Annotated in this window: 51 protein-coding genes and 1 other annotated feature (1 of these 52 running past the window's edge); of the genes, 42 read left to right on the plus strand and 9 right to left on the minus strand. The window is 62.1% G+C overall.

From position 1 onward, the window contains the following. Positions 1–916 precede the first annotated feature (916 nt). Positions 917–2047 carry a tRNA 2-thiouridine(34) synthase MnmA gene (mnmA, locus tag KVT38_RS16420; protein WP_217594818.1) on the minus strand — a complete coding sequence of 377 codons (1131 nt, stop codon included), beginning with the start codon at positions 2045–2047 and terminating at the stop codon, positions 917–919. A gap of 302 nt (positions 2048–2349) precedes the next feature. Between mnmA and cymR the strand changes: the two genes are divergently transcribed. From cymR to KVT38_RS16495, 15 genes are all read left to right on the plus strand, one after another. Then, positions 2350–2769 (plus strand): cysteine metabolism transcriptional regulator CymR, encoded by a 420-nt coding sequence (cymR, locus tag KVT38_RS16425; protein ID WP_217594819.1) that lies wholly within the window; start codon positions 2350–2352, stop codon positions 2767–2769. An 18-nt stretch (positions 2770–2787) separates the two neighbouring features. Beyond that, complete coding sequence (locus KVT38_RS16430) at positions 2788–3951, plus strand: cysteine desulfurase family protein (protein ID WP_217594820.1); 1164 nt, start codon at positions 2788–2790, stop codon at positions 3949–3951. A 30-nt stretch (positions 3952–3981) separates the two neighbouring features. After that, positions 3982–4518: a PRC-barrel domain-containing protein gene (locus tag KVT38_RS16435; protein ID WP_217594821.1), complete on the plus strand. Its 537-nt coding sequence runs from the start codon at positions 3982–3984 to the stop codon at positions 4516–4518. A gap of 6 nt (positions 4519–4524) precedes the next feature. After that, positions 4525–4731: a hypothetical protein gene (locus KVT38_RS16440; RefSeq protein WP_090114827.1), complete on the plus strand. Its 207-nt coding sequence runs from the start codon at positions 4525–4527 to the stop codon at positions 4729–4731. Between the two features lie 184 nt (positions 4732–4915). Then, positions 4916–5986 (plus strand): AI-2E family transporter, encoded by a 1071-nt coding sequence (locus tag KVT38_RS16445; RefSeq protein WP_217594822.1) that lies wholly within the window; start codon positions 4916–4918, stop codon positions 5984–5986. 423 nt (positions 5987–6409) lie between these two features. Then, positions 6410–9055: an alanine--tRNA ligase gene (alaS, locus tag KVT38_RS16450; protein ID WP_217594823.1), complete on the plus strand. Its 2646-nt coding sequence runs from the start codon at positions 6410–6412 to the stop codon at positions 9053–9055. A 154-nt stretch (positions 9056–9209) separates the two neighbouring features. Continuing rightward, positions 9210–9485, plus strand: a complete 276-nt coding sequence (locus KVT38_RS16455; protein ID WP_177244236.1) for an IreB family regulatory phosphoprotein — start codon at positions 9210–9212, stop codon at positions 9483–9485. Next, positions 9485–9919 carry a Holliday junction resolvase RuvX gene (ruvX, locus tag KVT38_RS16460; RefSeq protein ID WP_217594824.1) on the plus strand — a complete coding sequence of 145 codons (435 nt, stop codon included), beginning with the start codon at positions 9485–9487 and terminating at the stop codon, positions 9917–9919. The genes KVT38_RS16455 and ruvX overlap by 1 nt, the downstream gene beginning before the upstream one ends. Beyond that, the gene (locus tag KVT38_RS16465; protein ID WP_217594825.1) at positions 9912–10217 is read left to right on the plus strand and encodes a DUF1292 domain-containing protein; all 306 of its coding nucleotides are present in this window, start codon (positions 9912–9914) and stop codon (positions 10215–10217) included. Before ruvX ends, KVT38_RS16465 begins: the two co-directional genes overlap by 8 nt. Beyond that, positions 10214–10531 carry a DUF1292 domain-containing protein gene (locus KVT38_RS16470; RefSeq protein ID WP_217594826.1) on the plus strand — a complete coding sequence of 106 codons (318 nt, stop codon included), beginning with the start codon at positions 10214–10216 and terminating at the stop codon, positions 10529–10531. Before KVT38_RS16465 ends, KVT38_RS16470 begins: the two co-directional genes overlap by 4 nt. 88 nt (positions 10532–10619) lie before the next feature. Next, positions 10620–11954 carry an endolytic transglycosylase MltG gene (mltG, locus tag KVT38_RS16475; protein ID WP_217594827.1) on the plus strand — a complete coding sequence of 445 codons (1335 nt, stop codon included), beginning with the start codon at positions 10620–10622 and terminating at the stop codon, positions 11952–11954. A 130-nt stretch (positions 11955–12084) separates the two neighbouring features. Then, positions 12085–13011 (plus strand): peptidase U32 family protein, encoded by a 927-nt coding sequence (locus KVT38_RS16480; protein ID WP_217594828.1) that lies wholly within the window; start codon positions 12085–12087, stop codon positions 13009–13011. Continuing rightward, positions 13011–14297, plus strand: a complete 1287-nt coding sequence (locus KVT38_RS16485; protein ID WP_254639283.1) for a peptidase U32 family protein — start codon at positions 13011–13013, stop codon at positions 14295–14297. The genes KVT38_RS16480 and KVT38_RS16485 overlap by 1 nt, the downstream gene beginning before the upstream one ends. A 261-nt stretch (positions 14298–14558) precedes the next feature. Beyond that, positions 14559–16691 carry a methyl-accepting chemotaxis protein gene (locus KVT38_RS16490; protein ID WP_254639284.1) on the plus strand — a complete coding sequence of 711 codons (2133 nt, stop codon included), beginning with the start codon at positions 14559–14561 and terminating at the stop codon, positions 16689–16691. 173 nt (positions 16692–16864) lie between these two features. After that, on the plus strand, positions 16865–18685 hold the full coding sequence (locus tag KVT38_RS16495) for a peptidoglycan D,D-transpeptidase FtsI family protein (RefSeq protein WP_217594829.1): 1821 nt from the start codon (positions 16865–16867) through the stop codon (positions 18683–18685). Here the strand turns inward: KVT38_RS16495 and ytvI are convergent. Further along, positions 18648–19817, minus strand: coding sequence for a sporulation integral membrane protein YtvI (ytvI, locus tag KVT38_RS16500; RefSeq protein WP_217594830.1), 1170 nt, complete (start codon positions 19815–19817; stop codon positions 18648–18650). The genes KVT38_RS16495 and ytvI overlap by 38 nt on opposite strands. A gap of 240 nt (positions 19818–20057) precedes the next feature. Between ytvI and KVT38_RS16505 the strand changes: the two genes are divergently transcribed. Beyond that, the gene (locus KVT38_RS16505; protein WP_217594831.1) at positions 20058–21554 is read left to right on the plus strand and encodes a polysaccharide deacetylase family protein; all 1497 of its coding nucleotides are present in this window, start codon (positions 20058–20060) and stop codon (positions 21552–21554) included. 88 nt (positions 21555–21642) lie between these two features. On the opposite strand, the gene KVT38_RS16510 is transcribed toward KVT38_RS16505, so the two are convergent. From KVT38_RS16510 to KVT38_RS16525, 4 genes are all read right to left on the minus strand, one after another. Continuing rightward, on the minus strand, positions 21643–22344 hold the full coding sequence (locus KVT38_RS16510) for a G1 family glutamic endopeptidase (protein WP_217594832.1): 702 nt from the start codon (positions 22342–22344) through the stop codon (positions 21643–21645). Positions 22345–22670: 326 nt separating this feature from the next. Then, the gene (gene ilvD, locus KVT38_RS16515; RefSeq protein WP_217594896.1) at positions 22671–24341 is read right to left on the minus strand and encodes a dihydroxy-acid dehydratase; all 1671 of its coding nucleotides are present in this window, start codon (positions 24339–24341) and stop codon (positions 22671–22673) included. Between the two features lie 209 nt (positions 24342–24550). Then, entirely contained in the window at positions 24551–25216 is a 666-nt protein-coding gene (locus KVT38_RS16520; RefSeq protein ID WP_217594833.1) for a 3'-5' exonuclease, read from the minus strand. 182 nt (positions 25217–25398) lie between these two features. Then, a complete protein-coding gene (locus KVT38_RS16525; RefSeq protein ID WP_217594834.1) occupies positions 25399–25893 on the minus strand; it encodes a DUF2269 family protein in 495 nt (164 codons plus the stop codon). 222 nt (positions 25894–26115) lie between these two features. On the opposite strand from KVT38_RS16525, the gene KVT38_RS16530 reads away from it, so the two are divergent. The 3 genes from KVT38_RS16530 (at position 26116) to KVT38_RS16540 (ending at position 30810) form a co-directional block, all read left to right on the plus strand. After that, entirely contained in the window at positions 26116–27321 is a 1206-nt protein-coding gene (locus KVT38_RS16530) for an exonuclease SbcCD subunit D (protein ID WP_217594835.1), read from the plus strand. Then, positions 27278–30370 (plus strand): AAA family ATPase, encoded by a 3093-nt coding sequence (locus KVT38_RS16535; protein ID WP_217594836.1) that lies wholly within the window; start codon positions 27278–27280, stop codon positions 30368–30370. Before KVT38_RS16530 ends, KVT38_RS16535 begins: the two co-directional genes overlap by 44 nt. An 80-nt stretch (positions 30371–30450) precedes the next feature. After that, positions 30451–30810, plus strand: a complete 360-nt coding sequence (locus tag KVT38_RS16540) for a hypothetical protein (protein ID WP_368859111.1) — start codon at positions 30451–30453, stop codon at positions 30808–30810. A gap of 571 nt (positions 30811–31381) precedes the next feature. On the opposite strand, the gene sigK is transcribed toward KVT38_RS16540, so the two are convergent. Continuing rightward, positions 31382–32086: an RNA polymerase sporulation sigma factor SigK gene (gene sigK / locus KVT38_RS16545; protein ID WP_217594838.1), complete on the minus strand. Its 705-nt coding sequence runs from the start codon at positions 32084–32086 to the stop codon at positions 31382–31384. A gap of 215 nt (positions 32087–32301) precedes the next feature. On the opposite strand from sigK, the gene spoVAC reads away from it, so the two are divergent. The 16 genes from spoVAC to KVT38_RS16625 all read left to right on the plus strand — a co-directional run bounded on the left by spoVAC (position 32302) and on the right by KVT38_RS16625 (position 45867). Next, positions 32302–32796 (plus strand): stage V sporulation protein AC, encoded by a 495-nt coding sequence (spoVAC, locus tag KVT38_RS16550; RefSeq protein ID WP_217594839.1) that lies wholly within the window; start codon positions 32302–32304, stop codon positions 32794–32796. Continuing rightward, positions 32796–33800: a stage V sporulation protein AD gene (gene spoVAD, locus KVT38_RS16555; protein WP_217594840.1), complete on the plus strand. Its 1005-nt coding sequence runs from the start codon at positions 32796–32798 to the stop codon at positions 33798–33800. Before spoVAC ends, spoVAD begins: the two co-directional genes overlap by 1 nt. 28 nt (positions 33801–33828) lie before the next feature. Continuing rightward, positions 33829–34179 (plus strand): stage V sporulation protein AE, encoded by a 351-nt coding sequence (spoVAE, locus tag KVT38_RS16560; RefSeq protein ID WP_217594841.1) that lies wholly within the window; start codon positions 33829–33831, stop codon positions 34177–34179. A 292-nt stretch (positions 34180–34471) separates the two neighbouring features. Next, the gene (locus KVT38_RS16565; protein WP_217594842.1) at positions 34472–35425 is read left to right on the plus strand and encodes an AAA family ATPase; all 954 of its coding nucleotides are present in this window, start codon (positions 34472–34474) and stop codon (positions 35423–35425) included. A gap of 2 nt (positions 35426–35427) precedes the next feature. After that, positions 35428–36669: a DUF58 domain-containing protein gene (locus KVT38_RS16570; RefSeq protein ID WP_217594843.1), complete on the plus strand. Its 1242-nt coding sequence runs from the start codon at positions 35428–35430 to the stop codon at positions 36667–36669. A 5-nt stretch (positions 36670–36674) separates the two neighbouring features. Further along, on the plus strand, positions 36675–38912 hold the full coding sequence (locus KVT38_RS16575) for a DUF4129 domain-containing transglutaminase family protein (RefSeq protein ID WP_254639291.1): 2238 nt from the start codon (positions 36675–36677) through the stop codon (positions 38910–38912). Between the two features lie 103 nt (positions 38913–39015). Continuing rightward, the gene (locus tag KVT38_RS16580) at positions 39016–39540 is read left to right on the plus strand and encodes a YqeG family HAD IIIA-type phosphatase (RefSeq protein ID WP_217594845.1); all 525 of its coding nucleotides are present in this window, start codon (positions 39016–39018) and stop codon (positions 39538–39540) included. Between the two features lie 11 nt (positions 39541–39551). After that, a complete protein-coding gene (yqeH, locus tag KVT38_RS16585) occupies positions 39552–40670 on the plus strand; it encodes a ribosome biogenesis GTPase YqeH (RefSeq protein WP_217594897.1) in 1119 nt (372 codons plus the stop codon). 20 nt (positions 40671–40690) lie between these two features. Next, entirely contained in the window at positions 40691–41545 is an 855-nt protein-coding gene (locus KVT38_RS16590) for a shikimate dehydrogenase (protein WP_217594846.1), read from the plus strand. Between the two features lie 31 nt (positions 41546–41576). Next, positions 41577–41867, plus strand: a complete 291-nt coding sequence (gene yhbY, locus KVT38_RS16595) for a ribosome assembly RNA-binding protein YhbY (RefSeq protein WP_217594847.1) — start codon at positions 41577–41579, stop codon at positions 41865–41867. Between the two features lie 13 nt (positions 41868–41880). Continuing rightward, the gene (gene nadD, locus KVT38_RS16600; RefSeq protein ID WP_217594848.1) at positions 41881–42492 is read left to right on the plus strand and encodes a nicotinate-nucleotide adenylyltransferase; all 612 of its coding nucleotides are present in this window, start codon (positions 41881–41883) and stop codon (positions 42490–42492) included. After that, positions 42470–43042 carry a bis(5'-nucleosyl)-tetraphosphatase (symmetrical) YqeK gene (gene yqeK, locus KVT38_RS16605; protein ID WP_217594849.1) on the plus strand — a complete coding sequence of 191 codons (573 nt, stop codon included), beginning with the start codon at positions 42470–42472 and terminating at the stop codon, positions 43040–43042. Before nadD ends, yqeK begins: the two co-directional genes overlap by 23 nt. Positions 43043–43062: 20 nt before the next feature. Beyond that, positions 43063–43404, plus strand: coding sequence for a ribosome silencing factor (rsfS, locus tag KVT38_RS16610; RefSeq protein WP_217594850.1), 342 nt, complete (start codon positions 43063–43065; stop codon positions 43402–43404). After that, on the plus strand, positions 43401–44354 hold the full coding sequence (locus tag KVT38_RS16615) for a CvfB family protein (RefSeq protein ID WP_217594851.1): 954 nt from the start codon (positions 43401–43403) through the stop codon (positions 44352–44354). The genes rsfS and KVT38_RS16615 overlap by 4 nt, the downstream gene beginning before the upstream one ends. Positions 44355–44492: 138 nt before the next feature. Further along, positions 44493–45287, plus strand: a complete 795-nt coding sequence (locus KVT38_RS16620; protein ID WP_217594852.1) for a class I SAM-dependent DNA methyltransferase — start codon at positions 44493–44495, stop codon at positions 45285–45287. 127 nt (positions 45288–45414) lie between these two features. Next, positions 45415–45867: a hypothetical protein gene (locus KVT38_RS16625; RefSeq protein WP_217594853.1), complete on the plus strand. Its 453-nt coding sequence runs from the start codon at positions 45415–45417 to the stop codon at positions 45865–45867. Here the strand turns inward: KVT38_RS16625 and KVT38_RS16630 are convergent. Then, positions 45837–48053 carry an MMPL family transporter gene (locus KVT38_RS16630; RefSeq protein WP_217594854.1) on the minus strand — a complete coding sequence of 739 codons (2217 nt, stop codon included), beginning with the start codon at positions 48051–48053 and terminating at the stop codon, positions 45837–45839. The two genes, KVT38_RS16625 and KVT38_RS16630, sit on opposite strands and share 31 nt — an antisense overlap. A gap of 113 nt (positions 48054–48166) precedes the next feature. Here KVT38_RS16630 and KVT38_RS16635 point away from each other — a divergent pair, with 113 nt between their 5' ends. Together KVT38_RS16635 and leuS are read left to right on the plus strand one after the other, a co-directional pair. Then, complete coding sequence (locus KVT38_RS16635; protein ID WP_368859112.1) at positions 48167–48772, plus strand: TetR/AcrR family transcriptional regulator; 606 nt, start codon at positions 48167–48169, stop codon at positions 48770–48772. A 33-nt stretch (positions 48773–48805) separates the two neighbouring features. Beyond that, positions 48806–49050, plus strand: a binding site (T-box leader). A gap of 69 nt (positions 49051–49119) precedes the next feature. Further along, complete coding sequence (gene leuS, locus KVT38_RS16640; protein ID WP_217594899.1) at positions 49120–51558, plus strand: leucine--tRNA ligase; 2439 nt, start codon at positions 49120–49122, stop codon at positions 51556–51558. 101 nt (positions 51559–51659) lie between these two features. Here leuS and comER read toward each other — a convergent pair whose 3' ends face one another. Further along, positions 51660–52496 (minus strand): late competence protein ComER, encoded by an 837-nt coding sequence (gene comER, locus KVT38_RS16645; protein ID WP_217594855.1) that lies wholly within the window; start codon positions 52494–52496, stop codon positions 51660–51662. A gap of 147 nt (positions 52497–52643) precedes the next feature. On the opposite strand from comER, the gene KVT38_RS35385 reads away from it, so the two are divergent. From KVT38_RS35385 to KVT38_RS16670, 5 genes are all read left to right on the plus strand, one after another. After that, complete coding sequence (locus tag KVT38_RS35385) at positions 52644–53225, plus strand: ComEA family DNA-binding protein (protein WP_306795324.1); 582 nt, start codon at positions 52644–52646, stop codon at positions 53223–53225. Between the two features lie 43 nt (positions 53226–53268). Further along, a complete protein-coding gene (locus KVT38_RS16655; protein ID WP_217594857.1) occupies positions 53269–53787 on the plus strand; it encodes a deoxycytidylate deaminase in 519 nt (172 codons plus the stop codon). A gap of 92 nt (positions 53788–53879) precedes the next feature. Continuing rightward, positions 53880–56624: a ComEC/Rec2 family competence protein gene (locus KVT38_RS16660; protein WP_217594858.1), complete on the plus strand. Its 2745-nt coding sequence runs from the start codon at positions 53880–53882 to the stop codon at positions 56622–56624. Between the two features lie 216 nt (positions 56625–56840). Continuing rightward, positions 56841–57389 (plus strand): RNA polymerase sigma factor, encoded by a 549-nt coding sequence (locus tag KVT38_RS16665; RefSeq protein ID WP_217594859.1) that lies wholly within the window; start codon positions 56841–56843, stop codon positions 57387–57389. Further along, positions 57386–57671, plus strand: the 5' end (the start) of a protein-coding gene (locus tag KVT38_RS16670) for an anti-sigma factor family protein (RefSeq protein WP_217594860.1). 890 nt of this gene lie beyond the right edge of the window; 286 of the gene's 1176 nt are visible here — the first part of the coding sequence; the start codon lies at positions 57386–57388; its stop codon lies off the right edge, out of view. Before KVT38_RS16665 ends, KVT38_RS16670 begins: the two co-directional genes overlap by 4 nt.

Here is a 57671-nt window from a genome sequence, read left to right on the forward strand (position 1 = left end):
ACCGACGGCAACCGCGGACCGCAAGCATCCAACGTCGTTAAGCTGTAAGCACCGCCCGCGCGGCCGCTCATTATAGCACGACAGTCTATTGAAGAGCCTCCGGCTATGCCGAAGGTTCTTTTTTCATGCATAGAAAGTAAAAAAACCGACAGGTGACGCTGTACAGCGCCTCCTCGGCTCGGAACACGCCGCACTCCCGACAGGTAACGCTGTACAGCGCCTCTTCGGCTTGGAACACACCACACGCCCGACAGGTAACGCTGCACAACGCCTCTTCGGCTCGGAATACACCGCACGCCCGACAGGTAACGCTGTACAGCGCCTCTTCGGCTCGGAATACGTCGCACGCCTGACAGGTAACGCTGTGCAGCGCCTCTTCGGTTCGGAATACGCCGCACTCCCGACATGTGACGCTGTGCAACGCCACTTTGGCTCGGAGCACGCCGCACGCCTGACAGGTGACCCTGTACAGCGCTCTTCGGCTCGGAACACGCCACACAATTTTTCTTACTGTCTGCCGGAAAGGTCGGCGCAACTGCAGCTGCAACGTTAGCAATAGAACGCAAGTCGGGCGGAGGGTGCGAGGATCGGACTCAGGGGGCGCTATTTCGTAAAAAACAGCCTGATTGCGATCGATTTCGGACTGGGGGGACGTTATGAACCCCGATCATAGCTAAACAAAGCCAGCAATCCCGCATTAACGACCACTGAGTCCACCATCGGGCCGCAAAGCGCCATTGGAACAACGATAAGGGCTCCTCAGTCCGTTTGCTATGCGCGGCAGTGCCAGCAAGAAGGCCCCGAGCGATTTTTACGCATTTCGCAAAAATTCCGGCAAACCAAAACCCCGGCTGCCTCGTCTATTTAGACAAGGCGCCGGGGTTTTTCATGACATGCCGCGAGGCGTGTCGCCGTGTTAGCTGCGCGAAGGCAGTGCCGCTTTGTGTACGGCTTCGATCGTGCCGCCGCCCAGGCAGGTTTCCCCGTCGTAGAAGACGACGGCTTGGCCGGGCGTGATCGCCTTCTGCGGCGAATCGAAGGCGACCTCGACCGTTCCGTCGGCTCGCGGCGTCAGCGTCACGCCTTGATCCGGCTGGCGATAGCGGAACTTGGCGGTGCAGCGCAGCGGCGCTTCGAGCTTGGCGGGCGCGATCCAGTTGACCTGTCCCGCGGTTAGGCCATGCGAATAAAGGATCGGATCCCGCTCTCCTTGCACGACGTACAGCACGTTGCGCTCCAGATCCTTGTCCGCGACGAACCACGGCTCGCCCGTGCCGGAGCCGCCGATGCCGAGGCCCTGGCGCTGTCCGAGCGTGTAGTACATCAAGCCGTCGTGGCGCCCTTTGACTTCGCCGGTCGTCGCGTCGATCATATCTCCGGGACGGGCGGGGAGGTACTGGCTTAAAAATTGCTTGAAGTTGCGCTCTCCGATGAAGCAGACGCCCGTGCTGTCCTTTTTCTTGGCGGTGGCGAGGCCTGCGGCCTCGGCAATGCGCCGGACTTCGGACTTCGGCAGGTGGCCGATCGGGAACATCGCGCGGGACAGCTGGTCCTGGTCGAGCGCGTGCAGGAAGTAAGTCTGATCCTTGCCCGCGTCGACGCCGCGCAGCAGCTTGTACTCGCCGTCCTCGAACACGACGCGGGCGTAGTGGCCCGTGGCGATGACGTCCGCGCCGAGATCGAGCGCCTTCTGCAGAAATTCGCCGAACTTGATCTCGCGATTGCACATGACGTCGGGATTCGGCGTGCGGCCTCTGCGATACTCGTCGAGGAAGTAGGCGAATACTTTGTCCTTGTATTCCTCCTCGAAGTTGACGGTGTAGTAGGGGATTCCGATCTGGTCGCAGACGCGCCGCACGTCTTCTGCATCCAGGTCGGCGGTGCACACCCCGGATTCGTCCGTATCGTCCCAGTTTTTCATGAACACGCCGATCACGTCGAGGCCCTGCTCCTTCAGCAGCGGCGCCGTGACCGTAGGGTCCACGCCGCCGGACATGCCGACGACGACGCGGGTGCCCGCGGGGTTGGCAAACCTTAAATCTTTCATTATAATAATCACTCCTGCGCAAGCGAATGGGATAGGGCCGAACCGGCATCCCCCATTGTAGCACAAGTTTGCCGCATGCGCCGAGCGGAAACGGGGAGGCGCTAGCGCGGGGGAGATTCGGTCGAAAAGAAGGCGCATACTAAATAACATGAATATGTCACCGATTTTTTGACCACAACGATGGATGATGTGATAACATAGATGTGATATGGGGATACTCCCTATTTTTGCATCCATGATACGGATCTATCAATATAAAAAGAGACGACTGCGCCGCTGTCTGCGTGGAACGAGGTGCCGATTTGAAGATTTCGACGAAGGGTCGATACGGACTGACGATTATGATGGAACTGGCCTCCAAGTTCGGCGAGGGCCCGATCTCCCTGAAAAGCATCGCCGAGAAAAACGGTTTGTCCGAGCATTATTTGGAGCAGCTGATCGCACCGCTTCGCAACGCGGGATTGGTGAAGAGCATTCGCGGCGCATACGGCGGCTATGTGCTCTCGAAGGATCCGGAAGGAATCACGGCGGGGGACATTATTCGCATCCTCGAAGGGCCGATCAGCCCGGTCGACTTCACCGAAGAGGATGATGCCGCCAAGCGCGACCTGTGGCTGCGCATCCGAGACAGCATCGCGAGCGTGCTGGATTCCACGACGCTGTCGGATCTCATCAACTTCAAGGATGAGGGCAAGCCCGACAGCTACATGTTCTACATTTAGATGTAGCCGGTGATGGATATGGAACGCATTTATATGGATTATGCCGCCACCGCGCCGATGCTGCCGGAGGCGCTCGCCGCTTACGTAGCGGCGGCCGGCGATGCCCCGGGCAACCCTTCGAGCCTGCACGCATTCGGACGCGGCGCCCGCAGCCGCGTGACCGAGGCGCGGGATGCGCTGTCGCGCGCGATCGGCTGCCGGCCGGACGAACTGACGTTCACCGGCGGCGGCACCGAGAGCGACAATGCCGCGCTGTTCGGCGCGGCCCGGGCGCAGCGTGCCAAGGACCCGCGCCGAACCGGCATCGTGACGACGGCCGTCGAGCATCACGCGGTGCTGCACGCCGCCGAGCGGCTCGCGGCCGAAGGCTTCGCGCTTACGGTGCTGCCGGTCGATCGCCTCGGGCGCGTTTCCGTACGGGACGCCGAAGCCGCGATCGACGATTCGACCGCGGTCGTCAGCGTTATGTACGGGAACAACGAGACCGGCACGCTGCAGCCGGTCGCCGAGATCGGCGAGCTGGCGCGCCGCCATGACGCCGTTATGCACGTCGATGCCGTTCAGGCGCTCGGCTACGTGTCCATCGACGTCGGCGCGCTGCCCGTCGACCTGCTCAGCCTGTCCGCCCACAAGATCGGCGGACCGCAGGGCGTCGGCGCGCTGTTCGTGCGCGCGGGCACGCCGTGGCAGCCGCTGCTATACGGCGGATCGCAAGAGCGCCGCAGGCGCGCAGGCACCGAGAACGTGGCGGGCATCGCCGCGTTCGGCGCCGCCGCTTCGCTCGTGTCTCATGCGGTCGAAGAGCGGCGCGAGCATGTCGCTTCCGTTCGCGACGCGCTGCTGTCGGGCCTGCTCGAGCGGCTCGGTCCTAATGCCCTGACCGTGAATGGCGATCCCGACCCGGCAGGGCGGCTGCCTCATATTTTGAATATCGGCATCGAGGGCGTTTCTAATGAGACTTTGCTGATGAATTTAGATTTGCAGGGAATTGCCGCATCCGGCGGATCGGCATGTACGTCCGGTTCGCTGCAGCCGTCGCATGTGCTGACGGCGATGGGGCTTTCGCCTCATTTTTGCAAAAATTCGGTAAGATTTAGCTTCGGAATGGGCAATACTATCTCTCAAGCGGACAAAACGGCAGAAATAATTGCAACCATTGTCGCCCGCTTGCGTAAGAGATAACAGGCAGACGCCTATACACAAGAGGTCTATATGAATCGTAGCCTGCAGCAGATGATCGGATTGCCGGTACTGCTTCCCAGCGGCAAGCGCGTTGGCCGGGTGCTGGACATCGGCTTCGACGAGTTTTGGGAGGCCGAGTACGTCGTTCTGGACGGCGGGTTCGGATTCCGGCGCACGGTCCGCATCGCGAAGTGGACGGATGTTCTTACGACTGGCGAAGACGCCCTGGTCGTCAAGGATAAGGAAGCGATTCGCAGCATGCCTCGCAAGAGCTTGCAGCGGACGTTTCATACGGGATTGATCCGAATGAGAGAGCTTCCCGTCTATACGTTGGAGGGCCACGAACTCGGCCGCATTTCCGATGTTTATTTTCGCAAGACCGCGGGTACACAAATAGCAGGCTATGAGTTGACGGACGGATTACTCGCGGACGTGTTCGAAGGACGACGGCGCATGTACCTGCCGGACGGCCCGAAGGACTTGACATTGGGCGAGGACGCGATCCTCGTACCCGTATCTTATGAGCGAATTATGGATAGAGACCCTAACGCGGAAAGTGAATGGTGATAACCGATGATGAGATGCCCGAACTGCAATTCCAAAGATATCGGCAAGATCGGATCGCATCAGTTTTACTGCTGGAGCTGCTTCATTGAATTGACGGTAAACGGGGACAAGATGTCCGTTTATCAGGTCGAGGAGGACGGCACGCTGAGCTCGCTCGACGATCTGTTCTTCGGCGAGCCGATTCCCCCGCACATTCACGCAGGCGGCATGTGACGATTCATTCCGGGCGATCGGATTATCATCACCCCCCTGACGGCCCCCCGCGCTCATTCGGAGCGCAGGGGGCTTTTTTGTGCGTCCGGATCGTCGGGTTCGTCCTTTAATACAGGTTTATGCAGGCACGGTTGTACATATACTGGAGGGTGGACCGGACAAGATCGGTCGGGGGGTGATCAAGATGAACCGGCTGTCGCAAAGCCGTCTGCTGGCGGTGCTCGTCTATATCGTGCTGGCGCTGCTCGCGCTGTATCTGGCGACGCTCGTCAGGCCGATGCTGCTGTCGGTATGGCGATTCGTCAAAGCCGTGTCCGCGCCTTTTCTCATCGCGATGATCATCGCTTATGTGCTCAATCCGATCGTCGCCATGCTGCATCACCGGAGAATGCCGCGGACCGCAGCGGTGCTGCTGATCTATGCCGTCTTCGTCTGCAGCAGCGTCGTCGTGCTCGTGAACGTGACCCCGATGTTCGCCGCGCAGGTACGCGAGTTGAACGAGCATATGCCGGAGCTGACGATGCGGGCGCAAAGCCTGGTGGACAACTTTAACAAAAACGACTCGCTGCCCGATACGGTGCGAAGCGGCATCAACCGGGCCGTCTTCGGGCTGGAAAAGCAAATCTCCGTGCGCATATCCGATTTTCTGAACAATATCGGAGCCGTCGTCAACGTCATTTTTCTGCTGATGATCGTTCCTTTTCTTGTTTTCTACATTTTGAAGGATATGGACGTCTTCGAACGGGCCGTGCTCAAGTATTTGCCGCGCGCCAGAAGGCAGGGCACGATCCGGCTGTTCAAAGAGATCGACATGGCGCTGGGCAGCTACATCCGGGGACAGTTCATCGTGTCGCTCTGCATCGGACTCGCCGCTTATATCGGCTATTTGATCATCGGCATGCCTTATCCGCTGCTCATGGCCGCCTTCGTCGCGCTGTTCGACATTATCCCGTACCTCGGACCGTTCCTCGGCGCGTTGCCGGCGCTCGTTATGGCGAGCACGATCTCGTGGAAAATGGCGCTGTTCGTCGTCATCGTCAATACGCTGTGCCAGACGCTCGAGAGCAACGTCATCAGCCCGCAGGTCGTGGGCCGGTCGATGAAAATGCATCCGCTCACGATCATTTTCGTCCTGCTCATCGGCGGCGAGCTGGCCGGCGTCGTCGGGCTGCTGCTGGCGGTGCCCTTCTATGCGGCGCTGCGCGTCGTCGTCCAGCATCTGTTCGCGTATTACATCCGGCGAAAAACCGTTTGACACCGCCGAAAGCGCAACTCTATAATGATAACGTCGCATGCAAAAGCGCGAACGAATCATAGCTATCGAGCGTTGAAGAAGCAAGAGTACCCCGAGAGTCCGCAGTGCAGAGAGAAGACGCCTTGCCAGAATCGCCCCCGAGCCTCGCGGCTTCGCGGGCAAGCGATATCCGGCTTGGCTGCGAGCGTCTTCGTGCGAAGGGCGGGGGAAGCCGGCTTCCGAGCTTCGGACCGAATCCGACGGGCAGGCCCGTTACAGCCTGAATAAGGCGATTCCGCGCGATTCCCGGCTGCCGGCCGGCGTCCGGCGGAATAACCAGGGTGGTACCGCGATCGATTCGTCCCTGAATTTCAGGGGCGTTTTTTATTTTTTTACCGGTAAAGAAGGCCGAACGGCCGCAACGACAAAGGGAGGAACCTCACTATGCAACCGTTAAAAGCCGCCGAGATCCGCGACAGATGGCTTCGATTTTTCGCTTCCAAAGGACACCGCGTCGAGCCCAGCGCCTCGCTCGTTCCGCACAACGATCCGTCGCTGCTGTGGATCAACGCCGGTATGGCGCCGCTGAAGGCATACTTCGACGGCCGCGAAAAGCCGGAAAACCCGCGCATCGCGAACTCGCAAAAGTGCATCCGCACGAACGACATCGAGAACGTCGGCAAGACGCGCCGCCACCACACGTTTTTCGAAATGCTTGGCAACTTTTCGATCGGCGACTACTTCAAGGAAGAAGCGATCACCTGGGCTTGGGAATTTCTGACCGGCCCGGAATGGATCGGCTTCGCGCCTGAGCGCCTGTCCGTCACCGTGCATCCGGAGGACGAGGAAGCGTTCAAGTTCTGGAACGAAAAGATCGGCATTCCGGCCGAGCGTATCGTCAAGCTGACGGACAACTTCTGGGACATCGGCGAAGGCCCTTGCGGTCCTTGCACCGAGATCTTCTACGACCGCGGCGACGCCTACGGTGATCTGTCCGATCCAGAATGCTACCCGGGCGGTGAAAACGAGCGCTTCCTCGAGGTGTGGAACCTCGTCTTCTCGCAATTCAACCACAACAAGGATGGCAGCTACACGCCGCTGCCGAACAAGAACATCGATACCGGCGCCGGCCTCGAGCGCTTCGCTTCGATCGTCCAGGACGTCGACTCGAACTTCGATACCGACCTGTTCCAGCCGATTATCTCGCGGGCGGCCGCAATCGCCGGCGTAACTTACAAGTCCAATGCGGACCACGACGTCGCTCTTAAGGTGATCGCGGACCATATCCGCACGGTCGCCTTCGCCGTAGGCGACGGCGTCATGCCGTCGAACGAAGGCCGCGGCTACATTATCCGCCGCTTGCTGCGGCGCGCGGTTCGCTACGGCAAGGTCATCGGCGTGGACCGTCCGTTCCTGTGGGAGCTCGTCCCGACGGTCGGCGAGATCATGGGCGGCTACTACTCGACCGTCGTCGAGAAGGCTGAATTCATCGAGCGCGTCATTCGCACCGAGGAGGAGCGTTTCCACGAGACGCTGAGCGAAGGCCTCTCCCTGCTGGCGGACCTATGCGCGAAGGCTGCGGCGGCCGGCCAGAAGACGATCGCCGGCGCGGACGCGTTCAAGCTGTACGACACGTACGGGTTCCCGTTCGACCTGACGGAGGACTATGCCGCCGAGCAAGGCATGACGGTCGACCGCGAAGGCTTCGACACGGCGATGGACGAACAGCGCCAGCGGGCGCGTGCGGCCCGTCAGGAGACGGAGAGCATGAAGGTGCAGGGCGGGCCGCTGGCCGACTACACCGTCAAGAGCGAGTTCGACGGCTATGGCGCGCTGACGCTCGGCGCGACCGTCGCGGCGATCGTGTCCGGCGACCGGTTCGTCGACGCGGCGGGCGCGGACGAGACGGTGTCGGTCATCCTTGACCGGACGCCGTTCTACGCCGAGAGCGGCGGACAGGTGAGCGACACCGGGATGCTGGTCGGCGAAGGCGGCCTGGTCGCGGCCGTCTCCGGCATGAGCAAGGCGCCGCACGGTCAGCCGCTGCATCAAGTGACCGTCACCTCGGGCACCCTGAAGGTCGGCGACAAGGTGACGGCGAGCGTCGACGCGGTCGATCGCGCCGACATCGTGCGCAACCATACGGCCACGCACTTGCTCCACAAGGCGCTCAAGCAGGTGTTGGGCGAGCACGTCAACCAAGCGGGCTCGCTCGTCGAGCCCGGCCGGCTTCGCTTCGACTTCTCGCACTTCGGCGCGATCACGGAAGCCGAGCTGGCGGACGTCGAGCGCAGGGTCAATGAGCAAATCTGGCTCGGCACCGACGTCGACATCAGCCTGAAGCCGATCGACGAAGCCAAGTCGCTCGGCGCGATGGCGCTGTTCGGCGAGAAATACGGCGACATCGTTCGCGTCGTGCGCGTCGGCGACTACAGCCTGGAGTTGTGCGGCGGCTGCCACGTATCGAATACCGCGCAGATCGGCTTGTTCCGCCTCGTGGCGGAGAGCGGCATCGGTTCCGGCGTCCGCCGGATCGAAGCCGTGACCGGCCGTCACGCTTACGCGTACATGGACGAGCAGATCGGCCTGCTGAAGGGCGCCGCCGCGCTGCTCAAGACGGGCGTGGCCGAGGTGCCGCGCCGCGTCGAGGCGCTGCAGGGCGAGCTGCGCCAGACGCAGCGCGAGGTGGAGTCGCTGCAAGGCCGGCTCGGCCGGCTGGAGGCCGCCGAGCTGCTCGGCAGCGCCAAGGAAGTGGGCGGCCTGACGCTGCTCGCCGCCCAAGTGAACGTCGGCGGCATGGACGCGCTGCGCGGCGTCGCCGACGAGCTGAAGGCGAAGCTGCCGGAGGCCGTACTGGTGCTGGGCGCGGTGCACGACGACAAGGTGAGCCTCGTCGTCTCCGTATCGCCGGCGCTCGTGAAGCGCGGCCTGCACGCCGGCAAGCTGATCAAGGAGCTGGCCGCGATCTGCGGCGGCGGCGGCGGCGGCAAGCCGGAGCTTGCGCAAGCCGGCGGCAAGGACCCGGCGAAGCTCGGCGAAGCGCTTCGCGCGGCCGAAGGCCTCGTGGCGGCGGCGGGAGCAGGCGCCTAAAGGGAGCTCGATCGCTTCGGCGGCTGAACGGCGCCGAAGCGATCGCTCGCCGGAGCCGGACGCGCGTCCTTCGCTTCGGGCGGAGAGTGCGCTTCCATTTCCGATCCAGCTGAGAATATGATATGATGTTGGCATAAAGCGAGGTGCTGCGAAAATGAGCTCGTCCGACAAAAATCAAATGGATAAGACGGTCAAATTCGACGTCATGCCCGATCCGGAGGAGATCTCCGCGAAGGATATCCTGCTGACGGTGCACGACGCGCTGGTGGAGAAGGAGTACCATCCCATCAATCAAATCGTAGGCTATCTGCTGTCCGGCGACCCGGCCTACATTCCGCGGCACAACAACGCCAGAAGTCTGATCCGGAAGAAAGAACGCGACGAACTCATCGAAGAGATGGTCCGCTTTTATCTTCAGCAGCACCGCTGATGGCGAGGATCATGGCGTTGGACTACGGAGACAGACGCACCGGCGTGGCCGTCAGTGACGCGTTCGGCTGGACGGCCCAGGGCGTCGAGGTCATCCAGCACAAGACCGAGGACGCTTGCCTTCGCAGAGTCGTCGAGCTGGCGGCGGAGCTCGAGGCCGAGGAGATCGTCCTCGGCCTTCCGAAGAACATGAACGGCTCCGTCGGCCCGAGAGGCGAACTGTGCATCGCCTTCGCGGCCAGGCTCGAGGAGACGCTGAAGCTCCCCGTCAAGCTGTGGGACGAGCGGCTCACGACCGTCGCCGCGGAGCGCGCGCTGCTCGAGGCCGACGTGAGCAGGGCGAAGCGCAAGCAGGTCATCGACAAGATGGCCGCGGCTATCTTGCTTCAGAGCTATTTGGATTCCAGATCGAGAGGGGCTAACCTGCATGGCTGACGATACGATCCGCCCTGAAGACGAAGCGGAGATTATTTATATCCCGGACGACGAAGGCAACGACGAGGCGTTCGAGGTGATCATGCGCTTCGAGCTCGACGACGGCACCGACCGCAAGTATATGATGGTCGTGCCTGCCGACGCCGAGGACGAGGAGCAAGAGGTATACGCGTTCCGCTTCGACGAAGAGGACGACGAGATCAAGCTGTATCCGATCGAGAGCGAAGAAGAGTGGGACATCGTCGAAGAGACGTTCAACACGCTGGCAGCCGAGTTCGGCGGCAGTGAAGAGCGATGAGCGAAGCCGGGAAGCGGAGCCAGGCTTCTGCCGGAGGCGCGCTGCAGCAGGCGTTCGGCGCCGAGATCGAGCTGACCGGCGAGAGCGGGTCGGTGCAGGTCTACCGGATCCTGGCCGAGCTTAGCGTGAACGGCAGGCCGTACGCCGTGCTGCAGAGCGACGCGATGCGCAAGGAAGGCGAGATCGAAGTGTTCCGCGTCTTGTCCGAGGACGCCGCCGAGCCGAAGCTCGAGTCGGTGGACGACGACGAGGAGTGGGAAGACGTCGCCGAGGCGTACGACGACTTGCAATTCGGATCGGACGACCGGCCTTAATGGCCGAGAGCGCGGCATTCGTGAAGAGCGGGCAACCGCTCTTCACGGCTATTCGGCCGCTTTTTATTCAAGCAGGAGGGACGAGAGCGTGAGCAAAGACGACGACAACAACGGGTGGAAATCCGTTTATTCGGGCAATCTTTCGGAAAACCGCGAAGAGCCCGAAGCGGAGCGCGCCCGGGCGCAAGGCGGAGAGGAGCTGCCGGCGATCGCGCCGCTGCCGCCGCGGACGCGACCGGCCTCGCCGCCCGCGCGGCCGTCGGCGGCGCCTGCGCCTGCGCGCAACGCCACCGCTGCCGGCAAGCCCGATATCGCGCCGGATTCCGCTGAGGAAGAGGCCGAAGAAGACGACGAGCCGCCGAAGAAGGGGCACGCCGCGCTTTGGTCCTTCCTGATCGCGCTGGGACTTGTCGTCATCGCCGCGGCCTCGATCCTTTTTTACGTATGGAACGGACTTCGGCCGCCCGCGTCCTCTGACCAGACGGTACGGGTCACCATCAGCAAGGGCATGGGCGCCAAGAAGGTCGGCGAGACGCTCGAAACGCACGGACTGATCCGCAACACCTTTTTGTTCAGCATGTGGCTTAAATATAAAAACGAAGGCTCCAGGTTCCAGGCCGGCGACTACGACTTCAAGCCCGGCATGACGAACGGCGAGATCGTAGCCAAGCTGAACAACGGCGAGACGGTCGCCGCCGCGACGCTTCGGTTCACGATTCCCGAAGGGTTCACGGTCGTGCAGATCGCGGATCGTCTGGCGAAGGAAGGCATCGTCGACAAGGACAAATTCATGAACGCGGTCCGCAACCCGACCCAGTTCGCGAATTCGACCTGGACCAAGCAAATCCCGACAAACAAAGACCTGCGTTATCCGATCGAAGGCTACTTGTTCCCGGAGACGTACGAAATGAAAAAGGGGAGCACGGAGTCCGACATCATCGACCGGATGCTCGCCGAGCTTGACCGCAAGCTCGGGACGCTGCCGGAGGATTGGCAGAGCGTGCTGGAGGAGCGCGGCTGGACGCTTCACGAGCTGCTGACCGCCGCGTCGCTCGTCGAGCGAGAGGTGGTCGTGGACGAAGAGCGGCCGATCGTGGCCGGCATTATTTTGAACCGTCTGGACAAGAAAATGCCGCTGCAGATCGACGCGACGATCCAGTATTTGCTGGACAAACAAAAAGAAAAGCTGACGAACGACGACTTGAAGGTCGACAGCCCGTACAATACTTATCAGAACAAGGGGCTTCCACCGGGGCCGATCTCGAGTCCGAGCCTCAAGTCGATCGAAGCGGTGCTGTATCCGGCCGATACCGACTACCTGTATTACGTAACCAAAAAGGACGGCTCTAACACGCATCTGTTCGCAGAGACGTACAAGCAGCATCAGCGGAACATTCGCGAAAGCGAGAAGAACGAAAAGTAAAGCGGCGCCGGCATCAGGCGAGCGCCGACATTACGGCCCGGCGGCGGCAATCGCGCGGCGCGCAATCCTTTGCGGATGCGCACCGTGCGACAGCAGGCGCCGGGCCTCAAGTTTTGGATGAGGTGAGGAAATGACAACGGAGCTGTTGATTGCGGCCGGCTCGCTTGCCCAGATCAAAGTTTATGCCGAAGCCGGCGCGAACGCCGTGCTCATCGGAGATGCCAGATTCGGGGCGCGCCTGCCTGGCTCCATCCCGGAGGCAGATCTTAAAGAAGCGGTCGCCTGCGCGCATGGACTTGGCGTCAAGGCATATATCTCTGCGGGCAAGCTGCTGCGCAACCATGAGCTGCCCGGACTGCCGGCGTATATTCGCGCGGCTGCAGAGGCGGGGGCGGACGGCGTGACGTTCGGCGATCCGGCCGTATGGATGGCGGCCCGCGACGCCGCGCCGGGCATCGCGCTGCATTGGAACGTCGAGATGACGGGCACGAATTCTGCCGCAGCGGCCTTCTGGGCCAAGCGCGGCGTAACGAGGGCCGTCCTGGCGCGCGAGCTGAACGGCGAGGAGATCGCCGATTTTAAGCGGAGCGGCACGATCGAAGTGCAGGTTCAGGTGCACGGCATGACGAATATTTATCATTCGCAGCGCAACCTGCTGCAGAGCTATATGGACTATCTGGGCAGAGAAGCGAGCCTCGTCGATCTCGGACCGAGCGAAGGCCGATTTCTGATCGAAGCGGAACGTCCCGACGAGCGCCTGCCCGTCTACGAGGACGCGGACGGCACGCATGTGATGAGCGCGGACGACATTTGTCTGCTCGAGGCGCTGCCGGAGCTGCTGGAAGCGGGCATCGACAGCTTTTATATCGAGCCGCTGCTGAAGTCCGAAGCCTACAACGTTGCTGCGCTTCGCAGCTACAGGCTCGCGATCGATGCCTGGCATCGGGATCCGGAAGGCTATCAATTCGACGAAGAATGGCTGGAGCCGATTCGGGCGCTGCAGGATCCGGGCCGCGAGCTCAGCTTCGGCTTTTTATACAAGGAGCAAGTCTACTAATGGAGGTGTTGACGATGAACGGCACTGCCGTCCATGCCGCCGAAGCCGCTGCCGGGAAGGGGCGTCGATACCGGCTAGACCGGCCCGAACTGCTCGCGCCCGCCGGCAATCTAGAGAAGCTGAAGTTTGCCGTGCACTACGGCGCGGACGCCGTCTATATCGGCGGACAGAGCTACGGCTTGCGCTCGAACGCGGACAACTTCAGCTTCGAGGAAATGCGCGAAGGCGTTGAATTTGCCGCCCGATACGGCGCCAAAGTTTTTGTGGCGACCAATATTTACGCCCACCAGGAGGATCTCCCGGGCATCGCCGACTATTTGAAGCAGCTTGAAGCCGCAGGCATCGCAGCCATCATCACGGCCGATCCCGCGATCGTCGAGACGGCGATGACGCATGCGCCCGGGCTTGAAGTCCATCTGAGCACGCAGCAGTCGACGATGAACTGGCAGGCTGTGAAGTTCTGGAAGGAAGTCGGCTTGCCCCGCGTCGTGCTCGCAAGAGAGACGTCGATGGAAGAGATCCGCGAGATCAAGGCGAACGTGGACCTTGAGCTTGAAGTGTTCATTCACGGGGCGATGTGCTCCTCGGTATCGGGGCGCTGCGTGCTGTCCAATCATTTCACCGATCGCGATTCGAATCGCGGCGGCTGCTGCCAGTCGTGCCGCTGGAAGTACGACCTGCACCAGGAGCACGGTCCGGTCGGCGATCCGGGCGATCATATGTTCACGATGGGCAGCAAGGATCTGTGCATGATCCGGCATATTCCGGATCTGATCGAGGCGGGCGTGGACAGCTTCAAGATCGAAGGGCGGATGAAGAGCATTCACTATGTCGCATCCGTCGTCGGCGCCTACCGTCAAGCCATCGACGCTTATATGGCTGATCCCGAAGGCTACTCGCTACGCCCCGAATGGGAAGACGAGATCGGCAAGGCGGCGAACCGTCCGCTCAATACCGGCTTTTTCTACACCACGCCCGGCGCTTCGGAGCATATTTACGAGCCGGAGGAGAAGCCCGCGCCTTACGACTTCGCCGCCATCGTCCGGGAGTACGATCCGGAGACCGGCATCGCCGTCGTCGAACAGCGGAGTCCCTTCCGGCCGAACACGGAAGTCGAATTCGTAGGTCCCGGCGGGCGCAGCTTCAAGCAGATCGCGGGACCGCTGACCGATATGGACGGGGCGGCCGTAGATGTCGCCAGACATCCGCTTCAGCTGCTCCGGATTCGGACCTCCGAACCTGTCGCGCCGCTCGATATGATGCGCAAAAAAATCGGATCGGTCTGATTTTGCCAAAAAAATAAATAATTTGGCCCAGAAAGCGTTTAAACAGGATATTAAATCAGCTTGTCGAATTAACACAGATAGTGCAGATGGCCGATATATATTCGGAGATGATTCTGCGCTGTCTGATGTTCGGCAAGCTTTTTGGTTTGCCCGCATTCGCGATGGTACGTGTTATCGTGTTCCCGTTCGAGATTCGATGCGTCGATCGTCGCAATCTCGGCGGCCAGGAGTCATTTAACTAAGTCTCGGAGGGTGTATCAGATGAAACAAAGTTGGCGCGATCGTGTCAAGTCGGTGGAGTGGAAGCAAGGAGCCGGCACGCTGGGAGGGTACGCGAAAAAATTCGGGCAACAAATGAAAGACACGAAGCTGGAAAGCCCGATCCGTTCTGTCGGCGTAAAGCTGTTCATTCTTGTATTCTGCGGGATCCTGCTGTGCGTCGTGTCACTGGGACTTTTCTCCTATTCCAAGTCTCGTTCCGTCATCGAAAACAAAGTATCCGAATCGAGCATGGAGACGGCGAAGCAGGTATCCGGGCGGATGGATCTTCTGCTCTCCGGTTATGAGCGCAAGTCGATGGAATTTTTGTCCGACTCGGAGTTTATCTCCCAGGTCGGATCGGCGATCTCGTCGAAGGACGACTTCGAGCGGTTCGACAACCAGCGCACGATTACGACGAAGCTGTCCAACGTCATGATTTCGGACAGCGCGATTGCCGGCATTTTCCTGTTGCCGACCGATCCGTCCATGGCCGTTATCGGCTCTTCCAATTCGGGCGGCGTTCCCGATATGAAGGCGAATCCGCCCGCATTCCTCGACACGATGAAGCAGGCGGCAGGGAAGGTCGTCTGGATTCCGACGATGCAGACGGGCATCAGCGGCAAGCAGACGGCGCCGACGATCGCGATCGGGCGCGCCTTGATGAACGTCAATTCGGGCAATCCTTACTTGCTGGTCATCGAGCTTAACATCAAGGCGCTGCAGGACATGCTGGCGAACGTCAGCTTCGGCGACGACAGCTCGACGTATATCGTCGCGCCGGACGGCACGATCGTCTACGCGGCGGATGCCGCCCTGATGGGCCAGAAGTACACGGAAAAGCTGCCGGACGAATCGGGCGAAGTCAAGATCAAGTCCGAAGGCCGCCAGATGCTCTCGGTCGGTTCCAAATCGACCGGTTCCAGCGAGTGGACCGTCGTCGGCAACATCCCGACCTCCTCGCTCGTCAAGGACGCGAAGGTTATCCGCAACCTGACTTACCTGATGTGCGGATTGTCCGTGCTTATCGCGGCGCTTATCGGTCTTTTCATCATGTGGACGGTCGGCAAGCCTCTTGGCAAGCTGCGCACGCTTATGAACGAGGGCGAGCGCGGCAACCTGACGGTGCGCAGCTCGATCCGGCAGAAGGACGAGATCGGCCAAGTGTCCGACAGCTTCAACCGGATGATGGAGCGCATCACGGAGCTCGTGCGCCAGACCAACCAATCCGCGCAGGAAGTGCTGGAGACCGCCAGCTCGCTGACGCTTGCGTCGACGAAGACGGCGAGCGCGGCCAAGGAGATCGCCGTGGCGACCGAAGAGATCGCGGGCGGCGCCACGAACCTGGCCGTCGAATCCGAGCGCGGCAGCGAGATGACGGGTCAGATCGGCGACAAGGTCGTCTCCGTCATCGATTCCAACGTGGAGATGGGCAAGTCGGCTTACGAGGTCGAGGAAGCCGGTCGCAAGGGCACGCAGTACATGGCCGGCCTGATGGAGAAGACCGGGCATACCGAAGAGATGACGCGTTCCATGGTCGACAAAGTCGACAAGCTCAAGGAAAGCACCGGCTCAATCAGCAAAATTCTCGACGTGCTCGGCAACATGACGAAACAAACGAACATTTTGTCGCTTAACGCAACGATCGAAGCGGCACGCGCAGGCGCCGCCGGCAGAGGCTTCATGGTCGTTGCGGACGAGATCCGCAAGCTTGCGGACCAATCTCGCCAATCGATCGGCGTCGTCGGCGAGATCGTCGATCGGATCGGCCAGGAGATCGACGAGACGGTATCCGTGCTCTCCGACGCCTATCCGCTGTTCAGGGAGCAGATCGAAGCCGTACGCGATGCCAACAAAATTTTCGAGAACGTGCAATCCCACATGAGCGACTTCAACGATCGTCTCAATGCCGCTACCGCGTCGGTATCGCAGCTTGAGAAGGCGCAGGAGACGCTGACGCTGACGATGACGAATGTCAGCGCCGTCGCGCAGCAGGCTTCGGCCACGAGCGAGCAGGTCGCGTCGCTCAGCAACGAGCAGCTCGGGATCAGCGACGGCCTCGTACAGCTGTCCAACAAGCTCGAGACGGTATCGCAGCAGCTTCGTCAATCGTTGTCTCAATTCACCGTGGCTTAATCGACACGGAACGTTATATCGCATCGGATGCCGCTCCCGCGTTTGGGGGCGGCTTTTTTATTTTATATGGGCTGGGTGCTCTGGCTTGGCGACGCGACAGGTTAACGGACGGGAGGCCGGGCAACAATGGAAAATAACGGCGTTATATGACGTGAACGGGGATGGGATGGCTGTTGAACGATCGGGTGACCGCTCGCATTTTTAAATTGATGATCTCGCTTGCCGCTGTCTTCGGCGTCATGGAAGCGAGGCTGGCGTGGGTGCAGCTGGGAGGCGGCGGCAGAAGCGAGAACGCGGCCGCAGGCCTGTCCGAGCAAGCCTACTTGCAGCATTCGGATTCGCTTACGCTGGACAGCGGTCGCGGACGGTTTCTTGATCGCGAAGGACGGCCGTTGACCGGCAGGACGATCCGCGCGCTGGCGGCATTCCCGACAGGGGGGATGCCCCGCGGCACGGACGTTCAGCTGCAGGCGCTGGCGAAGGCGCTGGGGACGAGCGCCAATCGGCTGGAAGCCTGGCTCGATGCGATTAGAGAGCCGCTCGTCTGGAAGGCGGAGAAGACGGGCACGGCCGCGACGCTAACGGAGGCGCAGGAGAAGCAAATCCGCGCGCTCGGGCTGACAGGCGTAGCCGTGGTGCCCTATGTGGACCGTTACGGCGCCGCGGTGCAGGAGCCCGTCTTGCCGTTGCACGCGATCGGCTATACGGCGCAGGATCCCTCGCGATTGAAGAAGCTGTACGGCAAGGAGCTGGCTGCGGGAAAAGTAAAGACGACCGACCTGATCGGAGAGGCCGGTCTCGAGCTGTCGCTCGAACGGCTGATCCGAGGCGTCGGCAGCACCTACGCGGTCGCGACGACGGACGGCGCGCGGCGTCCGCTCGCCGGCATCGGCATGCGCATCTCGGGACCGGAGAATCCGCACTTTCCGCTTCAGGTCAGGACGACGATCGACTCGGATGTCCAGCAGGCGGCAGAGGCGGCAATGAAAAAGCATGGCATCAAGGAAGGGGCCGTCGTCGTGCTGGACGCTGACAGCGCGGACATCGTTGGCATGCTGTCGCTGCCTGCGTACAATCCGGCGCATATCGGTATCGCCGGCACGGACGAGCGCAACCATGCGCTCATCGCGGTTCCGCCGGGCTCGGTGTTCAAGATTGTGACGCTTGCCGCGGCGCTCGAAGCGGGCGTCACGACGCTGGACGAGACGTTCCGCTGCACGGGGACGTACGGCAGGTACGGCCTGAATTGCTGGCTGCACGGCGGTCACGGCGTGCTTACGGTCAAGGAGGCGTTCGCGGAATCGTGCAACGTCGTATTCGCCGCGCTCGCGGAGCGACTCGATCCGGCGCTGCTGACGGAGACGGCGGACAAGCTGGGGCTTGGCCGGCAGATCGGCTGGCAAACCGGCGCGTTCGTCGACGGCAAGCCGCTGCGCCTGCTGGAGGAGGAGCAGCCGGGCGCGATATTCGCCTCGCCGGAAGCCGGCAAGGACGGCGGCGTGCGGACGGGAACGGGCATTGGCCAGCGTGACGTCAGGGTGACGCCGCTGCAGGCGGCCAATCTGGTCGTGACCTTGCTGCACGGCGGACGCGTGCAGTCGCCGCGGATCGTCTCGGAAATCCGCTACGCCGACGGCGGGCTGCTCGCGAGCGTGTCCGCCAGCAGGGCGCCGTCCGAATTCGGCGGCATCAAGCCGGCTACGGCGGCCGCGCTGCGCGAAGCGATGCGCGCAGTCGTCACGGCAGGCACGGCCGAGCAGGCACTCGGGGCAAACGAATGGCCGCTCGCGGGCAAGTCCGGCACGGCGGAGCTTGCCGGCAAGCGGCCGGCGATGAACGATCAATGGTTTGTCGGCTACGGGCCGGCCAAGGGCCGCCCCCGGTACGCGGTTGCCGTGCTGCTCGAAAATCGGACGGCCGGCGCCCGCAATGCGGCGCCGGCCGTGTTCGGCGACGTTATGGACGCGCTTCGTCGACTGGAGCGGCCGGACTAGGTCCTCCCGGTACGGTCGTCGCATCCGCGACCGGATTAAAGGGCGCGACGATGAACTCCTCCTTGGGCCAGCGGATCCAACGGTGGAAATAGCCTTGATCGTACAGCGCCTTGAGCAGGATCATGAGGATCGGCGCCAAGATGAGGCCCGCGAAGCCGAAGAAGGACAGCGACACCATCATGAAGGCGAGCATCGTAAAGGCGGAAACGCCGACGGTCTGGCCCGTGATGCGCGGCTCCAGAAATTGACGGGTCAGCGTCACGACGAGCAGCAGCGCGGTGAGCCAGATGGCGAGGCCCGTTTGCCCGACGATGAACAAGTACAATATCCAGGGGATAAACAACGTGCTGACGCCGAGCAGCGGCAGGACGTCGAAGAAGGCGGCCAGCAACGCGATCGTCAGCGCGTTGTTCACCTGAAGCGCGAGCAGGGCGATCAGAATGACCAGGAAGGTGATGCTGATCAGCTTAAGCTGGGACTTCAGATAAGCCCCGATGCCCTTGAACACGTTCTCGCGCAAAAAGGAAAACGCGGTTTTCAGCGTTTTGGGCGAGCGCTGGCCGGCCAGCCTTTTCCACATGTCGATCTCGACGCTTAAGAAGTAAGCCAAGATCAGGGCGATCGAGAAGTTCAGCACGAACGAGGAAAAGGAGCTGACGAAGCCGACCGTGCCGTTGAACAGATTGGTTGCCAGCTTGGTGCCGAACTTGACGATGTTTTCGGCGGCACCCTGCAGCTTGTCCGCAAGGCCGTCGGGCAGGCTGTCCGAACGCTGCTGGATCTCGGCCGTAATCGATTGGATTTGCGCTTGCACTTGATCCTGGTATTTGGGCAGCTTCTCGACGAGCTCGGACGTTTGGTGGTAGAACATGAATCCGATGCCCGCAAGGGCGGCGAGCAGTACGCCCGTGAACAGCAGCACGCTGATGCCCGACGCGATCGCCTTGCGGATGCCAAGCTTGTGCAGCCTGCGGGCGAGCGGCTCGATGCAGAGAAAAATAATAAAGGAAAGGAATACCGGCGTAGCAATCTTATACAAATAACTAAAAGCGAACATGATAAGCCAGACGGTCAGTACGACCAACGCGATGTCGAACGCAGTTCTCCAATATTTTTGATACAACGAGAGCATTATGTACTTCTCCTTTTTTTGGTTATAAGCGGCTACGGTAACTATATTAACCGATAATACGCGGACATGGCTACGTCGTCTCAAAATCGGCAGCCTCCTTTGTCCGGAAGCCACCTTGTCCGGCGGCGGCCGTCTTCAAAAAAATACGGCGCATCGTCAATTTTCGCACGACGTATGTTAAAATAATAGAAGTTGAACGGCGGCAACATTCATAACAGAAAGCAAGTTGGTGGTAAAGGCATGGACGTCATCCTTTGGTGGGGCTTTTATTTTTTGACCTTTTACGCATTTTTGCCGGGATTCATCAGCCGGATGTTCGGATTTCGCGTCTTCTCCAAAGGCGTCGCCGAGCGCGAGATCGCGCTGACGTTCGATGACGGGCCGCACCCGGTCTACACGCCGAGACTGCTCGACCTGCTAAAGGCGCATGGCGCGCATGCGACTTTTTTTGTCGTCGGCGCACATGCGGAGAAGCATCCGGACATCGTACGCCGCATGCACGAGGAGGGGCACGACATCGGCATCCACAACTACGTGCACCGCAGCAACTGGATCATGGGTCCGGTCAGCGTCCGGCGGCATGTCGTGCGGACCGGCGATATCGTGGAGCGGATTACGGGGACGCGCCCGAGATACTATCGGCCGCCCTGGGGCATCGTGAACGTCTTCGACTTCATCGGACGAGGCAAGCCGCAGATCGTCCTGTGGACCGCGCTGTTCGGCGACTGGAAGCTGAAGGTGGGCGCCGAACGCCTTTACGGCAAGATTAGAAGCAAGCTTCAGCCGGGCGCGGTGCTGCTGCTGCACGATCGCGGCGACACGTTCGGCGCCGACCCCGACGCGCCGGCGAATACGATCGACGCCGTCGGCCGCATCCTTGAGGACGGCAAGCGCGAAGGGCTGCGATTCGTCGGCATCGGGGAGATGATGCGGCAGACCAAGCTGAACAAGGACGAGGCCAAGGCAAGGCGCTACGGGGCGAGCGCGGCGCCGACCGAAGGAATCGTCCCGCAGGGTCCGGCCAAGTCTGACGCTATGCCGCAGACCGGTCCGCTCAAACGAGCGGTCGTAGCCGCCTGGATGCTATGGGAGGACGTGTTCGGCTGGCTGTTCCGGCTGCGCCCGGTCGGAGACGGCAAGTCGTTCCATTACCGGATCATTCGTTACGGCGGGCCGGATCTCACGCTTGAAGACGGGGAGCGGATTGTCAAAGGCGATCGCGTGATCGAGCTGCATTTCGTCAACAAGATGATGCTCGATATCGGCATGGGGTCCCGTTCGGAGATGCAGATCGCCATTCGGCTCATCCAGACCGTCAAAAAGTCGCTTCCGCTTTTGGCCAAGGAGCTTCGTTCGTTGCCCGACGGCGAAGACATCAAGGCGCTTTACGGCATCTCGATGATCAACCGCGGATCCGAGGGCCTCGGCTTCGAGACATTCGCGCTGCGCAAGGGCATTTTTGCCTGGTTTACGAACCGCTATCTCCGACTGTTGACCGCCATCATTCATCCGCAAGGCCGGACGCGGGTCAAGTCGCACGGCGAGCGGATGGAGCCGCGCATGCTGATCCTCCAGCGTCGCAAGCTGATGGTGTGGGAAAACGGGACGTATTCACCCGCCAAGGAGCGCGCATCGAAGGCCGAGATCGAGCAGGGCATGGCGTCAGTGGGAGCGGCGGGCTACGACGCTGCCGAAGTCACGCTCGGCGGCGAGGGGCGAACCGGCGACCGTGCCTGAACAATCGTCGATCGCAGTCGGGCGAGCATGGACTTCAACCGACCGCAGGGAAAAGGCTGAACGCCTTCTCTCTGCGGTTTTTTACGTTCTAGCGTGGCTTGATCCGTCTTGCTCGGACGAGAAAGGCGTCGCCCGCCCGGTTGGGGGACGAAGGTATGGACACCCTTTGGCCGTTTTGAATCATAATGCCGCGTTGGGACGGTTTAAGCCGGGGGTTTCGCCCGTTCGCGCGGCAGCAGGAGAAAACGGCGGGCGTCAGTCGCGCGAGCCGGCTGATCGACCCGCCGACCTGCGGGGCTTCGACGATCCATTCTACGGACGTCTGTGGCCCTTTGTAGGTTTGGACGGTGCGAAACCGCCATCCCCGCGTCAGGTTGCGCAGCGAGATCGACCACTTGCCGTGCCCTTGATTTGCAATGACCGCGCGCATGCGATCTCCCGGACGGACAGGATAGGGGATAATTGTCTCCTCGGCTGGCAGAATCTCCCACCAAGCGTAATAGCTCGCCGCGCCGTTCGCGAAGTCGTGCGCCGTGCCGGTCTGGATCAAGCTGCCGTTGTTGTAGCCGTCGATGCCGATCCAGGCGGACGAGTACACAGGCTGCGCCGACGGGAAAACAAATGGAACGGTCCAATTTGCGGACACGCGATTGAATGTGCCTTTGCGTCCAGACAACGCATAGCCGCTCCAGTTGCCGGACGTCCATCCGACAGCCGATCCTTGTACTTTGTCCGAGCGGACGAACTTGCAGGGACGCTGCAAACGGATCGTTCGACTGATCTTGGGCATCCGCCGCCACCACCTTCGTTGTGATGCTATAAGGGATGCGGCGGAGGTCTAAAACGTATGGGTGATGTCCAAATTCAGGCGATGACGGAGGAAGCGCGAAAGGAGAAGAAGGCGACGAAGAGGAAGGCGATCGGTGGAAGAGGATGACAACAAGGAGTGTGGTTGACTAGCAAAGGAGAGCGGTTGACAAGCAAAGATAAACGGTCGACAAGCAAAGGAGAGTTGCTGGCAAGCAAATAGAGCAGCTGAAACGCAAAAAAAGCGGGAGCCGTCGGCTCCCGCTTCTTCGGGTGAATCGTATATATATCGGATTCGCTTAGCTTTCGTTACATTTTCATAACGCCGCCGCGGCTGGCGTTGGTGACCATCGCGGAGTAGCGGGCCAGGTAGCCGCGCTTGATCTTCGGCTCGAAGCCCTGCCAGTTCGCGCGGCGGCGATCCAGCTCCTCGTCGCTCACCTCGAGGGTGATCGTGCGGTTGTTCATGTCGAGCTCGATCATGTCGCCGTCCTCGACGAACGCGATCGGACCGCCTTCGGCGGCTTCCGGCGAGATGTGGCCGATGGCGATGCCGCGGGAGGCGCCGGAGAAACGGCCGTCGGTGATCAGGCCGACCTTCGTGCCGAGACCCATGCCGACGATCTGCGACGTCGGCGCGAGCATCTCGGGCATGCCTGGGCCGCCCTTCGGACCTTCGTAGCGGATGACGACGACGTGGCCTTCCTTGACCTTGCCCTCAGCCAGGCCGCGCAGCACGTCGTCCTGGGAGTCGAAGCAGATCGCCGGGCCGCGGTGATAGCCGCCCACCGACTTGTCCACCGCGCCGACTTTAATGATCGAGCCGCCGGGCGCCAGGTTGCCGAACATAACGGACAAGCCGCCTTCCTTCGTATGCGGATCGTCGATCGGACGGATGACGGCGTGATCCGTGATCTCGGCGCCTTCCACGTTCTCGCGGAGCGTCTTGGCGGACACCGTCAGGACGTCGCCCTTGAGCGTGCCTTCCTTCTTGAACAGCTCGTTGATGATGGCGCTCACGCCGCCCGCGTTGTGCAGGTCCTCGATATGGTGGTCGGAGGCCGGCGCCAGCTTGGACAGGTACGGCGTACGCTTGGCCACTTCGTTGATGCGCTCGATCGGATATTCGATGCCGGCTTCGTGCGCCAGGGCGAGCGTATGCAGGACGGTGTTGGTCGAGCCGCCCATCGCCATGTCGAGCGCGAACGCGTTGTCGATGGAGTCGAGCGTGACGATATCGCGCGGCTTGATGTCCTTCTTGATGAGCTCCATCAGCTGGGCGGCGGACTTGCGAACGAAGTCGCGACGCTCAGGCGCGACGGCCAGAATCGTGCCGTTGCCCGGCAGGGCGAGGCCGAGCACTTCGGCCAGGCAGTTCATGGAGTTCGCCGTGAACATGCCGGAGCAGGAGCCGCAGGTCGGACAGCCGTACTGTTCGAGCTCGGTCAGGCTTTGCTCGTCGATCTTGCCCGTCATGTAGGCGCCGACGCCTTCGAACACCGAAGTGAGCGAGATGGCGCGCCCGTCCTTCGTGCGACCGGCCTTCATCGGGCCGCCGCTGACGAATACGGTCGGGATGTTGACGCGCAGCGCGGCCATCATCATCCCGGGCGTGATCTTGTCGCAGTTCGGGATGCAGACCATGCCGTCAAACCAGTGGGCGTTGACCATCGTCTCGACGGAATCGGCGATGATCTCGCGGCTCGCGAGCGAATAGCGCATGCCGATATGTCCCATCGCGATGCCGTCGTCGACGCCGATCGTATTGAACTCGAACGGGACGCCGCCCGCTTCGCGGATCGCTTCTTTGACGATTTTGCCGAATTCCTGCAAGTGAACGTGACCCGGAACGATGTCGAGGTAGGAGTTGCAGACGGCGATGAACGGTTTGCCGAAATCTTCTTCCTTGACGCCGGCAGCGCGCAGCAAGCTGCGGTGGGGCGCGCGGTCGAAGCCTTTTTTGATCATGTCGGAGCGCATTTTGGAAGCCATGATGATATTCCCCCGTTTCTTATGAATGCCGTGCTGGAACCTGGTAGGACAAGTGCGAATAGAATCAATTTTATCACATCATGACGTCTAACGGCTACTGTGCCTCCAAGGCGTTCGCAGGCCGGTTGCCGCGCGGATCGCGGCTGCGCGAACGCCCCCTGCCGGCAGGCAGGAGGCGCTTGATGAATGGCGCGTCGTCATCGATCCGAATCGGGAGGCAGCAGGCCGGACAGCGCCGCGAAGGGCAAATTCTCGAAGTGGCCCGTCTTGTAGACGACTTCGGATTCGGTCTGCGGCTCCTCGGCCGGCTTGTTGCGCCGGAACGACAGCCGGTCGTACAGCTTCACGAGCACCTGCGCCGTATTAAGCGCGTCGTCGAGCGCGCGGTGATGGGAGCCGGAGAACGGAATCTCGAGCATCTCGAGCGCCGCCTTGAGTCCCATTTGCTGGTGCTTTTCCAGCTTGAACACCTTGGACAGCATTTTCTGCAAATTGTTGTGGTTAACCATCCACTTCGTATCGATCTGCATCTGGCGGCATTCCTGCAGCAGCTGTCGCAGGTCGTCCGGCCCCCAGGCGCACAAATAATAGTCGTCGGGACCGATCCAGGAGACGAAGGCGGACAGCGCCTCGGGAAGACGGCTCGCGGCGTCGACGTCGTCCTGGGTGATGCCGGTGAAGGCCGTCGTATCGGTAGAAAGCGTCGGCACGACGGTCGGCCGGACGAACGCCTGAAACGTATCGAGAATGCCGGGCACGCCGTCGACAAGGCCGATCTTGGCCGCGCCGATCTCGATGATCTCGGCAATCTGTCCCTTTTTCCGGCGAACGGTCATCTCCAGGTCATATACAATGTAAGTCAAGGAATCACACCTCGGGCCGTCCGCTCGGGCTTCGCCGCGCGGAGCTTCGCGTAGTTATTGGTCCGGCTTTACGTATTATAGACCTCCGTCAATTATTTGTCATGGTATTAACGGCAAAAATGCCGGCGGCCGTCCCGCAAAAGGGACGATCGCCGGCATCGTGGCCGAACGGAAAACAAGCTTTAAAGCGTGGGCTTGAAAAACATAAGCAGAAAAAGGACGATGCCGAGGACGGTTGCCACGTAATTGATCGCGTTGACCTTGGCGACGCCGGCTTGCAGCTCCGCCGAAGCTGGCCGCTCGGTCGGACCTTTATCGGCTTGCGCCTTGGCAGCGACATCGGCCGCCGCCCGCCCCATAAAGGCGATGACGACGATCTGGATAAGCACATAATCTACGATGGCGGCGATGATCCACAGCTGGTCCCAGCCATAGTCGCCGAGCCAGACGAGCAGCAGGCCGGACAGCACGGCGAGAGAGCCGAGAATTTTGGGGAACATCTCGAGCTTGGCGGACAGACTTAGCGAATCCCGCAGCTGCCCGAGCGTCTGGCCTTTGCGCAGCAGAACATGGCCGAAGTACGTCGGTCCAATGCCGACGACCGCGGAGATGACGTGAATCGCGACCAGGATGCCGAGCCAATTTTCCTCCAAGTAAGCGTACCCTGTTAACGACATTTTTTGTTCGTTCTCCTCTCGTTTCAACGGAATAATCCCATGCTAGCACGGTATTTTTCGCCCGGCTGTCACGATTTTGCATGACAATCCCCTATGACGAGTCATGTCTTCCATAGCGACGCCGTGGCCGGAATGTCACGGATTTGAAATCCTTTCCGCGACGCTCGCACGCCCGATGGTGTTGTATAATGAACAAAAAGAATGACAAGAAGGTGTTTCTCTTTGAAATTTTTCCATACGGCGGATTGGCATCTCGGGAAATTGATCCAGAACGTATATATGACCGAAGACCAGCAATACATGCTCGAGCAATTGATGCGCGACATCGAGGCGGAGCGGCCCGACGCCGTCGTGATCGCGGGCGATCTGTATGACCGCGCCGTGCCGCCGACGGACGCCGTCAGCCTGCTGGATCGCACGCTGCAGCGCATCGTGCTGGAGCTGAAGACGCCGGTCATCGCCATCTCCGGCAATCACGACAGCCCGAGCCGGCTGAATTTCGGGAGCGGACTCATGAAGGCGGCTGGCCTGCATATGGCTGGCGAATTCGACCCTTCGGCGGGCCCCGTCGTCCTTCGCGACGCGCACGGACCGGTACATTTTCACCTCGTGCCGTTCGCGGATCCGGCCGCCGTGCGCCTCGCGCTGCGCGACGAGACGATCCGCTCGTACGACGGCGCGATGGCCGCGATCGCGGAGCGGATTCGCGTTTCCATGGATCCCGCGGCGCGGCACGTGCTCGTCGGGCATGCCTTCGTGACGCCGCGCGGCGAGGCGGAGCCGAATACGAGCGACTCCGAGCGTCCGCTCTCGATCGGCGGCACGGAGCATGTGAGCGCGGCGCATTTCCGCGGCTTCCACTATACGGCGCTCGGCCATTTGCACCAGGCGCACTTCGTCGGCTCGGAGACGGTCCGCTACGCGGGCTCGCCGTTGAAGTACTCGATCTCCGAGGAGCGCCATCAGAAGGGCTATCTGATCGTGGAGCTGGACGGAGATGGCAACGCCTCGGTCGAAAAGCGACTGCTCTTCCCGCGGCGCGACATGCGAACGGTAAGAGGCTATATCGAGGAAATCGAGCGGCAGACGCCGAGCGAGGATTACATATACGTCAGGCTGCTGGACGAGCAGCCGGTGCTGTCTCCGATGGAGCGCGTCAGGTCGGTCTATCCGAACGCGATGCACGTGGAGCGGGAGCTGGCGATGCAGCAGGTCGCGGCCGCCGCCGAAGAGGGGACTTCGGCCGGGGCCAAAGCCGGCATGGACATGCTGACGCTGTTCCGCGCGTTTTACCTGGAGGCGAAGGGCGGCGAGGCTTCTGAGGAGACGGAGCGCCTGTTCCTTGCCGCGCTGCGGGAGATCGAAAACGGGGAGGTTGAGCGTCATGATGCCGGTGCGGCTGACGATGACGGCGTTCGGGCCGTATAAGGACAAGGAAGTCATCGACTTCGCGGAGCTGTCGGGCAACCGTCTTTTCCTCGTGTCGGGCAATACGGGCGCGGGCAAGACGTCGATCTTCGACGCGATCTGCTTCGCGCTGTACGGCGAGGCGAGCGGCGAGGACCGCAGCGACGTCCGCATGCTGCGCAGCCAGTTCGCGTCGGACGACCTGTACACGTCCGTCGAGTTCGAGTTCGAGCTGAAGCGCCGGACGTACCGCATCCTGCGGCAGCTGGCCCATGTGAAGACGGGCAACAAGAGCGCGACCGGCGAAAAGTACGAGTTCGTCGAGACGACCGGCGGCACGGAGACGATGATGGTCGACCGGCACGCCGTCCGGCAGATCAACGAACGGATGCAGACGCTGCTCGGTCTGACCAAGGAGCAGTTCAGCCAGATCGTCATGCTGCCGCAGGGCGAATTCCGCAAGTTGCTCACGTCGGATACCGAGAACAAAGAGGAGATCATGCGGCGTATTTTCCGCACGCATCTGTTCAAGTTCGTCGCCGAGCATTTGAACGAGAAGCGCAAAGCGTCGCAGTCCGAATGGGAGCTGGCAAGGCGCGAGCTGGACATGCAGGCGGCGAACCTGAAGCTTTCCCTGGCGCAGCGGGAAGGCTCGGCGCTCGCGCGCGTGTTCGGCCAGGAGCACTTCAACGTCCATCAGGTGCTCGAGGCGCTGGACGAGGAGATGGCGCATTACGAAGGCGAAAGGGCGGTCCGGCAGATTCGTCTCGAGGAAGACAGCCGGCGGCATAAGGCGCTCGTCGAGCGCTACCATGCGGCGGCGCGCGTGAACGAGCTGTACGGCGAGCTCGACCGTAAGACGGCGGAACGGACGGCGCTCGAGTCGCGTATCCCGGAGATCGAAGCAAAAAAGCGGCGGCTTGCCCTGGCCGAAAAGACGCTGCCGATCGAGGTTCGGGAGCGGCTGCGCGAGAGCGTCCAGGCGCAGGCGAAGGCGGCCGCGGAGCTTCGGCGGGCGGCCGAAGAAGCGTCCGGGCGCGCGGCTGCCGAGCTTGCCGCCGCGCGGGAGCGCCATGCCCAGGAGGAGGGGCGCGGCGAGCGGAGAGAAGCGCTCGTGCGCGAGCTCGAGCGCCTCTCCCGCGACTTGCCGGCCGTACGCGAGCTGGAGGAGCGCCGGGCGGCGCTCGGCCGGCTGGAGCGCGAGGCTGCGGGGGCGCTGCGTGAGCAGCAGGCGGCGGAGGCGGCGGTCGCGTCCCGGCAGGAAGCGCGCAAGGCGCTGGCCGAGCGCGCGCGGCAGGCCGAGGAAGCGGTGCGCGGGCTGCCGGAGCTCGCCGAGCGCTTCGAGCGCATGCTGCAGGAGGCGACGCTGCTGCGCGAATACGTGCTGCTCGGCCGCGCGGCCGCCGCGCAGGCGGAGGAAGAGGCGGGGCTGCGCCTCGCGCACGAGGAGGCCGCGCGGGGCTATCTGTCGCTTGAGGCGGGATGGCTGGAGAGCCAGGCGGGGCAGCTCGCCGCGCATCTGCACGACGGCAAGCCTTGCCCCGTATGCGGCAGCGAGGCGCATCCCCGTCCGGCGGAGCCGCCTGCGGACATGCCGACGCGCGAGGCGCTCGATCGTGCGCGCGCGGACAAAGGCGAGCGGGAGACACTGTATTTGGCGGCAAGGGCCAAGCGCGAGCATATGGATGCGCAGCTGCGGGACAAGGCCGCAGAGATCGAGCGGGGCGGGCGCGACCCCGGTCAGGCGGAGAAGGATTACGCGGAGCTCGTGGACAACGGCAAGCGCATGCGCGTCCAGGTGGACGGGCTCAAGGCGGAGCAGGCGTCGCTGGACGACCTGCGGCGCAAGCTGGCGGAGGCGGAGTCCGCGCTGGAAGCTGCGGCGTCGGACAAGGAGCGGCTAGCGGGCATCACGCAGGAGCGGCGGACGGCGCACGCCGCAGCGCAAGCGGTCTACGAGCAGACGCTGGCCAGCCTGCCGGAGGGACATCGGACGCTCGAGGCGCTGCAGCGGCTGCTTGCGGAGAGGCAGCAGGAAAAGGAGCGCCTCGATGCGGCATGGCGCCTGGCGCAGGAGCAACTGAGGCAAGCGGGGGAACGCTACGCGGCGGCGGCGGCTCATCTGGACGGCGCGTTGCGTCAGTTGGCGGAGGCGGCGGCGCGCGAAGCGGAGGCGCAACGCGACTTTGCCGCGGAGCTGGCCCGCGCGGGCTTCGCCGCGGAGGCGGACTACCGCGCGGCCAAGCTGCCTGAGCGGGAGATGACGGACACGAAGGCGGAGATCGAGCGATTTCTGGCGGCGCTTGCCGCGGTCGTCCGGCAGCTCGAGGAGCTGGGCCTTCAGCTGCAAGGGAAGGAGCGGGCCGATCTGGCCGCGCTCGCAGAGGAAGCCGAGCGGATGGAGCGGCAGGCCGAGGAGACGCGCGCATCGCTGCGCGAAGCGCAGACGCATCTGGAGAAGGGTGCCGAGGGCCGCGCCAAATTGCTTGAAGCGGAAGGCAAGTGGCGGAAGGCCGAGCGTGAATTCCAGCTCGTCAAAGATTTGTACGATGTTGTGCGCGGCGACAACCGGCATAAGATTTCATTCGAGCGCTACCTGCTCGTCGAATTTCTCGATCGCATCTTATCCGCCGCCAACCTGCGTCTGCGTACGATATCCGGCGGACAGTTCTATCTTGTGCGCAGCGACCGCCGGGAAAAGCACGGCAAGCAGAGCGGTCTCGGCCTCGACGTCTTCGACAACTACACCGGCCAGCTGCGGGACGTAAAGACGCTGTCCGGCGGCGAGAAGTTTAACGCCTCGCTCTGCCTGGCGCTTGGCATGGCCGACGTCATCCAGGCGTATGAAGGCGGCGTGTCGCTCGAGACGATGTTCATCGACGAAGGCTTCGGCTCGCTCGACGAGGAATCGCTGAGCAAGGCGGTCGATACCCTCGTGCAGCTTCAGCAGACCGGGCGCATGATCGGCATCATCTCCCACGTGCAGGAGCTCAAACAGGCGATCCCGGCCGTGCTCGAGGTGAAAAAGTCGGCCGACGGATGCAGCTATACGAATTTTCGCATCGGCTAACCCTCTTTCGGCAGCATCCTGAACACTTCTGTCTATCCGGGCGCCTCGCGTCATATACATGATTCAAAAAGACGGAAGGCGTGGGGCGCTTGGACAAGGCTGCGGTCAAACGGTTTTACGACTTGAAAAGCAAGCAGAAGGAAATCGAAAAAGAGCTGTCGGAGCTGCGCGGACAAATTCTCGCTTATTGCGAGGCCGAAGGGCTGTCGCAGGCGGAGATCGGCGGCTACAACGTCAAAATTGTGCAGCAGGAGCGCAGGGAATACGACGACGAAAAGCTGAAGGCCGCGCTTCCGGACGACGAGCTGTGGCGGCTCGTCTCCCGCGCGGACGGGGCGAAGCTCGCGGGGCTTGTCAAGCTGAACGTTCTCAAAGAAGAGCAGCTGTTCGGTACGTATGCGTTAAAAAAAATCGCGCTTGTTCACGTGGAGCGGGAGTAGAGGAGGGACCCCGAGGCCCGTCATCTCTCCCCAACGACAAAGGCGCCGGTCGCGACGACCGGCGCCTTTGTCGAATGCATAGAACGTATAAAATCGACAGGTAACGCTGTACAGCGCCATATCGCCCCCCTCTCGCATCGTCGCGCGAGGCTAGAAAGGGGATAACGCAGGATTTTCAGCCGATTGGACGAGAAGAGGCGGAATCTTATGCAGGCATTCGAGGCGGCAAGGTAAGCGTGGGATGCAAATGAGCACTGCTGGGCAGCCGAATGCAAGCCGAGCAAGGATACCGGACTCAGTTGACGCTATTTCGTACAAAACAGTGCAATTGCGACTATTTCGGACCGGAAAGTCGTTATTCTCCCAGATTCAGGCTATAAAAGATCCCCAATCCCGCAATAGAGGCTCCTGGGTCCACGAGCACGCTGGAAAGCGCGATAGGAATATAAATAAGGGCTCCTCAGTCCGTACGCTTCAAGCCATTGTGCAACAAAGGCCAGGCGGCTTTTCAAATGCGTCAGGCGCTTTCTGGCGCATTCTGCTTTGAGACGCGGCACATCAAGCAAGCGTGCTATTTTTTAGCCTTATAAAACTCATGATACAGCTTCATCAGCGCCCGCTTTTCAATCCGCGACACGTAGCTGCGGCTGATGCCTAGCTCCCGCGCGATCTCTCGCTGGGTGCGTTCGTCCCCGCCCTTGCCGTCCAGGCCGAACCGGCCCCGGATGACTTCCTGTTCCCGCTCGTCGAGAATGTCGAGATTTTGATAGATTTTGCTTTTCTCGATTTTTAGCTGCACCTTCTCGACGACGTCGTCGGGCTCGCTGCCGAGAATATCTTGCAAAGTAATTTCGTTGCCTTCTTTATCGGTTCCGATCGGATCGTGAAGGGATACATCTTTGCGCGTTTTTTTGAGCGACCTGAGGTGCATCAGAATTTCGTTCTCTATGCACCGCGCCGCGAACGTGGCGAGCTTCGTGCCCTTGCCGACCTGAAAGCTCTCGATTGCCTTGATGAGGCCGATCGTGCCGATCGAGATCAGGTCTTCAAGATCCTCGCCGGTATTGTCGAACTTTTTGACGATATGCGCGACCAGCCGCAGGTTGTGCTCGATCAGCAGGTTGCGCGCTCTGGCGTCGCCTTCCGCCATAAGTCCCAAGTATCGGCTTTCTTCCTGCTCGGATAAGGGCTGGGGAAAAGCGTTGTTTTTGACATAGGAAACGAGCAGGGAAAGCTGCTTGATGAAGAGCGCAATCGAGGTAAAGAATCCGGGCACGTGACGGCCTCCTCCGGTTGTTCGTTCAGGTTGATGCGCGACCCTTACCATTGTATGTAGGCCGGCGCCCATCCGTGCCTGTCAGAGGGAGAAAAAGGTCGACGCCGACTGTCGCTTCGCCGCTTGCCTCCCCACCTTTTCCCATCCATAACCTGCACGCCCGCGGCAAATAATGATTGGGACTACAGTCCGAGCCTGAAAGGGGGATGGCAGCCATGGCGACCAAAGAGGCTGGAAGAGGCCCCGCTTCTTACAAGCCGTTGTCCATGTCGCCGAAGGAATACCAGCAATTCGCGAAAAGCAGGCAGCCTTCCCGGCCCGTATTCGCCAATTGCGTCCGCGCGTTTTTGGTCGGGGGGTTCATCTGCTTCATCGGCGAAGGCGTGCAACGCTTTTTTATGGCCGCCTTCGATATGACAAGCAGGCAGGCGGGCAATCCGACCGTCGCGGTCATGATCTTGATCTCGGTCATCTTGACCTGCCTTGGCGTATACGACAAAATCGCGCAATGGGCGGGCGCGGGGACGGCGGTTCCCGTCACCGGCTTCGCCAATTCGATGTGCTCGGCGGCGATCGAGCATCGCAGCGAGGGGCTCGTGCTCGGCGTCGGCGCCAACATGTTCAAGCTGGCGGGCTCCGTCATCGTTTTCGGAACCGTCGCGGCCTTTTTCGTCGGGATCGTCTACTGGATCCTGGGGGTGAGCCACTGATGCTGCAGGGCAGGCGCACCTGGATTTTCGACAAGCCCCCGGTCATCGTCGGCACGGGCACCGTCGTCGGTCCCGACGAGGGCGAAGGCCCATTGGCCGGCGACTTCGACCTCGTGCATCCGGACATGACGATCCAGCAGCCGAGCTGGGAGAAGGCGGAGCGCCTCATGCTCGAGCAAGCCTCCGATATCGCGCTCTCCAAGGCGGCGCTGTCGAAGGACAAGATCAATTTTTACGTGGGCGGCGATTTGATCAACCAGATCATCAGCAGCACGTTCGCCGCCCGCACGCTCGGCGCGCCGTACCTCGGCGTCTTCGGCGCCTGCTCGACCTCGATGGAGTCGCTCGCGCTGGCGGCGCTGCTGGTGTCGACGGGGGCGGCCCGCTACGCGATGGCGGGAACGAGCAGCCACAATTGCACCGCCGAGAAGCAGTTCCGCTATCCCACCGAGTACGGCTCCCAGAAGCCGCCGACCGCGCAATATACGGTGACAGGAGCCGGCGCCGCCGTCGTAGCGACGGAGGGAGACGGGCCTCGGATTACCTCGGCCACCGTCGGACGGATTATGGACCTCGGGCTCAAGGACCCGTTCGACATGGGCTCGGCAATGGCGCCGGCCGCGGTGGATACGATTCAGGCGCATCTGCAGGAGACCGGGCGCGATCCCGGCTACTACGACATGATCGTGACCGGCGACCTGGCGTCGGTCGGCCATCCGATCGCCGCCGACCTGCTCAAACGGCATGGCGTGCCGATCGCGGAGACGCAGTTCAATGACTGCGGCCTGCTCGTGTACGACATCGCCAAGCAGAAGGTTCAGGCGGGAGGCAGCGGGTGTGCCTGCTCCGCGACCGTCACCTACGGCCATCTGCTCAAGCGGCTTGCGAGCGGACAGCTGAAGCGGCTGCTCGTCGTGGCGACGGGCGCGCTGCTCTCGCCGCTGTCCTTTCAGCAGGGCGAGAGCATTCCGTGCATCGCGCACGCCGTATCCATCGAAAGCTAACTTATCCGACCAGAAGGAGGACATACCGATGCAATATTTATGGGCTTTTGTGGTCGGCGGAGCGATCTGCATCGTCGGCCAGCTGCTGTTCGACGTCGCCAAGCTGACGCCGGCCCATACGATGGCAACGCTGGTCGTCGCGGGCGCGGTGCTGGACGGACTAGGCCTGTACGATCCGCTCGTCGACTTCGCGGGCGCGGGCGCCACCGTCCCGATCACCAGCTTCGGCAACGCGCTCGTCCACGGCGCGCTGAGCGAGCTGCAGGAGGTCGGGTGGATCGGGATCATTACCGGCATCTTCCAGATTACGAGCGCCGGCATATCGGCGGCGATTATTTTCTCGTTTTTGGCGGCGCTGGCGGTCAAACCGAAGGGCTGAACGACATTTTAGGTAAATTTTAGGCGCCGGAGACAAGGCGCTGTTCGCGATCAAACGCGCCTGCATGCGATTCCGCCGATTCGTCTGCAGGCGCGTTTTGCCGCGCTCCGTATCGCTTTCGAAGACGCCAGGCCTATTTCCAGCGGCCGGTTCGCCTAGCGCGAATTGGCTTTTTTTCTATGATTATTTGGAGTTTTGCAAAATTGTAGTCCCGAATCCCCATCAAGTATAATAGTAGAGTAGCGTCCGACTACCGTACGACTACCGTCAGATCCCATTAGGAGGGACCTCAATGGAACAACAGACCGCCATGCAATTGTTAGATTCGATCAGACGCAATATGGAATCTTGCATATACGGAAAAAAAGACGAGATCGCCTGGCTGCTGACCGCGCTGGTCGCGGGGGGACACGTGCTGATCGAGGACGTGCCGGGCACCGGCAAGACGCAGCTCGTCAAGGCGCTCGCCCGATCGATCGGCGGTTCGTTCCATCGGATCCAATGCAATCCCGATCTGCTGCCCACCGACATCACCGGTGTGTCCATTTATCATCCGAAGCAGGAGCAATTCGTATTCAGGCCGGGTCCGGTCATGTCCAACCTGCTGCTAGCCGACGAGATCAACCGGGCGACGACCAAGACGCAGTCCGCGCTGCTCGAAGCGATGGAGGAGCGGCACGTGTCCGTAGACGGCGTTACTTATCCGCTGCCGCAGCCGTTTATTTTATTCGCCACGCAGAACCCGATCGAGTTCGAAGGCACCTACAATTTGCCGGAGGCGCAGCTGGACCGTTTTCTGATGAAAATCTCGCTCGGCTACCCGGACGAAGAATCGGAGAAGCGGCTCGTGCTCGAGCCCGGCACGTCGCGCGCCGCGGACCTGCTTGAATCCGTGGCCACGGCGGAGGACATCGTGAGCGTTCAGCGCCTTGCGGCAGGCTGCCACTTGGACGGCGGCGTGGCCGATTACCTGGTGCAGCTCATCCGCGCGACGCGCAAGCATCCTTCGGTGCTGCTCGGCGCCAGCCCCCGCGCGTCGGTGGCGCTCGCGGCCTGCGCGAAGGCGTACGCGTTCCTTCAGCACCGCAGTTACGTCATCCCGGACGACATCAAGATATCCGCGCCGTTCGTCCTCGCGCACCGTCTTCACCTTCGGTCCGAAGCCCGTATGCAGGGCGCTACGGCCGGAGGCGTCCTGCAGGAAGTACTTAAGCAGCTGCCGGTTCCGGTGGCGCTGGAGCGCTGAGCATGAAGGGCCTGCCACAGATCCGTTTCGGCTGGTTCTGCGGAATCTTGTACTTAATGTCCTTATCATTCGTCGTTTTCCAGGGCGGCAAAACTTCGTTGATGCTGTTCGTCATCATGAACGGCCTCGGTCTGTATTTGCTCCTTGGCCGGTGGAGCGGTATCGGCGGCATCCAGGGCAAGCGCGAGCTTGGCGCGGCTTCGGGCCAGGGCGGCCTGTTTGCGGCCGGCTCGCGGCTCAAGGTACGGCTGCAGATGCATGTGCCCGGCTTCTGGCCGCTGCCGTACGTGATCGTGCGCGAGCGGCTGGTCCGCTTGAGCGGCTCCGATCTTCAGGAGTACGAGCTGTCGTTCGTGCCCGATTACAAGCGGCGCGGCCAGATCGAATACGAATCCGCGCCGCTGCGGCGCGGACGCTACAAGTTTCTGGAGACGAAGTGCTCGACCCGGGACATCTTCGGGCTGTTCGAGCATCAAGGCGCGTTCCGGGAGGAGCTGCAGATCAAGGTGCTCCCCCGAACGATCGAGCTGCAGGAATGGCGTCATCTCAGAAAGGCGCGAACCGGGCAGATCGAGCAGCGCGCCAGCTCGCTCTGGGCGCGGGAGACGACGCAGATCGACGGCGTCAGAGAGTACATCCACGGCGACCGCATGTCGCGTATTCATTGGAACGCGACCGCCCGGACGGGGGAATGGAAGTCGAAGGAATTCGAGCGCGAGGCGCTGCCCCGCTTCGTCATCGTCCTGGACCGGCGGGCGGGCGCGTACCGCAGCGCCGACGCGTTCGAGCTGGCTGTGTCGACCGCTTCCTCGCTGCTGAATCTCGCGCTGCGAAGGGGCATGCCCGTCGGCTTCGTATCGGCAGGCAAGGAGACGGCCTGGTTCGGCGCCGGCAGAATGCCGGTGAACCGGGAGCTGCTGCTGGAGCATCTCATCGACGTCGAAGCCGACGGAGAGGAGGCGCTCGATCGCGTGCTCCGCAAGACCGCAGAAAAGTTCGAGGCCGGAGCGAGCTTCGTGCTCGTCAGTCCTTCCATGGAGGACGAGACGCTGTTCGCGCTCGAGGGACTGTCGGCCAGACGCACGGGACCAAGCCACATCCATATCGCGGAGCGGACGCCGCAGCTTGATCCGTCCGAGCGTCTGCTGCAATGGTCCCGCACTTTCCGCGGCAGGCAATGGGAGCTCTGCTCGATTACGCGCCTGGAAGATCTTCCGAAGGCATTGGAGGCGGGCACCGCTTGAATACGATGATCGCAAACGCAGGACGTCGGGTGGAGACCGGCTACTTCCGGAAACTCGTGCTGGAGCGGCTCCACCGACTGTTCGTTATCGTGATCGTGCTGCAGCTCATACAAGTTTTCAAAGATTACTGGTGGCCGGAAACGTACGCGGTCGTCTACGCCTCCGTCGCGGCGGCGGCTGCGATCGAGCTGCTGGTCAGCCGTGCGTTCGCGCTCAGGCTCGTTTTGCAGATGGCCGCGGTGCTGGCAGCCGTCATGCTCCTAGCGCCTTACGAATGGTCCGGCTGGCCGGACGGCTTGAAGGGATGGGAAGCGCTTCGCGAGTTCGCGATCGTGAACGGCAAGCCGCTTCACCCGTTTTTCGAAATCGCCGCAGGCGTCGTGCTGGTCATTCATTATATGGCGTATTTGGGCACGAACAAGTTCAGAGCCATCGGCTTTATTCTGATGTCGATCGCCACGCTGGCCATTATCGATTCTTTTTTTCCGCTCGAGCTGTGGACGAACATCGCCTGGGCCGTGGTGGCCGGGTTAGGCTGGCTCGTCGTGCTGCATCTCAGGCAGCTGAGAGACCGGCACTTCGATAGCTGGAGCGCGCTCGCCGAGCGTCCGTTCGAGCTCGCGGTGCCGGCGATCATCGTCATCGGATTGCTCATGCTCGCGGGCATCGCGGTTCCGCGCGCTCCGGTGCTGCTGGAGGATCCGTACACGCTCTGGCTCCAGGCACAGAACAAGGAGGTGCCGGCGTTTTCCGGGGAAGGCGGCTATATCGGCGGCGACACCAACGGCTCGGGCTCGGGACCCTCGTCCAAGTCGGGCTACGGACGAAGCGACACCAAGATCGGCGGCGGCTTCGAATTCGACTATTCGCCCGTCATGACGGTGGACACGAGCCAGAAGGCTTACTGGCGCGGCGAGACGAAGGCGATTTATACCGGCCAAGGATGGAACGACCGCAAAGGCATGGAAACGACTCCGGCATCGCCCGGCGAAGACGAATTGCCGTCGAATAAACCTACGCTGGAAGGCATCGAGACGAGGCGGGTCACGCAGACGTTCCACATTTTGCGCAAGGACCGGCTGCCCGTCCTGTTCGGCGCTGGCCCGATCGACGGCCTTGCCGAATGGGAGGGCGTGAACGGCAACGCCAGGCTGACGTGGAACAAAGAAGAGCAGGAGCTCAAGTTTCAGCGGTCCGCGTCGGTGGAGTCCTATACGGTCGTCTCCGATATGATCGTCATCGACGAAGACAAGCTGCGTGCGACGCGGGCCAAGGCGGCCGCAGCGCCGTTCGACCTGTCTCCCTACGAGCAGCTGCCCGAGATTCCGAGCCGGGTTTCGGAGCTGGCAGCCACGATTGCGGCGGACGCGGACAACGATTACGATGCCGCCAAGGCGCTTGAGAGTTATCTTAGAAATACGTACCCGTACACGAATACGCCGGACGTAAGCCTTCAGAAAAGCAAAGATATCGCCGACGCCTTCCTGTTCGAGATCAAGGAAGGTTACTGCGATTACTATTCCACCGCGTTTGTCGTGCTGGCCCGCTCTCTGGGCTTGCCGACGCGGTGGGTCAAGGGCTACGCCACCGGCTCCAACCGGATCGACGAGGAAGGCATCCGCAACGGATTCGGGTACGTCGCCGATCCGAACGGCGCGGGGACGTATACCGTCCGCAACGCGGACGCCCATTCCTGGGCCGAGGTGTACTTCGAAGGCGTAGGCTGGGTTCCGTTCGAGCCGACGTCCGGCTTCACCGTCCCGCAGCCGATCGCCGAAGCCGCACCGGTCGCGACGCCGGATGTGCCGGTCGACGCAGGAGATGAGGCCGCCCCGGAGACGGAGACGGCTGCGCAGAGCGGCGGCTGGGATGCCGCTGCCTGGACGATCACGGGCGGCTCGCTGCTTGTCGTCGGCGTCGCCGCGCTGCTCGTACGCCGGCGGGCCTGGACGGCGACGGTATGGCGCCGCGTCCGCTACCGCGGGACGACGCCGAACCAGCGGATCGTGCGCGAGATGGAGCGCCTGATCGCGTTCCTCGGCAGGCGCGGCCTGAAGCGCAGCCAGCACGATACGCTGCGCGAGTCGTTCGCCGCCTGGAGCGGACGCTTCGCCTCGCTGAAGCCCGAATTCGAAGGCGTGCTGCGCAAGTTCGAGTCTGCCCGCTACGGCGGCCAGGCCGGAGGCGAGAGCGACGTGGAGCAATTCAACGCGATGGCCGACAAGATCCGCAAATCGCTATAAAGTTTGCCTTGCAAGGGAGCGCCGCGCTGCGGCGCTCCTTTTGCAAGGCCGGGGCGGGTGTGGTATATTTTGAACAATCCGATAAAGACTGGAGCACTGCGGCATGTTTGAACGATTGCTGCCCCATCAACTCGTGGGCACCGTCTTCGATATAGATCTGGCGTCGCTGTCTGACATGGGCGTACGCGGCATCATTACCGATCTGGACAATACGCTCGTCAGCGCGGGAACCGCGCTCGCGACGCCCGAGCTGATCGCTTGGCTGGACAAGGTCAAGTCGCTCGGGTTCAAGGTCGTCATTTTATCGAACAACAACCTGATGCGCGTGGCGAAGTTCGCCGAGCCGCTCGGCATCCCGTTCATCCCGGCGGCGCGCAAGCCGTTCAACAAGGCGTTCAAGCAGGCATTGAACCTGCTGGAGCTAAAGGCCGAGCAGGCCGTCGTCGTCGGCGACCAGATGATGACCGACGTGCTCGGCGGGCGCCGGATGGGCCTTCATACGATACTCGTGACGCCGATCGCGAGAGCGGAGGAAGGCTGGGGCACGCGGATGAACCGCCGCATCGAGAAGATCGCGCTGTCAAGGCTGACCAAGCAGGGCTTGTGGCCGGATAAGGGGGACAAGTAGCATTGCCGACCATTGAGGATAACTGGAGTACGCAAAATTGCGCGGGCTGCGGCGTGAAGCTGCAGATTCAGGACGCATCGCGGCCGGGCTTCGTGCCCGAAGCGGCCCGCGAGCGCGAGCCGATCATCTGCCAGCGCTGCTTCCGAATCAAACATTACAACGACGCCTCGTCGGTCGCCATCGATCAGGACGATTTTTTGCGTTTGCTCGGCGGCATCGGTTCGACCCGCAGTCTCGTCGTGCATATCGTCGACCTGTTCGACTTCGAGGGCTCGATGATCTCGGGCCTGCAGCGCTTCGTGGGCAACAACCCGGTGCTGCTCGTCGTGAACAAGATCGACCTGCTGCCCAAGGTGACCAATTGGAACCGTCTGCGCAACTGGGTGCAAAAGCAAGCCAAAGCCGGCGGCCTGCGCGTGGTCGACGTCGTGCTGTGCAGCGCGCGCCGCAACATCGGCTTCGACCGGGTCGTTGAGGCGATCGGGCAGCTGCGGGGCGATCGCGACGTCTACGTCGTGGGCGCGACCAACGTCGGCAAGAGCACGCTCGTCAATCGGCTTATCGCCGATTACAGCGACCTGCGCAGGGAATTGACGGTATCGCGTTATCCGGGCACGACGCTCGACGCGATCAGCATTCCACTGGACGACGGTCGCAGCATCATCGACATGCCGGGCATCGTATACAAGTCGCGCTTGTCGGAGATCGTGCCGCGCGAGACGCTGCATGCACTGCTGCCGGACAAGCCGCTTAAGCCTTTGACGTATCAGTTTTACGAAAAGCAGACGCTGTTTTTCGGCGGGCTGGCCCGCTTTGACTTCACGGCCGGCGAGCGCCAGTCGTTCACCGCGTACCTGTCGTCCGGCATTCCTGTGCACCGTACGAAGCAAGAGCGGGCGGACGAGCTGTATGAAAATCATGGCGGCGAGATGCTGGCGCCGCCTTCCCGCGAGGAATTGGCGGACATGCCGCCGCTCGTACGGCACAATCTGCGCGTTCCGCCGGGCGGACCGAAGGATATATTCGTCTCCGGGCTCGGCTGGATCAAGGCGAACGGCTCGACCGGCGCCGTCGTGGACGTCTACGCGCCCAAAGGCGTCAAGGTGTTGCTCAGGGATTGCATGTTGTGAGTCGGGAGGAAGCCGCTGGCATGGACAGTCATACGATTTTATACGGCGTCATCGGAGATCCGATCCGCCATTCCAGATCGCCCGTTATGCTGGGCAGGGCATTTAAAGAAAGCGGCGTGAACGGGGCTTACGGCGCCTTCCATGTGGCGCCCGAACGGCTCGGCGACGCGATTCGTGGCATTCGCGCGCTAGGCTTCCGCGGCCTGAACGTGACGATCCCGCACAAGATTGAAGTTATGGCATTTTTGGACGAGATCGACGAGAGCGCCAAGGCGATCGGCGCGGTCAACACGATCGTGAACGAGGGCGGCAGGCTCACCGGCTACAATACGGACGGCATCGGCTATGTCCGTTCGCTCAAGGAAGAAGCGGAGCCGGATCTGTCCGGCAAGCGCATCCTCGTCCTTGGTGCGGGCGGCGCTGCGCGGGGCATCGTCTGGGCGCTGCTGCGAGAAAACCCCGCCGAGGTGCTCATCGCCAATCGGACCGAAGCGCGCGCGGAGGAGCTTGCCGCGGCGTTCGAGTCCGGCGGACGCTTGAAGGCTTTGCCGTGGCACTTGCTGGCGGAGGCGTGCGGAGCGGCGGACATCGTCATCAATACGACGTCCGTCGGCATGGCCCCTCATACGGAGGCGGTTCCCGCCGATCCGGCCTGGCTCCGCCCGGGCGCGGTCGCGAGCGATCTCATTTACAATCCGCTGACGACGGCTTTTTTGCATGGCGCGCAGCGACAGGGGTGCCGCATTCACGGCGGCCTCGGCATGTTCGTTTATCAAGGCGCCTATGCCTTCGAATATTGGACGGGACTTCCCGCGCCGGCTGCCGCGATGCGCGAGGCAGTGCTGGCCTCCTTTTCCGAAGCGGCGAAGGTTTGAACATTTATCTATCAGAGAGCAGGGAATACGCATGCTGACCGGCAAACAAAAACGATTTTTGCGTTCCGAAGCCCACCACCTGACCCCGATCTTCCAGGTCGGCAAGGGTGGCACGAACGATCATCTGATCCGCCATATCGAGGAAGCGCTCGAAGTGCGCGAGCTGATCAAAGTGTCGATCCTGAACAACAACGACGACGACCGGTACGAAGTCGCGAAAGAGCTGTCCGAGCGCTCCGGCGCCGAGCTGGTGCAGGTCATCGGCAAGACGATCGTGCTGTACAAGGAATCCCGCGACAACAAGCAGATCGAGCTTCCTTAAAGGAGGTGCGCGCATGAGACGCATCGGTCTGATGGGCGGCACCTTCGACCCCGTGCACATCGGCCACTTGCTCGCGGCCGAAGCGGCGCGCGAGGCGGCGGATCTGTCCGAGGTCTGGTTCATCCCGACCTCGGTCCCGGTCCACAAGCCGCAGCCCGGCGCTTCCGGCGCGCAGCGCCTGGCGCTCGTCGAGAGCGCGATCGCTGAGCATCCGTCGTTCCGGGCGGAGGCGGCCGAGCTCGACCGGGAGGGTGCCTCATATACGATCGATACCGTACTCGAGCTGCGGGAACGATATCCCGACGATTCTTTCTACTGGATCGTCGGCTCCGACATGCGGGACGATCTGCCGAACTGGCGGCGCATCGAGGAGCTCGCGCGCCTTGTCGTCTTCATCGCGCTGGAGCGTCCGGGAGCGGGCGGCGCGATGGACGGCGCGGAGCCCGAGCCGCCCGACTTCCTGCGGGACCGGATCGTGCGCGGGGAGATGCCGGCGATCGGAATCTCGTCCACGGATATCCGCCGGCGATGCGCCGAAGGCCGAACGATCCGGTACATGGTGCCCGAGCGGGTAAGGACGGAGATCGAAAGGATGGGACTGTATGGATCGCGAACTGTTGATTGAGGCGGTCAAGCGCCAGATGCCCGAAAAGCGGTACCGGCACGTCGCCGGCGTCGTCGATACGGCGTTCGTGCTGGCGCAGCGGTTCGGCGGCGATCCGGACAAAGCCTGGCTCGCCGCGCTGCTGCACGATTATGCCAAGGCATGGCCGACGGACCGCATGGAGCGGATCATCCGCGAGCAAGGCTTGCCGCCCGAGCTGCTGGCGTACGACAAGGAGCTGTGGCACGCGCACGTCGGCGCTTGGGCGGTTCGCGACGAACTCGGCATCGAGGATGAAGAAGTGCTCGATGCCGTACGCTATCATACGTCGGGCCGCGAGAACATGACTTTGCTGGACCGCATCGTCTGCCTTGCGGATTATATGGAGCCCAGCCGCGCGTTTCCCGGCGTGGAGCGAATCCGCAAGCTGGCCGAGACGAACCTGAACGAAGCGCTGGTCGCGGGCTTCGACTCGACGATCGTTCATTTATTGGAAAAAGGCAAGATGATTTTCCCGTTGACGGTATTGGCGCGCAACGCGCTCGTCCGGGAAATTCGCGCTAGCGATTGAATCTTGAAGGAGGCTGACCTATGGCAGGATCGGAACAGTTAATGAGACAAGTCGTGGACGCGGCGGACGACAAAAAAGCGAACGACATCGTCGCGCTTAATTTGCAGCATATATCGCTCGTAGCGGATTACTTCGTCATTTGCCACGGCAATTCGGATACGCAGGTCCAATCGATCTCGACCGAGATCAAGAAGCGCGCGGAGGAAGCCGGCGCCCGCGTTCGGATTGAAGGCATGGATACGGCGAGATGGGTGCTCATCGACATGGGCGACGTCGTCGCGCACGTCTTCCACCGGGACGAGCGCGAATACTATTCGCTCGAACGCTTGTGGTCCGACGCGAAGGCGGTCGAATTCGCATGACGCTCATCGCCGGCACGACGGCCAGTCTGCTGGTGCGGCGCGAAGTTCCGCCTTACGGCTGGTTTCTGGCCGAAGACGAGGGAGAAGATACGCCTGAAGTGCTGCTCCCTTACGGCGAAGCGGCGGGCAATCGTCCTTCGGTCGGCGATTCAGCCGACGTCTTCCTTTTCCATGACGACAAAGGTCGTCTGACGGCGACGACCCGCCGACCGCTGCTGCAGCTCGGGCAAATGGGCAGGCTCGCGATGGCCGACTTTCATCCGCGTTTCGGCTGCTTCCTGGAGCTCGGCATCGGGCGTCAGCTGCTGCTGCCGATCAAGGAGTTGCCGGACAACCGCGACCGCTGGCCGCAGCCGGGCGACGAGCTTCACGTCATCATGAAGCACGACAAGGAAGGGCGCATGCTGGCACGGCTCGCCAAGATCGAGGACTACGAGCGCGTCGTGTTCCGCGCGCCGTCCTCCTGGCATCACGAGCAGCGCGAATGCTGGGTGACCGACATTTACAAGGACGGCGTGTTCATGCTTGCGGATGGCGGCGTGCTGGGCTACGGCGCGCTCGGCTACATGCCGAACGCGTCCATGGTCCATCCCCTGCGCCTCGGCGAGAAGACGACCGCGCGCGTGACGCAGGTGCGGGACGACGGCAGAGTGACGCTGTCTATGCGGCCGGCCAAGGAGGTCGGGCGTCTGGAGGATTCGGACCGCATTTTGGCCTTTTTGCAGGCCAGGCCGGGAGGCGCGATGCCATATTCGGATTCGACGCCTGCCGATGTCATCCAGAAGCGGTTCGGGCTCAGCAAGTCCGCCTTCAAGCGCGCCCTCGGCAAGCTGATGAAGGACAGGCTCGTCGTGCAGGACGGCAATTGGACCCGGCTGGCGGCAGCCGAGGGAGGCGCGCCGGATGCGGAAGCTCCGACCGACGCGGATTCCGCGCGTGCGCCGGAGTGAACGGCGGCGGAGAGCCGGCCGGGTGTGGCCGGGCTTGCCTGCGGCGTCTTGCGAGGCGTACGCGCCAACGAATAACAGACCGGCCCCGAGGTCGTGGTTTTTGACCGGCTGGCAGGGCCGAAACACGAGGAGACAACCATGCGCAGCTATCGTGAGTTTGCCTCGGTTTACGACCGACTGATGGAGGACATGCCGTACCCGGAATGGCTGAGCTTCGCCAGAGGATGCTGGGAGAAATACGGCATGCCCGGGACGGTCGTCGATTTAGGCTGCGGAACGGGCAATATCGCCATCCCGCTTGCCAAATCAGGTTTTCGCATATTCGGCATCGATCTGTCGGCGGACATGCTGTCCGTCGCCCGCGCCAAGTGGGAGTCGGTCCCTCAACGCGGCATCGGCCGCGCCTCCAGCGGCGAGGAAGGCGGCATCCGCTGGCTGCAGCAGGATATGCGCGACTGGGAGATTCCCGATCCGGTTGATTGCGTGCTGTCGTTTTGCGACAGCCTGAACTATCTGACCGAACCCGAGGATGTTATCTCCTCGTTCAAGCATACGTATGCCGGACTTAGACCCGGCGGACTGTTCATTTTTGACGTGCATGCGCCTTCGCAGCTCGCCCGCTACGGCGAGGAGCAGCCGTTCGTGCTGGACGACAAGGACATCGCGTACCTTTGGACGTGCGAGTACGATCCCGATCGCCGTGAGGTGGAGCACGAGCTCACCTTCTTCGTGCGCGAGGAAGGCGGCTCCGGCGCGGGCTTGTACCGCCGCTTCGAAGAGGGGCACGTGCAGCGCGCGTACGAGCCGGACTGGCTCGCCGGGCAGCTGGCGGACACAGGCTTCGAGCTGCTCCACCGCTGCGCCGACTTTTCGTGGAATGCGCCTACGGCTGCAAGCGAGCGACTATTTTTTGTCGCGCGGCGGCCGGCGTAGATTCGGGATGGAATGGGACCGCCAGGCTATCGCCTGGCGGTCTTTCAATTTTCCGGGTTGGAGCCGGTCGGAGGTCGAGCGAGGGAACGTCATCGCCTGCTGTATAGAAGGCGATTCGTCAGCTGGCATGCGCAAAAGCGTCATCGCTTGCTGTATAGAAGGCGATACGCCTGTTGGCGAGCGCCTGAGCGTCATCGCCTGCTGTATAGAAGGCGATGCGTCAGCTGGCGTGCGTATAAGCGTCATCGCCTGCTGTATAGAAGGCGATACGCCTGTTGGCGAGCGCATGAGCGCCTTCGCCTGCTGTATAGAAGGCGATGCGTCAGCTGGCATGCGCATGAGCGCCATCGCCTGCCGTATAGAAGGCGATACGTTAGCTGGCATGCGCATGAGCGCCATCGCCTGCTGTATAGAAGGCGATGCGTCAGTTGGCATGCGCATGAGCGCCATCGCCTGCTTTAGACAAGGCGATGCACCCTGCGCCATGCCCACGAACGTTTCCATAAAAGAGCGGCCCCCAGCGTCATTGACGCCAGGGACCGCTCTTTTTCACCCTTGCAGCTTCGCTTTCTCGGTCTGATGTCTCCGTCCCGGCCAGAATGACCGGTCGCCCAGCAGCGCGGTGATGGCTGGCACGAGGAACGGCCTTACGAGGAACGTATCCAGCAGCACGCCGATCGCGGTGATGACGCCGAACTGCACAAGCACCTGGATCGGCAGCGTAGCGAGCACAGCGAACGTGCCGGCCAGGATGAGACCGGCCGAGGCAATGACGCCGCCCGTTTCGCCCACGCCTTCGCGGATCGCGTCCCGAAGCGGCAACTCCTTGCGCTTGCGCCAGATGCTGGAGATCATGAAGATGTTGTAGTCTTCTCCGAGCGCCACCAGGAATACGAACGAGTACAACGGGATGGAGCCCTGGATCGCGTCTGCGCCGAACAGATAATGGATGACGAGCCAGCCCAGTCCGAGCGCGGAAAAATAAGATAGGATGACGGTGCCGACCAAGTAGACGGTCGCGACGACGGAGCGTAAATAAAGGAGCAGCAGGAGCGCGATCAGTGCGATGACGACCGGCAAAATCAGCCGCGTATCCCGTTCGCCGGTTTCTTTCGTATCGTACTGATCTGCCGTTTGTCCAGAGATCCATACATGTTCGGCAGCTCTGGCATCTCCCGCCTCGGCGAGCGCCGCGCTTGCGGTTTTGCGCAGCTCGGGAATTTTGTCCAGCGCCTCCAGCGCGTACGGATTGAGCGCTAGCTCGACGTCATAGGCGACGATTTGCGCATTTTTCTGCCCTTCGACGGGGTCGGAGACGCGGTTTACATAGGGCAGGCTAGCCAGCTTTTCCGCCAATCCGGTGTCTTTACCTCCCGTATCGACGATAACTTTGACCGGCGCAAGTTCGCCCTCGGAAAATTGGGAGCCGATTAGTGCGTAGCCTTCTCGAGACTCCATCGTGGAGGGAAACGACGATAGGATGTCGTACGTGAATTTGATCTGACTCGATACGCCCGCGAGCAGCGCAAGGCATAGAACCGAGACGAGGGCGATGAGGCCCGGCCGCTTTACGACAAGCGTGCCTGTGCGGTAGCGGGGCGCCGCTTCGGGAGCGGGCTTCGGCTTGCCGCGCTTTGCGGCCCGCTCCTCGCGCATCTGCTGCGTGCGCGGCACGAACGGCCAGAAGGAGGTGCGGCCGATGATGGCGAGCAGCGCAGGCACAAGCGTCAGGCTGGCGATGCTCATAATAAAAATCGCGATGCTAAACGGCGCGGCGAACCGGCGGAACGCGCCGTATTCGGCGAGCAGCAGCGTGAGCAGGGCGATCACGACGGTGATGCCGCTCATCGCGACGGCGCCGGAGGCGTCCGTCAGCGCGGAGCGAAGCGCCTTCCCTCTATCGGGCTCATGCTTCAGCAACTGTCGGAAACGAGAGATCAGGAACAGGCAGTAATCGGTTCCGGCGCCGAACAGAAGCACCGTCATAATCGATATGCCCTGCGAGTCGACCACGATCCAGCCTTCGCGGGCGAGGAAGCCGAGGAGCGGACTGATGACGCCGTAGGCAAAGCCGACGCCGATAAGCGGGATAAAGGCAAGAATCGGCGACCGGTAAATCAGCAGCAGCAAAATGAGCACGAGCAGAACGGTGCCCATGAGCAGCGCGAAGTCGGCGTTCTTGAAAAGTCCCGTGGCGTCGATCTGAATGCCCACCGGACCGGTGACGCGTGCGCTGAGCGCATCCTCCCGGTCGGTCTTGGCTTCGAACGGGTCGCTGCCGATCAGGGCCGCTGTTTGTTTTTTCAGCTCCGCGACGCCTTCCTTCAGCTGGTCCGTATCCGCGTTCTTGTCGAAAAATACAGGCGTAACGAGCGTGCTGCCATCTTCGGAAAGCTGAGCTTTGAGCGCGGCGGCGGGCAGTTGATGGAGAGGGGGAACCGCGGTCTGATGAGGAACCGGCGCGCTCGTCCATTGTCCCGCCAGCTTGCGCAAAATATCCAAATCGCCTTCAGCAAGTCCGCCTTCCCTGTGCCATACGATTAATGCCGGAACGTCCGCGCCGCTCGCGAACTCCCGCTCGGCGACGGCGGCCGCCTGAACGGAGGGTCTGCCGTCGGACAGATTCGGCGCGTTGTTAGTCTCGTGCTTGCCGACCTGCGGCAGCAGCACGCTTAATAGGGCGGCTGCGGCGATCCATAATGCGAGCGTCACCCAGCGGCCGATCGGGCCGGTAATCCCTTTTCCATGAACGCGTGCTTCCTTCACTTGCGCTCCCCCTCGCGATTCGATTGCGTTATAATAAGTGATATGGTTGCCGTCAATAATTATATATACCGGAAGGTTAATATTGCAACACGTTTGAGAGGAAGGCGCGGCATGTGAATCAGAAACGTACGGGAAGGGCCCCGGGTCGGCCAAAAGGGAGCACGGACAGCAGGGCGGTTTTGCTCGGCGCGGCCTCGGCTCTTTTTATGGAATTCGGCTACGAGCCGGTATCGCTGAATCAGATCGCGGAGCGGGCCGGCGTGACCAAGGCTTCGATCTATTATTATTTCAGCGGCAAGCCGGAGCTGTTCGCAGCTTCCGTCATCGAGATGATGGGGCGCATCTGCGTCTTTACGCGGCGGATTCTCGAGCAGGAGGGCACGCTTAGGGAACGGCTGGTCAAGGTGGCGACAGCGAAGATGGCGGACACGCACGTCGAGTTCGAATCGATGATGCGCGAAGCGATCGCCTCGCTCAGCGAGGAGCAGCGGCGCGACATTCGCGAAGCGGAGCACCGCATTCACGAAGTGCTGGCGGAGTGCTTCGCCGACGCCGCAGCGAGCGGAGAGATGCGCGGCGGGGAAGATCCGCTTCTGCTGGCGCATGCTTTTTCATCGCTGCTGATGGTCGCGGGCCGCGACGGCGACGGCGAGCGAAGGGAAGATCTGCCCGAACGGATCGTCGATCTTTTCTGGCAAGGAGCGGGACCGCGAGCTTGACATTGATCGACGGCAACCGCTATAATCGAGGAAATAACGGCTAAGAAGAGGAAAAGTAATCGCTCAGCGTCACCCAGAGAACCGGCGGAGGGTGCAAGCCGGCTGACGTCAGCGACGAACTCGCCTTGGAGCCCCGCGTTCAATCCATGCCAGGCCATGTGCCTTGGCGGGCAAGCGCGGCGAGTCCCTCCGCGTTAAGGAGGAAGAGTGGACGGCATGCCCAAGCAGGGCTAACGTCAACTAGGGTGGTACCGCGAGTTTAACCTCTCGTCCCTAGCGTGATTTCGCTGGGGGCGAGAGGTTTTTTGGTTTTTAACGAGCAGTCAGACGGAAGGGGCAGCATGACCATGGTACAAGACAACAATCAACCCGGCTACAAGCCGCAGACGCTGGAGCCCAAGTGGCAGCGCTACTGGGACGAACACAAGACGTTCCGCACGACGGAGGACCCGGGCAAGGAAAAGTTTTACGCGCTCGATATGTTCCCGTATCCATCCGGTGCCGGCCTGCACGTCGGGCATCCCGAAGGCTATACGGCGACCGATATCGTCAGCCGCTACAAGCGCATGCGCGGGTACAACGTGCTCCATCCAATGGGCTGGGACGCGTTCGGCCTGCCGGCCGAGCAGTACGCGCTCCAGACGGGGCGGCATCCGCGCGAGATCACGGTGGAGAATATCGACAACTTCCGCCGCCAGATCAAGTCGCTCGGCTTCTCGTACGATTGGGACCGCGAGTTCAGCACGACCGATCCCGACTATTACAAGTGGACCCAGTGGATTTTTATCCAGCTGTATAAAAAGGGACTCGCCTACGTCGCCGAAGTGCCGGTCAACTGGTGCCCGGCGCTCGGTACGGTGCTTGCGAACGAAGAGGTCATCAACGGGCTGAGCGAGCGCGGCAACCATCCGGTCATCCGCAAGCCGATGCGCCAATGGATGCTCAAGATTACCGAATACGCCGAACGGCTGCTCGAGGATCTCGAGGAGCTCGACTGGTCGGAGAGCATCAAGGACATGCAGCGCAACTGGATCGGCAAGTCGACGGGGGCCGAGGTCACATTTGCGATCGACGGCCACGCGGACGCCGCCCTCACGGTGTTCACGACGCGCCCGGATACGCTGTTCGGCGCGACGTATTGCGTGCTGGCGCCGGAGCACGAGCTCGTGTCGGCGATCGCTTCGCCCGAGCAGAAGGCGGACGTCGAGGCTTATGTCGAGCAGGCTGCGCGCAAGAGCGACCTCGAACGCACCGACCTGGCGAAGGATAAGACGGGCGTGTTCACCGGCGCCTATGCGGTCAACCCGGTGAACGGCGAGCTCGTGCCGGTCTGGATCGCGGACTACGTGCTCGGCGGTTACGGTACGGGCGCGATCATGGCCGTGCCTGCCCACGACGAGCGGGACTGGGCGTTTGCGAAGAAATTCGGGCTGCCGATCGTCGAGGTCGTCAGCGGCGGCAACGTCGAAGAAGCGGCGCATACCGGAGAAGGAGAGCACGTCAACTCGGGCTTCCTGAACGGCCTGTCTACCGCCGACGCGATCGCCAAGAGCATCGCCTGGCTGGAGGAGCAGGGCAAGGGACGCGGCAAGGTTACGTACAGGCTGCGCGATTGGCTGTTCAGCCGCCAGCGCTATTGGGGCGAGCCGATCCCGGTGCTGCACTTTGAGGACGGCAGCATGGAGACGGTGCCGGAGGAAGAGCTTCCGCTGCTGCTGCCGGAGGTTGACGCGATCACGCCGTCGGGCACGGGCGAATCGCCGCTCGCGACCGTCGAGGATTGGGTGAACGTGACGCTGCCGGACGGCCGCAAGGCGCGCCGGGAGACGAATACGATGCCGCAGTGGGCGGGCAGCTGCTGGTATTACCTGCGGTTCATCGATCCGAAAAACGCGGACGCGATCTGCGATCCGGCCAAGCAGCGGGAATGGCTGCCGGTCGATCTGTACATCGGCGGCGCCGAGCATGCCGTGCTTCACTTGCTCTACGCGCGATTCTGGCATAAAGTGCTGTACGATCTGGGCGTCGTGGCCACCAAGGAGCCGTTCCACAAGCTCGTCAACCAGGGTATGATACTCGGCACGAACAACGAAAAGATGTCCAAGTCGCGGGGCAACGTCATCAACCCCGACGACATCGTCAGCGAGTTCGGTGCGGATACGCTGCGCGTGTACGAGATGTTCATGGGGCCGCTCGAAGCGACCAAACCGTGGAATACGAACGGCGTCGAGGGCATGTACCGCTTCCTCGGCCGCGTATGGCGCCTGTTCGTCGGAGAGAATGGCGAGCTTAGCGAAAAGATCAAGGATACGGCGGGCGAAGAAGCGTTCCGCAGAACGTGGCATCGTTCGGTCAAAAAAATTACCGAGGACTACGAAGGCCTTCGCTTTAACACGGCGATCAGCCAGCTCATGATCTTCGTCAACGAGGCGTACAAGGTCGAGGAGCTGCCGAAGCAGGCGATGGAGCACTTTGTGCAGATGCTGTCGCCGATCGCGCCGCATATCGCCGAGGAGCTCTGGGAGAAGCTCGGCCATACGGAGAGCGTGACCTATGCGGCTTGGCCGTCCTACGACGCCGAGCTGACGGTCGACGCCGAAGTCGAGATCGCCGTCCAGGTCAACGGCAAGATCGTGGATCGCGTATCTGTCGCGGCGGATCTTGAGGGAGAGGCGCTGCAGGAAGCGGCGCTCGCGCTGGATAAAGTGAAGGCGGTCACGGAAGGCAAGACGGTGCGCAAGATCATCGCGGTTAAGGGCAAGCTCGTCAACATCGTAGCGAACTGACACGTCAAGGGCGGCCCGTCTGAATCGTCGGGCCGCCCTTTGCGCTGTTCTGCGGTTGCCGCGCCTCGCTCGCCGGCCGGCCTCCGGCTCGATTAGTCAGCCTAATCGGACCGGAAGGACTGCTCGGAGAGCGAGGCTTCAACCTTGATCAGATCCTCCGCGAACTTGTCGTGCGTTTTCCGCATCACCTTGCGGAAGGCGTCTTGGGTCGACTGGCGCAGTTCTTCCATCGCTACCGCCGTGATGCCGCCGGGCACGCACACGCGCTCCTGCAGTTCGCGCATCGTGCAGCCCTGCTCCAGCAGCCTTGCCGTGCCGAGCAGCATCTCGGCGCCGACCTTGGCCGCGACCTCGGGCGTAAGTCCCGCGAATTCGACGGTCGCTTCCACGAATTGCTCCAGCAGGTACGCCATGAAAGCGGGGCCGCAGCTGGACAGGTCCGAAGCGGCGCGCACGCTGTCTTCGGGCACTTCGATGGGCTCGCTGATGCGCGCGAACATGGAGACGAGGAGCTTTTTGTCGGCAGGCTCGAGCCGCGTGCCGTACATGAACAGCGAGGCACCGCTCGCTGCGCCGTTGACGATGCTGGGGATGATTTTCGCCGTCTTGCAAGGCGTGAGTCGCTCCAATTGCTCCAGCGTGACAGGGCTGGTAATCGACACCAGCAGCTGCTCCGGCCGGAGCAGGTCTCGAATTTCGCCGATGACCGCCCGGTAATCGAGCGGCTTCACGCAGATAAAGACGATATCCGCGTCCCGGACGGCTGCCGCGTTCGTCGGCCCGATCCGTAGGCCCGGAAACTGAAGCGCCAGACGTTCCGCTTTGGAGGAGGTGCGAGTCGCGATCGTCACTTCCGACGGCTCAAAAGCCCGGGCGCGCAGCAAGGCTCCCGCTAGCAGACCGCCCATGCTTCCGGCGCCGATGAAGCCGACCTTCATCTGAGGTCCCCCTCCCGCTATTGACATTATGCATGGCTACTTTCCATTGTATGTCAGTAGGTTTGGCCGACATGACTCGATTTTTTACGCGTTTTGAAATGAGATGAATGCCGGTCGTATCCGGTGAAGATCATGGAGGAGAGGCGAATGCGAGGAAATACGGCGCGGAACGCCCGGCTGCGCAGCCGGGCGGCTCTGCTGGCAGGCGCGGCCGCGGCCGGCCTGCTTGCTTGGGGATGGCTGAGACCGGCGGACGGGAGCGTGCCCGGCTGGGAGCCGGTGAACGCGCAGGTCGCCGCGGCGGTCGCCAACGCGGAGGTGGAGGGCGGCAAGGCGGAGCGAGCGGGCGGGAAGACCGGCTCTGCGGATGCGTCGTCAGCATCGGCTGCGACCGTCCGGCCCGCGGACACTAAGGGCGCTGCCGAGCCTACGGCCGGCGGCTCGGCACCGGTGCTTCCGCCTGCCTCGTCATCCGCCAGTCCCGCCTCGAACGCGCTAGAAGAAGCGCAGTCGCCGGCTGCGGAGTCTGCGGACGGACGGCTCGACATCAACCGGGCGAGCGCCGCAGAGCTGGATGCCCTGCCCGGTATCGGGCCGGCCAAGGCCGAAGCGATCGTTCAATATCGGAAGGCGCACGGACGCTTCGGGTCGCCGGAAGCGCTGACGGACGTCAAAGGAATCGGGGACAAGCTGCTCGCGAAGCTGCTGCCTCTCATCAAGGCCGGCTAGGGCCGAGCGGCTGTCCGGGATACACAACAGGAGGAGAAGCCAGATGTCGCTTGCGGTTCGCAAGGATTGGGACACTTACTTTATGGACATCGCCTTCATGGCGTCGACGCGGTCGCGCTGTCCGAGGCGCCATGTGGGCGCCGTGCTCGTGCAGGGCAAGAAGCTGCTGGGTACGGCCTACAACGGCGCGCCGATGGGCGTGCCGGACTGCTCGGAGGCCGGTTGCATGATCGTCGAAGAATTTGCGCCCGCGCCGTCGGGCGAACCGGGCGTCATGGTCAAAAAGGAGCGCTGCATCCGCACGATCCACGCGGAGCAGAACCTGCTGCTGTTCACGGACCGGATCGACCGGGAAGGCTCGACTGTCTACGTGACCGACCAGCCTTGCTGGACGTGTGCGAACATGCTCGCCAACAGCGGCATCGTCGAGATCGTTTTCCACCGCGGCTATCCGAAGGACCACGACAAAGTTTCCGCGCTGATGGCCGAGCGCCGCATCGTTTTCAGGACGATACCGGATTACGCGCCGCCTCAGGATACGGAAGTTAAGGAAGCCGATTAGCGGATCGATAGCCGAATACGAAAGCAAGCCATGGGAAGAACCCTGCTTAAACGCGCAGGGTTCTTTTATTTTTAAGAGAGGAGGGTGCAACGATGGATCGCAGGCCGCTCGTATGCGCAGCGGGGTTCTGGGTCGCGGGCAGCGGCGTCTGGTCGATCAGGCAGGGCATGCCCGCGGTACTCGTCTATATCGGTATTGTCGCGGCGCTGGCAGCCTTCGTCCTTGCGGGGCGAATTCGGCTTCGTACGGGCGCGTTGTGCGCGCTGGCCTTGCTCCTGTCGACGGGCTTGCGGATATGGAGCGAAGCGGGAAACGGCTCCAACCTGACTGCGGCATGGACGGCGCCGGAAGGCAGATCGGCGATCGCGACGGGCCGGCTGCTCGAGCCGGCGGCGATCGACGGCGATATGGTGACGTTTCCGATTCGCGCGCGTCTCGTCCGATCGGAGGACGGGGCGGAAGTGAGCATCGACGAGAAGCTGCTGATACGCGTCAGGCTGTCCGCCGAAAACGAGCTTGCTGTCGCGGCATCCTGGAAGCGCGGCATCGCCGTCGAGGTCGCCGGCGAACTCAAGCTCCCTGCCGACGCGGGCAATTTCGGCGGCTTCGACTACAGACGGTATTTGAACCGGCAGAATATCTATTGGACGGTATTCGCCAAAGGCGCCGATGCCGTCTCTTGGCAGCCGGGCGGCTTGTCGTTCAAGGACCGGGCGCTTGGCTGGTTCGACGAATCCCGGGAGGCGATCGGACGGTTGACGGATCGGTTGTATGGCGACGCGGACGCCGGATATATGAAGGGGCTGGTAGCCGGCATCGCGGACGACATTGATCCGGAGCAATACGACGACTTTTCCCGGCTCGGGCTAACGCATGTGCTCGCCATATCCGGCCTTCACGTCGCCGTCGTCGTTTACATTTTATTGATGCTGGGCAAGCTCGTGCGCTGGACCCGGGAGCGAACGCTTGCTTTCGCGGCGTCGGCGATGCCGGTCTACATGCTGCTCACCGGTGCTTCTCCGTCGGCCGTCCGCGCCTGTCTCATGTCGATGATCGCCCTGTGGCTCGCGCGGCAGGGCAAGCTGAAGGACGGGCTGCACTTGCTTGCCGCGTCCGCGCTCATCATGGTCGTCTGGCGTCCGGCTGTCGTGGAGGACGTTAGCTTTCAGCTTTCCTTTATCGTGACCGCGGGCCTTTTGCTCTGCGTGCCGGTCATGACGGAGGTGCTTGCTCTCCGCATCCGCTCGCCGTTCGTCCGTTCTTCGCTCGCGGTCGCTTTGACCGCCCAGCTTTTTTCATTCCCGGTCACTGCTTTTTATTTTCACCAGCTGCATCTGCTGTCGCTGCTCGCGAACCTCGTGCTCGTGCCCTTTATCAGCTTCGTCGTCATGCCGCTCGGGATGGCGGCGCTGGCGCTGGGCGCCGTCTGGCTGCCGATCGGCCTCGTTCCCGCCAAGCTTGCGACGCTATGCAACCGCGCGACCTTTGCGGCAACCGAAGGGCTGGGGGCGGTCAAGGCGCTTTCGACGGTTTGGCAGCAACCCGGCTTGATTTGGGTGCTTGCCTTCTATGCGCTGCTGCTGGCGACGCTGGCCTTCGCCCGCCGCTCGCTCCGGCAACGCGCCGAGGCTGCAGCGACGTCCGAAGCTGCCGCTGCCCAACTGGCGGCAGCCGATCCGTTCGATCCGGCCGAGCGCGCTGGGCGGATCGCCGCTTATGCCGAGAGCGAGCAGAAGGGAGGCGACTGGACGGAGCCGCTGCACGCCGGGCGCGGCGGAACGTCCGCCGCCGCAGCTTCGGGCGGCGCCGCTTCCGACCGGCGCATCGGGCTGCCGGGAGCGCCATCGGCGGCTGCCTGGCAACGGTCGGACATTCGCCCGTCGTTAAGCGCGCAACGTAGTCGACGACTGACCGCAGCGATCCTTGCGTTTGGCTGGATCGGCATGTTTGTCTGGGAAGCGCCGCCCGTCAAGCTCGATCGAACGGCAGCCGTCTCCTTTCTCGACGTCGGTCAGGGCGACAGCATTCTGATCACGACCGGAAGCGGCCGCCACGTGCTCGTCGACGCGGGCGGCACGGTCGCGTTCGGCGCGCCGAAGGAGCCGTGGCGTCTGCGCAAAGACCCTTACGAGGTCGGCCGCAAGACGCTCGTTCCGCTGCTGAAGCAGCGGGGCATCCGACGTTTGGACGCGCTCGTGCTGACGCATCTGGATGCGGATCACATCGGCGGCGCGCACGCGATTATCCGAGAGCTGCAGGTCGGGCGCATCTTATTCAACGGAACGATTAAACCGGATGAGGACGTCCTTCGTCTATATCATGAGGCGCAAGACGCGGGTATTCCGATGTATGCGGTCCAAGCCGGCGCCGCATGGCAGCCGGACGCGTCCACCACGATCGAGGCGCTATATCCGCCGAGGATGCCGGACGACGATCGGATACCGACGGTCGACGCGCAGAACGACAGGAGCGTCGTGCTGCATCTCGCGATTTACGGCCGCGTGTTCATGCTCTCCGGCGATCTGGAGGCGGCCGGCGAAGCCGCGGTGCTTGGGGAGCTTCGCCGGCAAGGCGGGGAGGCGCGCGCGGTCGACGTGCTGAAGGCAGGGCATCACGGCAGCAAAACGTCGACGACCGCAGCTTGGCTTGCTTGGTGGCAGCCGTCCGAGGTCGTCGTGTCGGCCGGCAAAAACAATTTGTACGGACACCCGCACGCCGAGGTCGTCGATCGGATTTTGCGGTCCGGCGCCACGCTCGAGCGGACCGATATCCAGGGCGAGATCGCCTATCGCATCCGGCCGGACGGCCGGCTTGAGCGGCGCGCGAAGCGTCCCTGAGGACAAAATGCGCCGCGTATGATAGACTGGAACGGGACTTATTTCACAACTTTTCGGCTGCCCGCCGAGTATATAGAGCAATACCGAATTTTGGGACACATACGTTTTCGAAGGGCGTTCACGCCTTTCTTTTTTTGTGAAATTATACCTAGCGTTTTTTGCAACCTTTTGGCGCGCGCTTGCGTCAGAGGGGATGCGAGAGAAGGAGGATCTCCCGTGGTGGAGCCGGAATTGATCAGAGCTGCGCAGGCCGGCGATCGGGAAGCGCTCGTCGCGCTGCTTCGCGAGATCGAACACCAGGTTTACCGTACGGCCTATTATTTGCTTAACCACGAGCAGGATGCGATGGACGCCGCGCAGGAAGCATTGATTCGGGTATACACGAAGATCAATTCCTACGAAGAAAAGGCGCAATTCCGCACGTGGGTTCAGCGCATCGTCACGAACATATGCATCGACAAGTTTCGTCGCAAACGTCCTTCCGTTTCGATCGACGAACATGAACTGGTATTTCAGGCAAACGAAGACGTCGAGGCCGAGGTGATGAGCGGCTACGCTTCCGAAGATATTCGCGAAGCGATCGGCAAGCTTCCGGAGCACCACCGCACCGTGGTCGTGCTTCGTTATCTGCAGGATTTTTCTTATAACGAAATCGCCGATTCGCTCAACTTGCCGCTTAATACGGTCAAGTCTTACTTATTCCGCGCCCGGCAACAACTGCAGACATTGCTTCATGACTATCGCAAAGGGGGTGTCCGGGGATGAACCGCGAAGAGGGGATGGAGCTTGTGCAGCGTTCGATCGACGGCGATCTGAACGAGGAAGAGTCGTCGCGCTTGCAAATGTACCTGCAGAACTATCCGGAGTGCGCCGCGCTCCTCGAACGGCTGACGCGGCTGTCCGAGGAACTGACACAGCTGCCGCATGTCACTCCCAAATACAGCCTGGTCGACGCGATCCTGCCCCAGCTGGAGCGCCTCGTGCCGGATCCGGCACCGGACGCCGAGGAAGCGCCGGCCGCCGAAGCCGCATACGAGCCGCGCTCCC

Source organism: Cohnella sp. GbtcB17 (genome assembly GCF_019091135.1).
In the GTDB taxonomy this organism is placed as follows: domain Bacteria; phylum Bacillota; class Bacilli; order Paenibacillales; family Paenibacillaceae; genus Cohnella.

Bases quoted from the DNA above. Each gene is read 5' to 3' on its own strand.
- mnmA (WP_217594818.1), bottom strand. From the start codon at position 2,047: ATGAAAGATTTAAGGTTTGCCAACCCCGCGGGCACCCGCGTCGTCGTC.
- KVT38_RS16430 (WP_217594820.1), top strand. From the start codon at position 2,788: ATGGAACGCATTTATATGGATTATGCCGCCACCGCGCCGATGCTGCCG.
- KVT38_RS16435 (WP_217594821.1), top strand. From the start codon at position 3,982: ATGAATCGTAGCCTGCAGCAGATGATCGGATTGCCGGTACTGCTTCCC.
- KVT38_RS16440 (WP_090114827.1), top strand. From the start codon at position 4,525: ATGATGAGATGCCCGAACTGCAATTCCAAAGATATCGGCAAGATCGGA.
- KVT38_RS16445 (WP_217594822.1), top strand. From the start codon at position 4,916: ATGAACCGGCTGTCGCAAAGCCGTCTGCTGGCGGTGCTCGTCTATATC.
- alaS (WP_217594823.1), top strand. From the start codon at position 6,410: ATGCAACCGTTAAAAGCCGCCGAGATCCGCGACAGATGGCTTCGATTT.
- KVT38_RS16455 (WP_177244236.1), top strand. From the start codon at position 9,210: ATGAGCTCGTCCGACAAAAATCAAATGGATAAGACGGTCAAATTCGAC.
- ruvX (WP_217594824.1), top strand. From the start codon at position 9,485: ATGGCGAGGATCATGGCGTTGGACTACGGAGACAGACGCACCGGCGTG.
- KVT38_RS16465 (WP_217594825.1), top strand. From the start codon at position 9,912: ATGGCTGACGATACGATCCGCCCTGAAGACGAAGCGGAGATTATTTAT.
- KVT38_RS16470 (WP_217594826.1), top strand. From the start codon at position 10,214: ATGAGCGAAGCCGGGAAGCGGAGCCAGGCTTCTGCCGGAGGCGCGCTG.
- KVT38_RS16480 (WP_217594828.1), top strand. From the start codon at position 12,085: ATGACAACGGAGCTGTTGATTGCGGCCGGCTCGCTTGCCCAGATCAAA.
- KVT38_RS16485 (WP_254639283.1), top strand. From the start codon at position 13,011: ATGGAGGTGTTGACGATGAACGGCACTGCCGTCCATGCCGCCGAAGCC.
- KVT38_RS16490 (WP_254639284.1), top strand. From the start codon at position 14,559: ATGAAACAAAGTTGGCGCGATCGTGTCAAGTCGGTGGAGTGGAAGCAA.
- ytvI (WP_217594830.1), bottom strand. From the start codon at position 19,817: ATGCTCTCGTTGTATCAAAAATATTGGAGAACTGCGTTCGACATCGCG.
- KVT38_RS16505 (WP_217594831.1), top strand. From the start codon at position 20,058: ATGGACGTCATCCTTTGGTGGGGCTTTTATTTTTTGACCTTTTACGCA.
- KVT38_RS16510 (WP_217594832.1), bottom strand. From the start codon at position 22,344: ATGCCCAAGATCAGTCGAACGATCCGTTTGCAGCGTCCCTGCAAGTTC.
- ilvD (WP_217594896.1), bottom strand. From the start codon at position 24,341: ATGCGCTCCGACATGATCAAAAAAGGCTTCGACCGCGCGCCCCACCGC.
- KVT38_RS16525 (WP_217594834.1), bottom strand. From the start codon at position 25,893: ATGTCGTTAACAGGGTACGCTTACTTGGAGGAAAATTGGCTCGGCATC.
- KVT38_RS16535 (WP_217594836.1), top strand. From the start codon at position 27,278: ATGATGCCGGTGCGGCTGACGATGACGGCGTTCGGGCCGTATAAGGAC.
- spoVAC (WP_217594839.1), top strand. From the start codon at position 32,302: ATGGCGACCAAAGAGGCTGGAAGAGGCCCCGCTTCTTACAAGCCGTTG.
- spoVAD (WP_217594840.1), top strand. From the start codon at position 32,796: ATGCTGCAGGGCAGGCGCACCTGGATTTTCGACAAGCCCCCGGTCATC.
- spoVAE (WP_217594841.1), top strand. From the start codon at position 33,829: ATGCAATATTTATGGGCTTTTGTGGTCGGCGGAGCGATCTGCATCGTC.
- KVT38_RS16565 (WP_217594842.1), top strand. From the start codon at position 34,472: ATGGAACAACAGACCGCCATGCAATTGTTAGATTCGATCAGACGCAAT.
- KVT38_RS16570 (WP_217594843.1), top strand. From the start codon at position 35,428: ATGAAGGGCCTGCCACAGATCCGTTTCGGCTGGTTCTGCGGAATCTTG.
- KVT38_RS16575 (WP_254639291.1), top strand. From the start codon at position 36,675: ATGATCGCAAACGCAGGACGTCGGGTGGAGACCGGCTACTTCCGGAAA.
- KVT38_RS16580 (WP_217594845.1), top strand. From the start codon at position 39,016: ATGTTTGAACGATTGCTGCCCCATCAACTCGTGGGCACCGTCTTCGAT.
- KVT38_RS16590 (WP_217594846.1), top strand. From the start codon at position 40,691: ATGGACAGTCATACGATTTTATACGGCGTCATCGGAGATCCGATCCGC.
- yhbY (WP_217594847.1), top strand. From the start codon at position 41,577: ATGCTGACCGGCAAACAAAAACGATTTTTGCGTTCCGAAGCCCACCAC.
- nadD (WP_217594848.1), top strand. From the start codon at position 41,881: ATGAGACGCATCGGTCTGATGGGCGGCACCTTCGACCCCGTGCACATC.
- yqeK (WP_217594849.1), top strand. From the start codon at position 42,470: ATGGATCGCGAACTGTTGATTGAGGCGGTCAAGCGCCAGATGCCCGAA.
- rsfS (WP_217594850.1), top strand. From the start codon at position 43,063: ATGGCAGGATCGGAACAGTTAATGAGACAAGTCGTGGACGCGGCGGAC.
- KVT38_RS16615 (WP_217594851.1), top strand. From the start codon at position 43,401: ATGACGCTCATCGCCGGCACGACGGCCAGTCTGCTGGTGCGGCGCGAA.
- KVT38_RS16620 (WP_217594852.1), top strand. From the start codon at position 44,493: ATGCGCAGCTATCGTGAGTTTGCCTCGGTTTACGACCGACTGATGGAG.
- KVT38_RS16625 (WP_217594853.1), top strand. From the start codon at position 45,415: ATGCGCAAAAGCGTCATCGCTTGCTGTATAGAAGGCGATACGCCTGTT.
- leuS (WP_217594899.1), top strand. From the start codon at position 49,120: ATGGTACAAGACAACAATCAACCCGGCTACAAGCCGCAGACGCTGGAG.
- comER (WP_217594855.1), bottom strand. From the start codon at position 52,496: ATGAAGGTCGGCTTCATCGGCGCCGGAAGCATGGGCGGTCTGCTAGCG.
- KVT38_RS35385 (WP_306795324.1), top strand. From the start codon at position 52,644: ATGCGAGGAAATACGGCGCGGAACGCCCGGCTGCGCAGCCGGGCGGCT.
- KVT38_RS16655 (WP_217594857.1), top strand. From the start codon at position 53,269: ATGTCGCTTGCGGTTCGCAAGGATTGGGACACTTACTTTATGGACATC.
- KVT38_RS16660 (WP_217594858.1), top strand. From the start codon at position 53,880: ATGGATCGCAGGCCGCTCGTATGCGCAGCGGGGTTCTGGGTCGCGGGC.